General features: G+C 71.0%; 53 protein-coding genes, 1 tRNA gene and 1 pseudogene (1 of these 55 running past the window's edge). 39 read left to right on the top strand and 16 right to left on the bottom strand.

Going from position 1 to position 57,231, the window contains the following annotated elements:
* Window positions 1-18, top strand: partial view of a serine hydrolase domain-containing protein gene (locus BR70_RS0108070; protein ID WP_035808570.1) — the 3' end only. 1,317 nt of this gene lie to the left of the window's left edge; the window shows 18 of its 1,335 coding nt (coding positions 1,318-1,335); the start codon falls outside the window, past its left edge; its stop codon occupies window positions 16-18.
* 51 nt (window positions 19-69) lie between these two features.
* On the opposite strand, the gene BR70_RS20100 is transcribed toward BR70_RS0108070, so the two are convergent.
* Window positions 70-864 (bottom strand): SGNH/GDSL hydrolase family protein, encoded by a 795-nt coding sequence (locus BR70_RS20100; protein WP_035808312.1) that lies wholly within the window; start codon window positions 862-864, stop codon window positions 70-72.
* 23 nt (window positions 865-887) lie between these two features.
* Between BR70_RS20100 and BR70_RS0108060 the strand changes: the two genes are divergently transcribed.
* The 7 genes from BR70_RS0108060 to BR70_RS0108030 all read left to right on the top strand — a co-directional run bounded on the left by BR70_RS0108060 (window position 888) and on the right by BR70_RS0108030 (window position 8,940).
* Window positions 888-2,051 (top strand): acyl-CoA dehydrogenase family protein, encoded by a 1,164-nt coding sequence (locus tag BR70_RS0108060; protein WP_027465654.1) that lies wholly within the window; start codon window positions 888-890, stop codon window positions 2,049-2,051.
* A 177-nt stretch (window positions 2,052-2,228) separates the two neighbouring features.
* Window positions 2,229-3,473 carry a DNA polymerase IV gene (gene dinB, locus BR70_RS0108055; RefSeq protein ID WP_027465653.1) on the top strand — a complete coding sequence of 415 codons (1,245 nt, stop codon included), beginning with the start codon at window positions 2,229-2,231 and terminating at the stop codon, window positions 3,471-3,473.
* A gap of 206 nt (window positions 3,474-3,679) precedes the next feature.
* Window positions 3,680-5,470 (top strand): DEAD/DEAH box helicase, encoded by a 1,791-nt coding sequence (locus BR70_RS0108050; protein ID WP_027465652.1) that lies wholly within the window; start codon window positions 3,680-3,682, stop codon window positions 5,468-5,470.
* Between the two features lie 7 nt (window positions 5,471-5,477).
* Entirely contained in the window at window positions 5,478-5,687 is a 210-nt protein-coding gene (locus BR70_RS0108045; protein ID WP_017887301.1) for a hypothetical protein, read from the top strand.
* A gap of 32 nt (window positions 5,688-5,719) precedes the next feature.
* Window positions 5,720-7,048, top strand: a complete 1,329-nt coding sequence (locus BR70_RS0108040) for an NAD(P)/FAD-dependent oxidoreductase (RefSeq protein ID WP_027465651.1) — start codon at window positions 5,720-5,722, stop codon at window positions 7,046-7,048.
* A 156-nt stretch (window positions 7,049-7,204) separates the two neighbouring features.
* Window positions 7,205-8,344 (top strand): zinc-dependent alcohol dehydrogenase, encoded by a 1,140-nt coding sequence (locus BR70_RS0108035; RefSeq protein WP_027465650.1) that lies wholly within the window; start codon window positions 7,205-7,207, stop codon window positions 8,342-8,344.
* Between the two features lie 11 nt (window positions 8,345-8,355).
* A complete protein-coding gene (locus BR70_RS0108030) occupies window positions 8,356-8,940 on the top strand; it encodes a hypothetical protein (RefSeq protein ID WP_035808310.1) in 585 nt (194 codons plus the stop codon).
* Between the two features lie 354 nt (window positions 8,941-9,294).
* On the opposite strand, the gene BR70_RS0108025 is transcribed toward BR70_RS0108030, so the two are convergent.
* A tRNA-Leu gene (locus BR70_RS0108025) sits at window positions 9,295-9,380 on the bottom strand.
* A gap of 161 nt (window positions 9,381-9,541) precedes the next feature.
* Between BR70_RS0108025 and BR70_RS0108020 the strand changes: the two genes are divergently transcribed.
* The 3 genes from BR70_RS0108020 to mshC all read left to right on the top strand — a co-directional run bounded on the left by BR70_RS0108020 (window position 9,542) and on the right by mshC (window position 13,008).
* A complete protein-coding gene (locus BR70_RS0108020) occupies window positions 9,542-10,870 on the top strand; it encodes a M20/M25/M40 family metallo-hydrolase (protein WP_027465648.1) in 1,329 nt (442 codons plus the stop codon).
* Between the two features lie 66 nt (window positions 10,871-10,936).
* On the top strand, window positions 10,937-11,767 hold the full coding sequence (locus tag BR70_RS0108015) for an undecaprenyl-diphosphate phosphatase (protein WP_027465647.1): 831 nt from the start codon (window positions 10,937-10,939) through the stop codon (window positions 11,765-11,767).
* On the top strand, window positions 11,764-13,008 hold the full coding sequence (gene mshC / locus BR70_RS0108010) for a cysteine--1-D-myo-inosityl 2-amino-2-deoxy-alpha-D-glucopyranoside ligase (protein ID WP_027465646.1): 1,245 nt from the start codon (window positions 11,764-11,766) through the stop codon (window positions 13,006-13,008). Before BR70_RS0108015 ends, mshC begins: the two co-directional genes overlap by 4 nt.
* 782 nt (window positions 13,009-13,790) lie before the next feature.
* Here mshC and BR70_RS0108005 read toward each other — a convergent pair.
* Window positions 13,791-14,714, bottom strand: coding sequence for a proteasome assembly chaperone family protein (locus BR70_RS0108005; protein ID WP_027465645.1), 924 nt, complete (start codon window positions 14,712-14,714; stop codon window positions 13,791-13,793).
* Window positions 14,715-14,861: 147 nt separating this feature from the next.
* Between BR70_RS0108005 and BR70_RS0108000 the strand changes: the two genes are divergently transcribed.
* The 9 genes from BR70_RS0108000 to BR70_RS0107960 all read left to right on the top strand — a co-directional run bounded on the left by BR70_RS0108000 (window position 14,862) and on the right by BR70_RS0107960 (window position 25,383).
* The gene (locus BR70_RS0108000) at window positions 14,862-15,611 is read left to right on the top strand and encodes an HAD family hydrolase (protein WP_231495666.1); all 750 of its coding nucleotides are present in this window, start codon (window positions 14,862-14,864) and stop codon (window positions 15,609-15,611) included.
* On the top strand, window positions 15,608-16,765 hold the full coding sequence (locus BR70_RS0107995; protein WP_027465643.1) for a tRNA (adenine-N1)-methyltransferase: 1,158 nt from the start codon (window positions 15,608-15,610) through the stop codon (window positions 16,763-16,765). Before BR70_RS0108000 ends, BR70_RS0107995 begins: the two co-directional genes overlap by 4 nt.
* A gap of 42 nt (window positions 16,766-16,807) precedes the next feature.
* Window positions 16,808-17,728, top strand: a complete 921-nt coding sequence (locus BR70_RS0107990) for an FKBP-type peptidyl-prolyl cis-trans isomerase (RefSeq protein WP_051596730.1) — start codon at window positions 16,808-16,810, stop codon at window positions 17,726-17,728.
* Between the two features lie 71 nt (window positions 17,729-17,799).
* Window positions 17,800-18,852, top strand: a complete 1,053-nt coding sequence (locus tag BR70_RS0107985) for a helix-turn-helix transcriptional regulator (protein WP_035808308.1) — start codon at window positions 17,800-17,802, stop codon at window positions 18,850-18,852.
* On the top strand, window positions 18,845-19,816 hold the full coding sequence (locus tag BR70_RS0107980; RefSeq protein ID WP_027465640.1) for a helix-turn-helix transcriptional regulator: 972 nt from the start codon (window positions 18,845-18,847) through the stop codon (window positions 19,814-19,816). The genes BR70_RS0107985 and BR70_RS0107980 overlap by 8 nt, the downstream gene beginning before the upstream one ends.
* Before the next feature lie 314 nt (window positions 19,817-20,130).
* Window positions 20,131-20,883, top strand: a complete 753-nt coding sequence (gene tatC, locus BR70_RS0107975; protein WP_027465639.1) for a twin-arginine translocase subunit TatC — start codon at window positions 20,131-20,133, stop codon at window positions 20,881-20,883.
* Window positions 20,880-23,318: a DEAD/DEAH box helicase gene (locus tag BR70_RS0107970; RefSeq protein ID WP_027465638.1), complete on the top strand. Its 2,439-nt coding sequence runs from the start codon at window positions 20,880-20,882 to the stop codon at window positions 23,316-23,318. Before tatC ends, BR70_RS0107970 begins: the two co-directional genes overlap by 4 nt.
* Before the next feature lie 11 nt (window positions 23,319-23,329).
* Window positions 23,330-24,922: an apolipoprotein N-acyltransferase gene (lnt, locus tag BR70_RS0107965; RefSeq protein ID WP_231495665.1), complete on the top strand. Its 1,593-nt coding sequence runs from the start codon at window positions 23,330-23,332 to the stop codon at window positions 24,920-24,922.
* 110 nt (window positions 24,923-25,032) lie between these two features.
* A complete protein-coding gene (locus tag BR70_RS0107960; protein ID WP_027465636.1) occupies window positions 25,033-25,383 on the top strand; it encodes an RNA polymerase-binding protein RbpA in 351 nt (116 codons plus the stop codon).
* 372 nt (window positions 25,384-25,755) lie between these two features.
* On the opposite strand, the pseudogene BR70_RS0107955 reads toward BR70_RS0107960, so the two are convergent.
* A pseudogene (locus BR70_RS0107955) lies at window positions 25,756-26,637 on the bottom strand (SPFH domain-containing protein); the annotation flags it as partial.
* A 20-nt stretch (window positions 26,638-26,657) separates the two neighbouring features.
* Window positions 26,658-27,131 carry an NfeD family protein gene (locus BR70_RS0107950; RefSeq protein ID WP_035808305.1) on the bottom strand — a complete coding sequence of 158 codons (474 nt, stop codon included), beginning with the start codon at window positions 27,129-27,131 and terminating at the stop codon, window positions 26,658-26,660.
* 154 nt (window positions 27,132-27,285) lie between these two features.
* Between BR70_RS0107950 and BR70_RS0107945 the strand changes: the two genes are divergently transcribed.
* The 6 genes from BR70_RS0107945 (at window position 27,286) to BR70_RS0107920 (ending at window position 32,490) form a co-directional block, all read left to right on the top strand.
* Window positions 27,286-28,047 (top strand): SDR family oxidoreductase, encoded by a 762-nt coding sequence (locus BR70_RS0107945; RefSeq protein ID WP_027465633.1) that lies wholly within the window; start codon window positions 27,286-27,288, stop codon window positions 28,045-28,047.
* 10 nt (window positions 28,048-28,057) lie between these two features.
* A complete protein-coding gene (locus BR70_RS0107940; RefSeq protein WP_027465632.1) occupies window positions 28,058-28,510 on the top strand; it encodes an NUDIX hydrolase in 453 nt (150 codons plus the stop codon).
* 91 nt (window positions 28,511-28,601) lie between these two features.
* A complete protein-coding gene (locus BR70_RS0107935; protein ID WP_027465631.1) occupies window positions 28,602-30,995 on the top strand; it encodes an ATP-binding cassette domain-containing protein in 2,394 nt (797 codons plus the stop codon).
* Between the two features lie 123 nt (window positions 30,996-31,118).
* Entirely contained in the window at window positions 31,119-31,385 is a 267-nt protein-coding gene (locus BR70_RS0107930; RefSeq protein WP_051596728.1) for a hypothetical protein, read from the top strand.
* A gap of 127 nt (window positions 31,386-31,512) precedes the next feature.
* Window positions 31,513-31,668: a hypothetical protein gene (locus BR70_RS23205; RefSeq protein WP_155896821.1), complete on the top strand. Its 156-nt coding sequence runs from the start codon at window positions 31,513-31,515 to the stop codon at window positions 31,666-31,668.
* A gap of 186 nt (window positions 31,669-31,854) precedes the next feature.
* A complete protein-coding gene (locus BR70_RS0107920) occupies window positions 31,855-32,490 on the top strand; it encodes a copper resistance CopC family protein (protein ID WP_081827296.1) in 636 nt (211 codons plus the stop codon).
* Window positions 32,491-32,506: 16 nt separating this feature from the next.
* On the opposite strand, the gene BR70_RS0107915 is transcribed toward BR70_RS0107920, so the two are convergent.
* Window positions 32,507-33,538, bottom strand: coding sequence for an alcohol dehydrogenase catalytic domain-containing protein (locus BR70_RS0107915; RefSeq protein ID WP_027465628.1), 1,032 nt, complete (start codon window positions 33,536-33,538; stop codon window positions 32,507-32,509).
* 147 nt (window positions 33,539-33,685) lie between these two features.
* On the opposite strand from BR70_RS0107915, the gene BR70_RS0107910 reads away from it, so the two are divergent.
* Entirely contained in the window at window positions 33,686-34,126 is a 441-nt protein-coding gene (locus BR70_RS0107910) for a GNAT family N-acetyltransferase (protein ID WP_027465627.1), read from the top strand.
* A 14-nt stretch (window positions 34,127-34,140) separates the two neighbouring features.
* Here BR70_RS0107910 and BR70_RS0107905 read toward each other — a convergent pair whose 3' ends face one another.
* Window positions 34,141-34,821: an SDR family NAD(P)-dependent oxidoreductase gene (locus tag BR70_RS0107905; protein WP_027465626.1), complete on the bottom strand. Its 681-nt coding sequence runs from the start codon at window positions 34,819-34,821 to the stop codon at window positions 34,141-34,143.
* A gap of 102 nt (window positions 34,822-34,923) precedes the next feature.
* Between BR70_RS0107905 and BR70_RS0107900 the strand changes: the two genes are divergently transcribed.
* Window positions 34,924-35,757, top strand: coding sequence for a helix-turn-helix domain-containing protein (locus BR70_RS0107900; protein WP_035808565.1), 834 nt, complete (start codon window positions 34,924-34,926; stop codon window positions 35,755-35,757).
* Here the strand turns inward: BR70_RS0107900 and BR70_RS0107895 are convergent.
* Window positions 35,744-36,964, bottom strand: coding sequence for a beta-ketoacyl-[acyl-carrier-protein] synthase family protein (locus BR70_RS0107895; protein ID WP_035808302.1), 1,221 nt, complete (start codon window positions 36,962-36,964; stop codon window positions 35,744-35,746). The genes BR70_RS0107900 and BR70_RS0107895 overlap by 14 nt on opposite strands.
* Before the next feature lie 54 nt (window positions 36,965-37,018).
* Between BR70_RS0107895 and BR70_RS0107890 the strand changes: the two genes are divergently transcribed.
* Window positions 37,019-37,597, top strand: coding sequence for a TetR/AcrR family transcriptional regulator C-terminal domain-containing protein (locus BR70_RS0107890; RefSeq protein ID WP_027465623.1), 579 nt, complete (start codon window positions 37,019-37,021; stop codon window positions 37,595-37,597).
* A gap of 62 nt (window positions 37,598-37,659) precedes the next feature.
* On the opposite strand, the gene dhaM is transcribed toward BR70_RS0107890, so the two are convergent.
* From dhaM to dhaK, 3 genes are all read right to left on the bottom strand, one after another.
* Window positions 37,660-38,394, bottom strand: a complete 735-nt coding sequence (dhaM, locus tag BR70_RS0107885; RefSeq protein WP_027465622.1) for a dihydroxyacetone kinase phosphoryl donor subunit DhaM — start codon at window positions 38,392-38,394, stop codon at window positions 37,660-37,662.
* Complete coding sequence (gene dhaL, locus BR70_RS0107880) at window positions 38,391-39,017, bottom strand: dihydroxyacetone kinase subunit DhaL (RefSeq protein WP_027465621.1); 627 nt, start codon at window positions 39,015-39,017, stop codon at window positions 38,391-38,393. The genes dhaM and dhaL overlap by 4 nt, the downstream gene beginning before the upstream one ends.
* A gap of 129 nt (window positions 39,018-39,146) precedes the next feature.
* Window positions 39,147-40,148, bottom strand: a complete 1,002-nt coding sequence (gene dhaK, locus BR70_RS0107875) for a dihydroxyacetone kinase subunit DhaK (RefSeq protein ID WP_027465620.1) — start codon at window positions 40,146-40,148, stop codon at window positions 39,147-39,149.
* 315 nt (window positions 40,149-40,463) lie between these two features.
* On the opposite strand from dhaK, the gene BR70_RS0107870 reads away from it, so the two are divergent.
* Entirely contained in the window at window positions 40,464-41,189 is a 726-nt protein-coding gene (locus BR70_RS0107870; RefSeq protein ID WP_027465619.1) for an MIP/aquaporin family protein, read from the top strand.
* An 83-nt stretch (window positions 41,190-41,272) separates the two neighbouring features.
* Complete coding sequence (glpK, locus tag BR70_RS0107865; RefSeq protein ID WP_017887334.1) at window positions 41,273-42,784, top strand: glycerol kinase GlpK; 1,512 nt, start codon at window positions 41,273-41,275, stop codon at window positions 42,782-42,784.
* 185 nt (window positions 42,785-42,969) lie between these two features.
* Here the strand turns inward: glpK and trpD are convergent, their stop codons facing one another.
* Complete coding sequence (gene trpD, locus BR70_RS0107860; protein WP_027465618.1) at window positions 42,970-44,025, bottom strand: anthranilate phosphoribosyltransferase; 1,056 nt, start codon at window positions 44,023-44,025, stop codon at window positions 42,970-42,972.
* A 70-nt stretch (window positions 44,026-44,095) separates the two neighbouring features.
* Between trpD and ctaE the strand changes: the two genes are divergently transcribed.
* The 5 genes from ctaE (at window position 44,096) to BR70_RS0107835 (ending at window position 49,476) form a co-directional block, all read left to right on the top strand.
* Window positions 44,096-44,734 (top strand): aa3-type cytochrome oxidase subunit III, encoded by a 639-nt coding sequence (gene ctaE / locus BR70_RS0107855; protein WP_027465617.1) that lies wholly within the window; start codon window positions 44,096-44,098, stop codon window positions 44,732-44,734.
* A 21-nt stretch (window positions 44,735-44,755) separates the two neighbouring features.
* The gene (gene qcrC, locus BR70_RS0107850; protein WP_027465616.1) at window positions 44,756-45,565 is read left to right on the top strand and encodes a cytochrome bc1 complex diheme cytochrome c subunit; all 810 of its coding nucleotides are present in this window, start codon (window positions 44,756-44,758) and stop codon (window positions 45,563-45,565) included.
* Window positions 45,566-45,598: 33 nt separating this feature from the next.
* Window positions 45,599-46,663, top strand: coding sequence for a cytochrome bc1 complex Rieske iron-sulfur subunit (gene qcrA, locus BR70_RS0107845; RefSeq protein WP_027465615.1), 1,065 nt, complete (start codon window positions 45,599-45,601; stop codon window positions 46,661-46,663).
* Window positions 46,663-48,351, top strand: coding sequence for a cytochrome bc1 complex cytochrome b subunit (gene qcrB, locus BR70_RS0107840; RefSeq protein WP_027465614.1), 1,689 nt, complete (start codon window positions 46,663-46,665; stop codon window positions 48,349-48,351). Before qcrA ends, qcrB begins: the two co-directional genes overlap by 1 nt.
* A gap of 165 nt (window positions 48,352-48,516) precedes the next feature.
* The gene (locus BR70_RS0107835; RefSeq protein WP_027465613.1) at window positions 48,517-49,476 is read left to right on the top strand and encodes a phosphodiesterase; all 960 of its coding nucleotides are present in this window, start codon (window positions 48,517-48,519) and stop codon (window positions 49,474-49,476) included.
* Window positions 49,477-50,061: 585 nt separating this feature from the next.
* On the opposite strand, the gene BR70_RS0107830 is transcribed toward BR70_RS0107835, so the two are convergent.
* Genes BR70_RS0107830 through BR70_RS20095 form a run of 4 tightly spaced genes read right to left on the bottom strand, consistent with a single transcriptional unit; the run spans window position 50,062 to window position 54,218 of the window.
* Window positions 50,062-51,615, bottom strand: coding sequence for a stealth conserved region 3 domain-containing protein (locus BR70_RS0107830; RefSeq protein WP_027465612.1), 1,554 nt, complete (start codon window positions 51,613-51,615; stop codon window positions 50,062-50,064).
* Between the two features lie 49 nt (window positions 51,616-51,664).
* Window positions 51,665-52,105 carry a DUF6804 family protein gene (locus tag BR70_RS0107825; RefSeq protein ID WP_027465611.1) on the bottom strand — a complete coding sequence of 147 codons (441 nt, stop codon included), beginning with the start codon at window positions 52,103-52,105 and terminating at the stop codon, window positions 51,665-51,667.
* On the bottom strand, window positions 52,105-52,689 hold the full coding sequence (locus tag BR70_RS0107820; RefSeq protein WP_027465610.1) for a GDSL-type esterase/lipase family protein: 585 nt from the start codon (window positions 52,687-52,689) through the stop codon (window positions 52,105-52,107). Before BR70_RS0107820 ends, BR70_RS0107825 begins: the two co-directional genes overlap by 1 nt.
* Complete coding sequence (locus tag BR70_RS20095) at window positions 52,686-54,218, bottom strand: SDR family oxidoreductase (RefSeq protein WP_035808300.1); 1,533 nt, start codon at window positions 54,216-54,218, stop codon at window positions 52,686-52,688. The genes BR70_RS0107820 and BR70_RS20095 overlap by 4 nt, the downstream gene beginning before the upstream one ends.
* Window positions 54,219-54,261: 43 nt before the next feature.
* Here BR70_RS20095 and deoC point away from each other — a divergent pair, with 43 nt between their 5' ends.
* From deoC to BR70_RS20090, 3 genes are all read left to right on the top strand, one after another.
* Window positions 54,262-54,993 (top strand): deoxyribose-phosphate aldolase, encoded by a 732-nt coding sequence (gene deoC / locus BR70_RS0107810; protein ID WP_027465609.1) that lies wholly within the window; start codon window positions 54,262-54,264, stop codon window positions 54,991-54,993.
* Window positions 54,994-55,140: 147 nt separating this feature from the next.
* Entirely contained in the window at window positions 55,141-56,094 is a 954-nt protein-coding gene (locus tag BR70_RS0107805; RefSeq protein ID WP_027465608.1) for an ROK family protein, read from the top strand.
* 195 nt (window positions 56,095-56,289) lie between these two features.
* On the top strand, window positions 56,290-56,880 hold the full coding sequence (locus BR70_RS20090) for a type IV toxin-antitoxin system AbiEi family antitoxin (RefSeq protein ID WP_051596727.1): 591 nt from the start codon (window positions 56,290-56,292) through the stop codon (window positions 56,878-56,880).
* Window positions 56,881-57,231 lie beyond the last annotated feature (351 nt).

Raw genomic sequence — 57,231 nt, 5'->3', positions numbered from 1 at the left:
CGGCGCCCCGCGGACTGAGGGCCTGCGGCTCCGCGGCCTCTCGTCCCTCGGCCCCGCGCCGCGTCGCGTCTACGGCGTGTCGGAGGGGTGCTCGGTCACGATCTGCAGCTCGGGTCGCTTCGCCGACAACCCGTCCCCGGACGAGGTGTGCTTGATGCGCCGGACCACCCACGGCACCAGGTACTCCCGGGCCCAGCCGAGGTCCTCGGCGCGGGCCTCGCGCCACGGCCGCGCCTCGAGCGGGTCCGGGTTGAACGGTTCGAGCCCGTGCGGCACGCCGAGGGTGTCGAGCACCGCCGCGGCGATCGTCGAGTGGCCCATCGGGGAGTGGTGCAGGCGGTCCGGAGCCCACATCCGCGGGTCCCGGAGCACCCGGAGTGCCCACGTGTTCGCCACCAGGGCGCCGTGCTTCAGGGCGATGGCGTGCAGGTTCTCGTTGTAGATCGCCGTCTTGCCGCGGACCATGCCGAGCACCGGGGTCATCCCGACGTCCGGGCCGGTGAACAGCACGACGGTGGCTCCGTCGCGGCGCAGGTCGGCGACGAGGCGGTCCACGCGCTCGGCGAGCTCGTCCGGGTCCGAGCCGGGGCGGATGATGTCGTTGCCGCCGGCGGACACCGTGATGAGGTCCGGGTGCAGGGCGACGGCGGCCTCGGCCTGCTCGTCGATGATCTGCTGCAGCAGCCGCCCGCGGATCGCGAGGTTCGCGTAGGCGAAGTCGTCAGTCTGGTGTGCGAGCACCTCGGCGACGCGGTCCGCCCAGCCGCGGTTGCCGCCCGGGACGGTGGGGTCGGGATCCCCGATCCCCTCGGTGAACGAGTCACCGATCGCGACGTACCTGGTCCAAGGATGACGATCTGACACGTTCCGGACCCTAGTCTCGTGGCATGACGAAGGCCAACACGGATGCCGTCGGCTGGTCGGTGCCGGACGAGCTGCTCGACCGCATCGCCGAGCGCGCCCCCGGCTACGACGCCGCGAACGCGTTCTGCACCGAGGACCTCGACGAGCTCCGCGCCGCCGGCTACCTGCGGATCGGTGTCCCAGTCGAGCAGGGCGGGGCGGGCCTCGGCCTCCGTGGCACCGCGCGGGTGCAGCGCGCCCTCGCCCAGGCCGCACCGGCGACGGCACTCGGCCTCGGCATGCACCAGGTGTGGGTGCAGGCGGCCCGCGCCGTACGTGCACGAGGCGAGTCGTTCCTCCAGGCCGTCACCGACCACGCTGCGGACGACCACCTGCTCGCCTTCGGGGTGAGCGAACCCGGCAACGACGCCGTGCTGTTCGACTCGTCGACGACGGCGGAGCCGGACGGCGACGGCGGGTACCGGTTCACCGGCACGAAGGTGTTCACGTCCCTCGCACCGGCGTGGGACGTGATGAGCGTCTTCGGCAAGGACACCTCGGGTCCGGAGCCACGGCTCGTGCACGGGTTCGTCCTGCGGTCCGACGGCGACGTCGAGCACCTGGACGACTGGGACACGCTCGGGATGCGCGCGACGCAGAGCCGCACCACGAAGCTGCACGGCGTGCACGTCCCCGTCGACCGCATCGTCCGGTCGCTGCCGGTCGGGCCGAACCAGGACCCGCTCGTGTTCGGGATCTTCGCGTCGTTCGAGCTCCTCATCGCGTCGGTGTACGCCGGGGTCGCGGAGCGCGCGATCACGCTCGCGACGGCCGCCGTGGCGGGGCGCACCGCGGCCAACGGCACCAGGCGGTCGCAGGACCCCGACGTGCGTCGGGCGATCGCCGACCTGCGCAGTGCGGTCGACGCGATCACGCTGCAGGTCGACTCGCTGGCGCGGTCGGTCGACGAGCTCGACGACCTCGGAGCCCGCTGGTTCCCGCTGCTCGTCGGCACCAAGGCCCGGGCCGTGGACACCGCGCAGCACGTCGTGGACGAGGCCATGCGCGTCGTCGGCGGCTCGGCGTTCCGGTCGTCGAGCGAGCTGGCGCGGCTGGCGCGTGACGTCCGCGCGGGGCAGTACCACCCGTCGTCGCGGGACTCCGCGGCGCGGACGATCGCCGCGTCGGTGCTCGGCCCGCTCGGCTGAGCGCTGCGCGCGCACCGTGCGAGGCGCTGCGCTCCGGGGCACTCCGGCGCACTCCGGTGCGAGGTTCCGCACGTGGTGGCATCCGCGCCCCCTCGCACCACGTCCGGAACCTCGCACCGTCCGATCGCGATCGGCCCCGGGCACGGCGATGTCGGCGGCGCCTGGCATCATCTCGGTGTGAGCAAGCAGGACGGACGGAACCGCCTCGTCTCCGACGCACCGGTGGACGACGTCTCGGCGACCGTGCTGCACGTCGACATGGACGCCTTCTTCGCCTCCGTCGAACTGCTCGACCGCCCCGACCTCGTGGGTCTGCCGGTCATCGTCGGGCACGACTCCGACCGCTCCGTCGTCACCGCCGCCACCTACGAAGCCCGTCGCTACGGCGTCAACTCGGCGATGCCGATGGCCGTCGCCAAGCGCCGCTGCCCGAACGCCGTCATCGTCGAACCGCACTTCGAGAAGTACCGGGCGCAGTCCGCCGCGGTGATGGCGATCTTCGACCGGTTCACCCCGCGGGTCGAGCGCCTCGGCATCGACGAGGCGTTCCTCGACGTCGCCGGCGCCCTCCGGCTGTACGGCACCCCGTGGCAGATCGGCCAGGCCATCCGCCGCACGGTCCTCGCCGAGACCGGTCTGCACTGCTCCGTCGGTGCGGCGTCGACCAAGTTCGTCGCGAAGCTCGCCTCCAGCCGGTCGAAGCCCGACGGCCTGCTCGTGGTCCCCGCCGCCGACACCGTGGCGTTCCTGCACCCGCAGCCGGTGTCCGCGCTCTGGGGTGTGGGCGGCAAGACGCAGGAGACGCTCGAACGCCGGGGCATCCGCACGGTCGGCGACCTGGCGAACACCCCGCTCGGGTCACTGGTGTCGGCACTCGGCCCGGCCGGCGGGCAGCGGCTGCACGACCTGTCCTGGGGCCGCGACCCCCGCGTGGTCGACACCGGCGTCGGCGAGAAGTCGATCGGGCACGAGGTCACGTTCGGCCGCGACCTGACCGAGCGCGACGACGTCGCCCGCGAACTCCTTCGCCTGGCCGACAAGGTCGCCGTCCGCCTGCGCCAGGCCGACGTGCAGGCCCGGACCGTGGCACTCAAGGTCCGCTACACCGACTTCACCACCCTGACCCGGTCGCGCACCCTGGCGGAGCCCACCGACGTCGCGAAGCGCCTGCACCGCGAAGCCGTCGAGCTGTACGACGTGCTGCACCGACCGGGCAACCAGATCCGGCTGATCGGGGTGCGCGGCGAGAACCTCGTGCCCGCGGCCGCGAGCAACGCCCTGTGGGACGACGACGCGCCGTGGCGTGACACCGAGACCACGGTCGACGCGGTCGCCGCACGCTTCGGCGCCGGCGTGCTGCGACCGGCATCCCTGGTCCGCCGGACCCCTGACGGCGGCGTCCCGCACGCTCGGCAGGACTGACGGTGGCGGTAGAATCGGGTTCAGTGAGCGCAGCGGAGTACGAAGACCAGCAGCCCGCCACGCTGTGGGCGGAGTCGGGTGACGACCAGTCCGGCGCAGGCGGATCGTCGTCGACGCACGACGGCAGCCCGGCGCACCAAACCCCGGCACACGAGACGGCGCAGGCGCAGGGTGACGCCGCCCGTGACGAAGCCGATGCCGCGGCGCTGGCCGAAGCGGCCGGCAACTCGGCCGTCCAGCACCTGTCGCCGGCGTTCCCGGACCGGGCCGCCTGGGGCACGGCGTCGAAGCTCCGCGCCTGGCAGATCGAAGCGCTCACGAAGTACTTCGAGAAGGAACCCCGCGACTTCCTCACTGCCGCGACCCCCGGCGCCGGCAAGACCACCTTCGCGCTGCGGCTGGCGACCGAGCTCCTCGCCCGCGGCACCGTCGACCGCATCGTCGTCGTGGCCCCGACGGAGCACCTGAAGCGCCAGTGGGCCGACTCCGCCGACCGTGTCGGCATCCGGATCGACCCGATGTTCAAGAACGGCGACGGCATGTTCGGCCGGCATTACCAGGGCGTCGCGATCACGTACGCCCAGGTCGGCATGAACCCCGAGGTGCACAAGCGCATCACCGAGGGCGGCCGCACCCTGGTCGTCCTCGACGAGGTCCACCACGGTGGCGACGCCCTGACGTGGGGCGACGGCATCAGAGAAGCGTTCTCCGGCGCCACCCGGCGGCTCTCGCTGTCGGGGACGCCGTTCCGGTCCGACACCGCACCGATCCCGTTCGTGCAGTACGCCCCCGACGAGCAGGGCATCCGCACCTCGATCTCCGACTACAACTACGGCTACGGCCGAGCCCTGAAGGACGGCGTCGTCCGCCCGGTGCTGTTCATGGCCTACGCCGGACAGATGCGCTGGAAGACCCGGATGGGCGACGAGATGTCGGCCTCCCTGGGTGAGCAGGTCACGAAGGACATCACGGCCCAGGCCTGGCGCACCGCGCTGTCACCCGAGGGCGAGTGGATGCCGGCCGTGCTCTCCGCCGCCGACAAGCGCCTGACCGAGGTCCGTCGCGGTGTGCCCGACGCCGGCGGCCTCGTCATCGCCACCGACACCACCACGGCGCGCGCCTACGCCCGGATCCTGCAGCAGATCACGGGGGAGCGTCCCACCGTGGTGCTGTCCGACGAAGCCGCCGGGTCGAGCCGCATCAGCGCGTTCGCCGAGGACACTTCGCGCTGGATGGTCGCCGTCCGCATGGTCTCCGAGGGCGTCGACGTCCCGCGGCTCTGCGTCGGCGTGTACGCCACGAGCGCGAGCACGCCGCTGTTCTTCGCCCAGGTGATCGGCCGCTTCGTGCGTGCCCGTCGCCGCGGTGAGACCGCGAGTGTCTTCCTGCCGAGCGTCCCCGGCCTGATGGCCCTCGCCGCCACCCTCGAGCTCGAGCGCGATCACGCCCTCGACCGCCCGAAGGACGCCGACGACGGCATGTACAACCCCGAAGACGCGATGGTCGCCGAGGCCAACAAGGAAGACCGCGCGTCCGAGAGCCTGCTCGAGGTCCAGCCGTTCGAGGCGCTCGACTCGCAGGCGTCGTTCGACCGCGTCCTCTACGACGGCGGTGAGTTCGGCACCGGCGGCGAGGTCGGTTCCCTCGAGGAGCTCGACTTCATCGGCATCCCCGGGCTGCTCGAACCCGACCAGGTGCGCGACCTCCTGCGCGCCCGGCAGGCCACCCAGGCCAAGCGGTCCAAGGGCCGCACGGCCAAGGACGGCATGCCGAAGGCGCCCGAGCCCGACCGCCCGATGTACATGACGATCAAGGAGCAGCGCACCGAGCTCGCCCGGCTCGTGTCGATCTGGTCCCGGCACTCGAACGAACCGCACGGTGCGATCCACGCCGAACTCCGGCGGATCAGCGGTGGCCCGGCCGTGGCGCAGGCGAGCATCGAGCAGATCCAGAAGCGCATCGACATCCTGCGCTCCCGCATCGGCGGGCGACGGTGACCGCGGCGTGATCGAGCCGGTCGACGACCGCACCTGGTACGTCAAGCGCGACCCCGAGGCGTCACCCGAGGCGATCATCGACCGCTTCGGCGGCGGCTACCGACTGCGCCGCTTCTCGCTCACCGAGTCCCGCCGCACCCCGCACGGGGTGTTCACGGGGCCCGAACTGGCCGAGACCGCGTGGTGGCGGCTCCGCGACAGGCCGCGGAACTCATGACGCGCCAAGCCAAAGTCCGGTAGACCGGAGGAATGGCAGACTCGATCCCTCACGTCCTCGTCCTCGGCGGCGGCTCCGCTGGCTACACCACGGTCAAGCAGCTCCAGAAGCACGCGGCCACGGTGCCCATGCGCATCACCCTGGTGGACCAGAACACCTACTACACGTACCTGCCGTTCCTGCCCGAGGTCGCCGGTGGCCACATCGCGCCGAAGGACGTCACCGTCGAGCTGCGCCGTGCACTGCGCAAGACCCGGGTGATCCAGGGCAAGGTCACCGCGATCTCCTCGGCCGACAAGACCGTCTCGATCGCGACCGCCGGCGGCGACGACCGCACCCTCGGCTACGACCACCTCGTCGTCGCCCTCGGTTCCGTCACCCGCACCTTCCCGACCCCCGGGCTCGAGGAGTACGGCGTCGGCTTCAAGAGCGTCGAAGAGGCCGCCTACGTGCGCGCCAAGCTCCTCGACAACATCGCGAAGGCCGCTGCCACCCGCGACGAGGACGAGCGTCGCCGTCTGCTGACCAGCGTCTTCGTCGGCGGTGGCTACACCGGCGTCGAGGCGATCGGCGAGCTGTTCGACGTGTCGCAGGCCGCCATCAAGACCTACCCGTCGCTCGCCGGCGAGCAGCCCCGCTGGGTGCTCATCGACGCCCTCGACCGCGTCGCGCCCGAGGTCGGCCCCGAGCTGTCCAAGTGGACCCTCGAGTCGCTCCGTGCCCGTGGCATCGACGTCCGCCTGAAGACCACCATGCCGAGCGCCGAGGGCGGCGTCGTCAAGTTCTCCGACGGCGACGAGTTCGCCACCGGTCTGCTCGTCTGGACCGCGGGCGTCAAGCCGAACCCGCTCCTCGACGCCTCCGACCTGCCGCGCGGGCCGAAGGGCCACCTCGCCGCGAACGCGAAGCTCCAGGTCGAGGCCGAGGACACCCACCAGGTCGTCGAGGGCGTCTGGGGTCTCGGTGACGTCGCGCAGGTGCCCGACCTGACCGCCGACAAGCAGCCGGCGTTCTACCCGCCGAACGCGCAGAACGCCGTGCGTCAGGCCGTGGTCGCCGCCGACAACATCGTCGCGACCATCACCGGCAAGCCGCTCGAAGAGTACCGCCACCCCTCCATCGGCACCGTCGCGTCGTACGGTGTCGGCAAGGGTGCCGCGAACATCAAGGGCATCAAGATGACCAACCTGCTCGCGTGGCTCGCGCACCGCGCGTACCACGTGTACGCGATGCCGACCCTGAACCGGAAGGCCCGCATCATCATCGGCTGGATCACCGGTGCCGTGTCGGGTCGCGACGCGACCTCGCTCATCAAGGAAACCGACCCGCGACGCAACTTCGTCGAGGCGTCGAAGAGCTAGACGCACCCACAGATCGGACGGGAGGCGCGGTGCCAGCTGGCACCGCGCCTCCCGTCCGTCTGTGCGGACGTCCACCGCCTGTCCGCCATCTGCGGTCCTGTGTCCGTTCCAACGTGGCGCGCGCCAGCGTGGACGCGACGAACGAGAGGAGCGTCCATGCGCGCCATGACGTACCGCGGCCCCTACCGGGTCCGCGTCGAGGAAAAACCGGACCCCCGGATCGAACACCCGAACGACGCGATCGTCAGGGTGGAACGGGCGGCGATCTGCGGGTCGGACCTGCACCTGTACCACGGCATGTTGCCCGACACCCGGGTCGGGCACACGTTCGGCCACGAGTTCATCGGGGTCGTCGAGCAGATCGGCTCGTCCGTCGAGACCCTGTCGGTCGGGGACCGCGTGATGGTCCCGTTCAACATCTTCTGCGGGACGTGCTGGTTCTGCGCCCGCGGACTCTTCGCGAACTGCCACAACGTGAACCCGAACGCGACCGCGGTCGGCGGGATCTACGGGTACTCGCACACCACCGGCGGGTACGACGGCGGGCAGGCGGAGCGCGTGCGGGTGCCGTTCGCCGACGTCGGACCGCAGGTGATCCCGGACTGGCTCGACGACGACGACGCCCTCCTCATGACGGACGCACTGAGCACCGGGTACTTCGGGGCGCAGCTGGCGTCGATCCGCGAGGGCGACACCGTCGTGGTGCTCGGTGCCGGGCCGGTCGGACTGTTCTCCGCGGCGTCGGCGTGGTTCATGGGAGCCGGCCGGGTGATCGTCGTCGACCAGCTCGAGTACCGGCTCGAGAAAGCCCGGAGCTTCGCGCACGCCGAGACGATCAACTTCGCCGAGGTCGACGACGTCGTGCTCGAGATGAAGAAGCAGACCGACTTCCTGGGGGCGGACAGCGTGATCGACGCCGTCGGAGCCGAGGCGGACGGCAACTTCACCCAGCAGGTCACCGCCTCGAAGCTGAAGCTGCAGGGCGGTTCCCCGACGGCGCTCAACTGGGCGATCGACGGCGTCCGCAAGGGCGGCACGGTCTCGGCGATCGGCGCGTACGGGCCGATCCCGAGCGCGGTGAAGTTCGGTGACGCGATGAACAAGGGCGTCACGATCCACACGAACCAGGCGCACGTGAAGCGCCAGTGGCCGCGGTTGCTCGAGCACATCCAGGCCGGGCACTTCAAGCCCAGCGACATCATCACGCACCGCATCCCCCTCGAGCACATCGCCGAGGGCTACCACCTGTTCTCGTCCAAGCTCGACGGTTGCATCAAGACCGTCGTCGTGCCGTGAGGAGGCCCGACGTGTCCGACCACACCCCGTACATCGCCGATCCACCCCGACGGGTGCCGTCCGCCGAGGAGCTCCGTGCCCGCATCCCGGGGTGGGGGAGCGACCTCGACCCGGCAGACCGGCCGTCCGTGCCGAAGCTCTCGCGCGAGGCCGGCGCCGCGACCGGTGCCCACTGGGACGTCCCGTCGCAGCAGCCCGGCGCTGCCGGCCGTGAGCGGTCGATCGAGCACGCGCACGTCACGCCGGTGTTCGGCACCGCGCAGCCGCTCCGAGGGGTGCCGGGAGCGGTGCGGCGCCTGGCGTACGCGAGGTTCAGCGAGGGCCGGCTGGCGCACTGGATGCTGCTCGTCGTCGGGGACCGCCTGGACGTCGCGACGCACCGGGTGACCGATGCGCTCCGGGGTCGGCCGGACCGGGTGATCAGCGAGACCGGCGTCGCGGCGGAGCGTGGGAGCCACCCCGTTGCGTCGCGCCTGGGGTCGAGTCGGTCGGACTGGCGGCACCAGGTGCTCGACCCGGTGGTCGCGAACTGGGGCTGGCTCGCGGCGCTCGGTGCCGTGGTGCTGGTGGTGCGGCGGGTGCGCCGCTCGCGCTGACCGCGCGCGCCGCCGGGCTTGCACCTTGGTGCGACGTTGCCCACTCGGTGCGACCTTGTTCCGTCACACGGAGTGCGCAACGTCGCACCGGCCCGTGACGTGCGCACGTTCCGGCCTGGAGGCGCGCTGCGGCCCTGCCCCGCGCCTCCAGTCCGCACGTCCCGCGTCCACAGCCCCCACCTGCCCCGCCCCCGCTCGCCCCGAGCGCAGCGAAGTGGCACGTGGTCGCCCTGAGCGCAGCGAAGTGGCGCCCCGGAGGCGGTGACGCCCTGAGCGCAGCGATGGCGGCACTCGCCGGGAAGACACAACAGAAAATGCCCCCCGACCGAAAGGTCAGGGGGCATGCATTTCCTGTGTCCGAGAGGGGACTTGAACCCCTACGCCCTAATACGGGCACTAGCACCTCAAGCTAGCGCGTCTACCAATTCCGCCACCCGGACAGGGTGTCTGGTGTCTGTTTCCCGGGTTGAACCCGGCGTTCCTGCCGAGAGAAGACACTAGCACGGGTCTGAACGCGCGATGAACACGGTCGCGCATCCCGGGCGAGTCCTGTGTGTCGGGCTTCGGCGTCGGGGTCGGTGCCGACCGATACCGTGGAGCCATGACGAACCCGGAGCCCTCCGAGCCGCAGTCCGTGCCCGAGCTCGAGGCCACCGCGGCGATCGCCCGCGACCTCATCCGCATCGACACGACGAACTGGGGCGAGGGGAAGTCCCGTGGGGAGACCGAGGCGGCCCACTACGTCGAGGACAAGCTCCGCGCGCTGGGTATCGAGCCGCAGTTGTTCGAGTCCGAGCCGGACCGGGTGAGCGTCGTGGCGCGGGTGCCCGGCCGGAACCGTGACAAGCCGGCGCTCGTGGTGCACGGGCACCTCGACGTCGTGCCGGCCGACCCGGCGAACTGGTCGGTCGACCCGTTCGGTGGCGTGGTCAAGGACGGATCGCTGTGGGGTCGGGGGGCCGTCGACATGAAGAACATGGACGCGATGATGCTCACGTCGCTGGCCGACGTCATCGAGCAGCACGGTGCGCCGGAGCGTGACCTGGTGATCGCGTACTTCGCCGACGAAGAGGCCGGGGGAGTCCTGGGTTCCCACCACGTGGTCGACCAGCACCCGGAGGTCTTCGCGGGGGCGTCGGCGGCGATCAGCGAGGTCGGCGGGTACTCGATCACGCTCGGTGACCGTCGCGCCTACCTGTTGCAGACCGGCGAGAAGGCGCTCATGTGGGTGAAGCTGATCGCGCGCGGCACCGCCGCCCACGGCTCGCACGTGATCCGCGACAACGCCGTGACGAAGCTCGCGGCGGCGGTCGCCCGGATCGGCAGCGAGGAGTGGCCCGTCCGGCTCTCGGCCACGACGGACGCGATGGTCGCCGAGGTGGCGCGGTTCCTCGGGGTCGACCCGACGGTGACCGGCCCGGACGAGGTCGCCCTGGCCACCGGCTCGGCGTCGCGGTTCATCCACGCCGCGCTGCACACCACGTCGAACCCGACGGTGCTGACCGCCGGCTACAAGCACAACGTGATCCCGGACACCGCCGAGGCCCTGGTGGACATCCGCTGCCTGCCGGGTGACGAGGAGACCGTGCTCGAGCGTGTGCGGGAGCTCGCCGGACCCGACGTCGAGGTGGTCATGTCGTTCCGCGACATCGGCCTCGAGCAGGACTTCGGTGGCCCGCTGGTCGACGCCGTCCGCGACGTCCTCGGCCGGCACGACCCGGGCGCACCGGTCCTGCCGTACCTGCTGTCCGGCGGCACCGACAACAAGGCGCTCTCGACGCTCGGCATCGCGGGATACGGGTTCGTGCCGCTGCAGCTGCCGGCCGGTGTCGACTTCCCCGCGATGTTCCACGGCGTGGACGAGCGGGTGCCGCTCGACTCGCTGGCGTTCGGTCGGCGGGTGCTGGCCGACCTGCTCGCCACGTACTGATATTGTTCATGGTCGCCGTCGTGGCGGTGCCCTGACCGACCTCCCCCCCCCTGAAAGGCCCGTGCGATGCACATCCTCGAGGCGATCTTCCTCGGCTTCGTCCAGGGGCTCACCGAGTTCCTGCCAGTGTCCTCCAGCGCGCACCTGCGCATCGTCGGGCTCTTCCTGCCCGACGCGAAGGACCCCGGTGCGGCCTTCACCGCCGTGACGCAGCTCGGCACCGAGACCGCGGTGCTCATCTACTTCTGGAAGGACATCACCCGGATAATCGGGCGGTGGTTCCGGTCGGTGGTCAAGCGTGACGTGCCGAAGGGCGACCCCGACGTCCGCCTCGGCTGGCTGGTGATCCTCGGCACGATCCCGATCGGGGTCGCCGGGCTCCTGCTCAAGGACTCGATCGAGACCACGTTCCGGTCCCTCTGGATCGTCGCGATCGTCCTCATCGTCTTCGGTGTCGTGCTCGGGGTGCTCGACCGTGTCGGCCGCAAGGAGCGGCGCATCGAGCAGATGACGTTCCGCGGTGGTCTGCTCATCGGCCTGGCGCAGATGCTCGCCCTGGTGCCCGGTGTGTCCCGTTCCGGTGCGACCGTGTCGATGGGGCTCGCCCTCGGGTACACCCGGCCGGCCGCTGCGCGCTTCGCGTTCCTGCTGGCGATCCCGGCGGTGTTCCTGTCCGGGTTCTACGAGGCCGCGACGAGCCTCGGCGACCACGGTTCGCCGTTCGGACTCGCCGACACGCTCATCGCCACCGTCGTCGCGTTCGTGGTCGGGTTCGTCGTGATCGCGGCGTTCATGAACTACATCAGCAAGCGCAGCTTCATGCCCTTCGTCGTCTACCGGATCGCACTCGGTATCGTGCTCATCGTGTTGTTGTCGCTCGGAGTGATCCAGCCGTGAGGGCCTGGCAGGCCCCATCCGTCCCCGACGTCCCCGGCGCCGCGCCCCGACCGGTCGTCCACGACACCGCAACGGGCAAGCCGGTGGACCCCGCCCGCGACGAGGACCGCGCTGCGCTGTACGTCTGCGGCATCACGCCGTACGACGCCACGCACCTCGGCCATGCGGCGACCTACCTGGCGTTCGACACGCTCGGCCGCGCCTGGCGTGACGCGGGGCTCGACGTCGAGTACGCGCAGAACGTCACCGACGTGGACGACCCGCTGCTCGAGCGTGCCGCCCGCGACGGCGTCGACTGGCGTGCCCTGGCGGCTGAGCAGGTCGACCTGTTCCGCCGCGACATGGAGTCGCTGCGGATCCTGCCGCCGGACGACTTCGTGGCCGTCACCGACGAGGTCGAGCGCGTCGCCGAGGCGGTCTCGTTCCTGCAGGAGTCCGGCTACGCGTACGAGGTCCCGACCGACGGCGCCGAGGGCGACGACCTGTACTTCGACGTGAACCGCCCCACCGACGCGTGGACCCTCGGTGACGAGAGCGGCCTGGACCGCGAGACGATGCTCGCCCTCGCTGCCGAACGCGGCGGCGACCCGGAACGTCCGGGCAAGCGGGATCCGCTCGACCCGCTGCTGTGGCGCGCCGCGCGCGACGGCGAACCGGCCTGGGACACCGAGATCGGCCCCGGTCGCCCCGGCTGGCACATCGAGTGCAGCGTCATCGCCGGTGACCGCCTCGGGCTGCCGATCAGCGTGCAGGGCGGCGGGAGCGACCTCGTCTTCCCGCACCACGAGATGAGCGCCGGGCACGCCGCCGCCCTCGCGCACCAGCCCCTCGCGAACGCCTTCGTGCACACCGGGATGATCGCCTACCAGGGCACGAAGATCTCGAAGTCGCTCGGCAACCTGGTCACCGTGCGCGGGCTGCTCGACGACGGCGCCGACCCCCGGGCCATCCGGCTCGCACTGCTGTCGCACAAGTACTCCGACGACTGGGAGTGGTTCGACACCGAGCTGACGAGCGCCCAGACCCGGCTCGCCGGCTGGGACGCCTGGGCCTCGGGAGCCTCCGCCGGGCACGCCGACGACGCAGCGGACGTCGCGGCACGAATCCGCGCACGGGTCTCCGACGACCTCGACACCCCCGGTGCCGTCGCCGCGGTCGACACCGCGATCGCGGGCGGTACGGCGTGCACGGCGGAACTCCTCGACCTGATCGACGCGCTGCTCGGCATCCGCCTGGCCTGACCTCGGCGCACGGGCCGTCGCGCCGGTGCTGTGACCGTCCGCGGAGTGGCCGCGACACGTCGCGTGCGTGCCGCCGAGGGGTCAGGAACTGTCGCCCGGGCGGGCCGCAGCCGACAGTTCGCGACCACTCGCCGGAGGTGACCGGTGTGTCGTGACCGTTCGCGTCCGCCGGACGGGAGGCCCGAGGCAGGCCGGCCCCGCGCCTCCCGTCCGCGGAGTGGTCGCGACACGTCGCGTGCGTGCCGCCGAGGGGTCAAGAACTGTCGTCCGGCCGGGCCGCAGCCGACAGTTCGTGACCACTTGCCGGAGGTGAGCGGGGTGTCCTGGCCGCGCGGCGAGTGGCCGCGACACGCCGCGTGCACGCTGCCGAGGGGTCAGGAACTGTCGCTCGGGCTGGCCGCGGCCGACAGTTCGTGACCACTCGCCGGAGGTGAGCGGGGTGTCCTGGCCGCGCGGCGAGTGGCCGCGACACGTCGCGTGTGTGCGGCCGAGGGGTCAGGAACTGTCGCCTGGGCGGGCTGCAGCCGACAGTTCGTGACCACCCGCCGGACGTGAGCAGGGTGTCGTGACCGTTCGCGTTCGCCGGACGGGAGGCCCGTGGCGGGTCCGACCCGCGCCTCCCGTCCGGGGAGTGGTCGCGACACGTCGCGTGCGCACCGCCGAGGGGTCAGGAACTGTCGCTCGGGCGGGCTGCAGCCGACAGTTCGTGACCACTCGCCGGACGTGAGCGGGGTGTCGTGACCGCACGCCCCCACGGACGGGAGGCCGTCAGCGGGTGACGGCTACTGCTGAGGCCGCCACGGGCCCTCGCCACCGGCGGTGCCGCCGTCCTTGCCGTCCTTGCGCTCACGGCGACGGAGGTACTGCTCGAACTCCTGCGCGATGGCGTCGCCCGAGGCCTCGGGGGAATCGACCGTGTCGCGCGCCTGCTCGAGCTGCCCGATGTAGGACGCCATGTCCTCGTCGTCGGCGGCGAGGGCGTCGATGCCCTCTTCCCACTCGGTGGCGTCGTCGAGCAGCGACCCGCGCGGCACCGTGACGTCCGTGAGCTCCTCGATCTTGTCGAGCAGCGACAGCGTGGCCTTCGGCGAGGGCGAGTTGTGCACGTAGTGCGGCACCGAGGCCCACAGGGACAGCGTGGTCAGCCCGGCCTTGTCCATCGCGTCGGCGAGGACCCCGAGGATGCCGGTCGGGCCCTCGTACGAGGACTTGTCGACGTCGAACGCGGCACGGACCCCGGCGTTCTCGCTCGACACGAAGACCGAGATCGGTCGGGTGTGCGGGACGTCGGCGAGCATGGCGCCGACGAAGACGACGGCGTCGATCGAGTAGACGTCCGCCAGGTCGATGATCTCCGAGCAGAAGCCCCGCCAGGTGCGTGAGGGTTCCGGACCGACGAGTACGAAGACGTCACGGTCGGTGGGGGAGCCGGTGGCGCCGATGACCGGACGCCCCTCGGCTCCGGGGCCGTGCAGCACGATCCGGGGCCACTGCACGCCGCGGTCGCCGTTGTCGTCGGTGCCGACGGTGGGCCGGTTGAACTGGTAGTCGACGTACCGCTCACCGTCGAGTTCGCGCAGCTCGTCGAGCCCGAGGGACTCGACGATGCGACGCGCCAGACCGCTCGCGGCCTCGCCGGCGTCGTTCCAGCCCTCGAAGGCGACGACGAGCAAGCGACCGTCGCTGAAGGGGGAGTGCTGTGGCACGGAGCGGACCTCCTGGTGGTGGAGCGGAGCGGGGCGGGAGCGATGCCCCCGGCCGGACACGATTCAGGCATCCACTGTAGGCCCAGGGGGTGTCGGCGCACGCGCGCGTCCGCGCCCAGCGGAACGGCCCCGGTAGACTCGTCGCCCGTGACCGCGCATCCTCCTGCCCTCGTCCCGCCCGCAGCCGTGCTGTGGGACATGGACGGCACGATCATCGACACCGAGCCGATCTGGCAGCGGTCCCAGGTCGACCTGACGAACCGCTACGGCGCCGAGTGGACCCACGAGGACGGCCTGTCCCTGGTGGGCAGCGGTCTCGAGCGCTCCGGTGAGCTCCTGCGTGCCAAGGGCGTCGACATGGAGGTCGAGGAGATCATCCAGTGGATGACCGACTACGTGATGGAGCACCTGCGCGCCGGTGAACTGCCGTGGCGACCGGGTGCCCGTGAGCTCGTCGAGGAGCTCCACGCCCGCGGCATCCCGACCGCCCTGGTCACGATGTCCCGTCGCAAGATGGCACTCGTCGCCGCCGACGCCCTGGGCGAGCGCGGCTTCCGTGTCGTCGTGGCCGGCGACGACGTCGACCGCCCGAAGCCGTTCCCGGACGCGTACCTGTCCGCCGCCGCGCAGCTCGGCGTCGAGCCCACCGCGTGCGTCGCGATCGAGGACTCCGCCACCGGCGTCGCGTCGGCCGTCGCGTCCGGCGCCGTCACGGTCGCCGTCGAGCACATCGTCCCGCTGTCCGAGATCGCCGGCGGCGACGTGCACCTGACCACCCTGGCGGGGGTCGACGTCGACCGTCTGGTCGAGTTGACGACGCCGGCACTGGCCGCACGGACTGGAGGCGCGGTGCCGGACCCGGCGCACGCTGCGGACACCGAAGGGGTCACCCGATGAGCCACACCGACGACGCACGCGACGAGGCGGACGCGAGCAGCGCCTCCAGTCCGACCGCGGACCCGACCGCAGCGCTCCCGCACACCGCGGGCGGCGCACCGCACACGCCGCCGCGCGGCCCGTTCCGGGCCGGCGACCGCGTGCAGCTGACCGGTCCGAAGGGCAAGCTCACCACGCTGTCGCTCGAGACCGCGGGTGAGTACCACACGCACCGCGGGGTGCTCCGGCACGACGACGTCATCGGGCAGCCCGACGGCTCGGTCATCCGGGCGAGCACCGGTGACGAGTACCTCGCGCTCCGCCCGCTGCTCAACGACTACGTGATGTCGATGCCGCGTGGCGCCGCGATCGTCTACCCGAAGGACGCGGCGCAGATCGTGGCCTTCGCGGACGTCTTCCCCGGGGCCCGCGTGGTCGAGGCCGGCGTCGGCTCGGGGGCGCTGTCGCTGTTCCTGCTCCGCGCGATCGGCCCGACCGGGCAGCTGCAGTCGTTCGAGCGCCGCGAGGAGTTCGCCGCGATCGCCAAGGGCAACGTCGGCACCTTCCTCGGCGCCGTCCCGGACAACTGGTCCGTCACCGTCGGCGACCTGGTCGAGTCGCTGCCCGACGCGACCGAGCCACAGAGCGTCGACCGCGTCGTGCTCGACATGCTCGCGCCGTGGGAATGCGTGGACGCCGCCGCCGACGCCCTCGTGCCCGGCGGACTCATCGTCTGCTACGTCGCGACCGTCACGCAGCTGTCCCGCACGGCCGAGGCCCTGCGCGACACCGGACGCTTCACCGACCCGATGCCGAGCGAGACCCTGGTGCGCACCTGGCACGTCGAGGGCCTCGCCGTCCGCCCGGACCACCGCATGGTCGGGCACACCGGGTTCCTCATCACGGCACGACGCCTGGCCGACGGGACGGTGCTACCGAACCTGAAGCGCCGCGCGGGCAAGGCGGAGTTCTCGGACGAGGACATCGAGGCCTGGACCCCCGGCGCCGTGGGCGAGCGGGCGACGAGCGACAAGAAGCTCCGGAAGGTGGCTCGGCAGTCGGCGGCGCAGGCGCGCAAGGTCGCGGCGGCCGAGGCCTCGTCGGTGGCGGAGGGTGCTGCGGCGCTGTCCGACACCGCTGCGGCTCCGTCCGGGGCCGTCGAGGACGAACGGTAGGCTGACGGCGTGCCCGTCCTGCATCGAACGGAAAGAGGGTCCGTGCGCACCATCCCCGCACTCCTGGTCACCATCGGTCTCGCGGTGTCGCTCACCGCCTGCGCCTCGAACGGTGCCGGCACCACGCCCTCGAGCTGTGCCGCTCCCGGCGCCGCGTCCGAAGCGGTGACCGCCACCGGCAAGTTCGGCTCGGAGCCGAAGGTCAACGTGCCGAAGGGCCTGACCACCAAGGGCACCCAGGTGTCCGTGCTGAAGCAGGGCAGCGGTCGCACGATCGACGACGGCACCCCCGTCCTGGTCGAGTACACCCTGGTCGACGGCTCCACGGGCGAGGTCGCCCAGACGAGCGGCTACTCGGGCCAGACGGCACCGATCACCGCCGGTGCGAGCAACTACGGGGCCCTCGGTGCCTCGCTGCAGTGCGCCCACGTGGGCGACCGCCTGGCGGTGGCCCTGCCGAAGAGCGCCCTGAGCAGCACCGGCGGCACCGGTGCCAGCTCCTCGTCGAAGAAGACCGAGGACGCCGTGATCGCCGTCATCGACGTCAAGCGCGCGTTCGACGCCCGCGCCACCGGCACCCCGCAGCTCGCCGGCGACAAGATGCCGGCCGTGGTGCTCGCACCGTCCGGCGCCCCCGGCATCACGATCCCGTCGTGGAGCGCCCCCAAGTCGAACGAGACGCACCTGCTCCGCAAGGGCGACGGTCGCGAGCTCACCGCGAAGGACACCGCGGTCATCAAGTACACCGCCGTCACCTGGGGTGCCGACCCGTCCGTCGCCGGCTCGAGCTGGACCGACGGTTCCGGCGCGCAGGCCATCCCGCTCACCAAGGGCCAGGTCGACGAGGGCGTCCGGTCCGCGATCGTCGGGCATCACGTCGGCGACCAGGTCCTGGCCATCGTCAACCAGCAGGGGACCGCGTACGCGTACGTGATCGACGTCCTCGGGGCGATCTCGAACTGACCCCGTCCGACCGTCCACGGACCGCGGCGCGGGTGCACTCCGGTGCACCCGCGCTGCCGTAGGATCGGCTCGTGCCAGCGACCCGTGTGCCCCGTGTGCCCGCCGAGGAGCGGCTGTTCAGCCTCGTGCTCGCGCTGCTCTCGACGGAGTCCGGGCTGACCAAGGCCGAGATCCTGGCCAACGTGCAGGGGTACCGGCAGCGGTTCTCGACCGGTGGCGACAACGCCTCGCTCGAGCGCCAGTTCGAACGCGACAAGGACGACGTCCGCGAGCTCGGCATCCCCCTCGAGACCATCGAGACCCCGGGTGCCGCGGGCAACAACCAGACGCTCCGGTACCGGATCCCGAAGGGCGAGTACGACCTGCCCGTCGACGTCCGCTTCACCCCGGACGAATCCGCGTTGCTCTCCCTGGCCGCGATGGCCTGGCGCGAAGGCGCACTGTCCGCCGACTCCCGTCGTGGCCTGCTGAAGGTCCGCTCGGCCGGTGCCGAGGACGACGACGGTGCCCTGCAGCTCGGGGTCGACGCGTACGCCCCGCGGCTCCGCGCCCGTGATGCCTCGTTCGAGCCGCTCCGTTCCGCGCTCGACCGCGGTGCAGCCGTGCGCTTCGACTACATCACGCCGGGCCAGCACGACGCCCGTCGGCGCGAAGTGGCTCCACTCGCCCTGGTGCAGCACGGCGGCCGGTGGATGCTCGCCGCCCACGAGTTCGCGACGGACTCGGACAAGAACTACCTGCTGGCCCGCATCGTCGGACCCGTCACCCAGTACGAGGTCGGGCAGCACACCGCTCCCGTCGGCGCGGGGGAGCGCACCCTCGCCGAGCTCGAGCGGATCTGGGCCGAGCGCACCGCGCGCATCGCCGTGACGCCGGGTTCCGACGCCGAACGCCGACTGACCCGTCGCCGCGACACCGAGACCGACGCCGACGGCGCGCTCGTGCTGCACCACGTCGACCCGCAGATCCTCGCCGAGGAACTCGCCGCCTTCGGGCCCGAGGTCCGGGTGCTCGAGCCCGACGACCTGCGGGCACGGGTCGACGAGCGCCTCCGTGCACTCGTGCGCGACCACACCGACGACGATCGTGCCGCAGCCCCCGGAGAGGACCCCGTTCGTGGCTGACGCCCAACCCCTGCAGGCGCAGGACAAGCTCGCGTTCCTGCTCGCCCTGGTGCCGTACCTGATCGACCGCGAGCGGGTCTCGGTGGCCGAGGCCGCTCGGCACTTCGGTGTGCCCGAGGCCCGGATCCGGCGCGCCGTCGAACTCATCGCGGTGTCCGGGGTGCCCGGCGAGACGATGCAGTACCAGCACGGCGACCTGTTCGACATCGCCTGGGACGACTTCGACCAGAACGACATGATCGTGCTGACCAACCTGGTGGCGATCGACGACTCACCGCGCCTGTCGGCTCGTGAGGCATCGGCGCTCATCGCCGGCCTGCAGTACCTGTCCGCGCTGCCCGAGGCCGCCGACCGTGACGCCATCCGCGCGCTCATGGCCAAGCTGTCCCGCGGTGCCGGGGGAGCGGCGTCGACCGTCGCCGTCGGGCAGGACCTGCACGACGTCGCCCTCGCCACCATCCGCCGGGCGATGTCCGACGGCCGCGGCCTGGTCTTCGAGTACGCCGGACCGCGGACCCAGGGCGGCACCCGACGGGTCGATCCGCTCCGGGTCGAGTCCATCGACACCGACTGGTACCTGCGCGCGTGGGACCTCGACCGGCAGGCGCTCCGGACGTTCCGGCTCGACCGGATGTCGGAGGCGCGCGTCGACGACCGCCCGGCCGAGAAGACCATCGACCAGGTCGTGATCCCGGACACGCTGTTCCAGCAGGCCGCCGACGACGTCATCGTCACGGTGGAACTCGATTCGACGTCGCTGCCCCTGGTCGCCGACTTCCTGTCCGACACCGCCGACGCGCCTGACGGTGAGGGGCGTGTGCGCATCCGGCTCGCGGCGTCGCACGGGTTCGACGGCGTGGTCCGGCTCGTCGCGGGGTTGCCCGGTCGTGCCGTGGTGCTCGACCCGCCCGCCGCCCGTGACGCCGTGCGCGACTTCGCGGCCGCGGCCCTCGCCGCCGGCTGAGGTCTGCCGCTGCGGCCCGTCCGAGCTCTGCACGTTCCGACCGGGTACGCCCGATCCTGCGCGGTGGACTTCGGGTACCTGGTCGTTCCGGGCGTACCTGGCGTGTTGCTCTGACCAGGTACGCCCGATCTCGCCAGGTACGCCCGAACCCGCTAGCGCCCAATCCCGCCCACCCCCGCCCACCCGCCACGCGGCCGCGCCGACCCCCGGCGGACTGTCGGTCCCGACCCCGTAAGATCGAGCACATGGCTTCGACGACCGCGCGCGGGCGAGCGAAGCGGCAGGGGCGCCAGAAGACCGACGCCGAAGGCCGCATGTCGCTCGGGCAGCACCTCATCGAGCTGCGCAACCGGCTCTTCCGCGCAGTCGTGGCGATCGTCGTCGGCGCGATCGGCGGCTGGTTCCTCACCCCGTGGGTGCTCGACTCGCTGCGGGCACCGGTGACCGAGCTCGCCAAGGTCGGCGGACACACGGCCGAGCTGAACTTCCCGATGATCACCGGGGCGTTCGACCTCAAGCTGCAGATCGCGATCACCATCGGCATCGTCATCGCCAGCCCCGTCTGGCTCTACCAGATCTGGGCGTTCATCGTGCCCGCGCTCGTCCGGCGTGAGCGGCAGTACGTCTGGGGCTTCCTCGGCACCGCGATCCCGCTGTTCTTCGCCGGGTGCTACTTCGGGTGGTACATCCTGCCGCACGTGGTCGGCATCCTCGGCAGCTTCGTGTCGAGCCAGGACACCTCGATCGTCGATGCGAAGGCCTACTACGACTTCGTCATCAAGCTCATCGTCGCGGTGGGCATCGCCTTCGTCCTGCCGGTCTTCCTCGTCCTGCTGAACTTCGTCGGGGTGCTGTCGGCGTCCGCGATCATCAAGAGCTGGCGCGTCGCGATCCTCTGCATCCTGGTGTTCTGCGCCATCGTGACCCCGAGTGCCGACGTCATCTCGATGTTCCTGCTCGCGGTCCCGATGGTGGTGCTCTACATCGCGGCCTGCTTCATCGCGTGGCTCCACGACCGCCGTCTGGCCAAGCGCCAGGCGAAGCTCGACGAGGAGTACGGCCTGTGAGCGGCACGAGTGCGGCCGAGCGGTTCGCCGCGGCCAAGGTGCGCAACCGGTCGCGAAACCTCGAGCTCTTCCGGACGGACCTGCGGTTCGACCTCGACCCGTTCCAGTTCGCCGCATGCGACTCGCTCGACCAGGGCCGCAGCGTCCTGGTCGCCGCCCCGACCGGCGCCGGCAAGACCATCGTGGCCGAGTTCGCCATCTGGCTCGCCATGCGCCAGCCGACGGCGAAGGTCTTCTACACGACGCCGATGAAGGCGCTCAGCAACCAGAAGTACGCCGAGCTCGTCGACGTCTACGGTGAGTCCGAGGTCGGGCTGCTCACCGGCGACACGAACGTGAACCCCCGCGCCCGCGTCGTCGTGATGACGACCGAGGTGCTCCGGAACATGATCTACGCCGACTCGGACCTGCTCGACGACCTCGCCTGGGTGGTCCTCGACGAGGTGCACTACCTCGCCGACCGGTTCCGCGGTGCCGTGTGGGAAGAGGTCATCCTGCACCTCCCGACCGAGGTCCGCCTGGTCTCGCTCAGCGCGACGGTGTCCAACGCCGAGGAGTTCGGCGACTGGCTGCAGACCGTCCGCGGCGACACCGACGTCATCGTCTCCGAAGACCGCCCGGTGCCGCTCGAGCAGCACGTCCTGGTCGGTTCGAAGATGGTCGACCTGTTCGACTCGAGCGGTGCCGCGGCGACGAACCGCGTGAACCCGGAACTGCTCCGCATGGTCGGCGGCGGTTCCCGGAGCGAGCGGAACGGCGGCGGCCACCGCGGCCGGCGTGGTCGTGGTGGCTACCCCGAGCGTCGCGGGCCCCGCACCGAGAAGGTGCACCGCGAACAGATCGCGCACATGCTCGACGAGCGGATGCTGCTGCCCGCGATCTTCTTCGTGTTCAGCCGCAACGGCTGCGACCAGGGCGTCCGCAACGTCCTGCGCTCGGGCCTGTCCCTGACGACGGTGCAGGAGCGCAACGAGATCCGCGAGACGGCGGAGTACCACTGCCGCACCCTGCTCGACGAAGACCTGGCCGTGCTCGGCTACTGGGAGTGGCTCGAAGGGCTCGAGCGCGGGGTCGCGGCACACCACGCCGGCCTGCTCCCCGCCTTCAAGGAGGTTGTCGAGAACCTCTTCCAGCGCAAGCTCCTCAAGGTCGTGTTCGCGACCGAGACCCTGGCGCTCGGCGTGAACATGCCGGCGCGCACCGTCGTGCTCGAGAAGCTCGAGAAGTTCAACGGCGAAGCCCGTGTGCCGATCACCCCGGGGGAGTACACGCAGCTCACCGGTCGTGCCGGTCGTCGTGGCATCGACGTCGAGGGGCACTCGGTCATCCAGTGGACCGACGGGCTCGACCCGCAGGCCGTCGCGTCGCTGGCCAGCCGTCGCACGTACCCGCTCAACTCGTCGTTCAAGCCCACCTACAACATGGCCGTCAACCTGATCGACCAGTTCGGTCGGCAACGCACGCGCGAGGTCCTCGAGACGTCGTTCGCCCAGTTCCAGGCCGACCGGTCGGTGGTCGACCTCGCCCGCAAGGTCCGCTCGCAGCAGGAGTCCCTCGACGGCTACCGCGAGGCGATGCAGTGCCACCTCGGCGACTTCACCGAGTACTCGGCGCTCCGTCGTGAGCTCTCCGACCTCGAGCGCACGAACGTGCCCGGCGGTCGCGAGGCGTCGCACGGCGCCCGCCAGGAACGTCAGGCCGCGATCACGGCGGTCCGCCGCCAGCTGCAGCGCCACCCCTGCCACGCGTGCCCCGAACGCGAGGCGCACGCCCGCTGGTCCGAGCGCTGGTGGAAGCTCAAGCGCGCCAACGACAAGCTCGTCCAGCAGATCCGGTCCCGCACGGGCGCCGTCGCGACGACGTTCGACCGCGTCACCGAGGTCCTGCTCGAGCTCGGCTACCTGGTGGACGCCGGCAACGGCGAAGCCACGGTGGCCGCGGGTGGCCGTCGCCTGCAGCGCATCTACGGTGACCGCGACCTGCTCGTCGCCGAGTGCCTCGAGGCGGGGGTGTGGAAGGACCTCACCCCGGCACAGCTCGCCGCCATGGCCGCGACGATCATCTACCAGCCCCGCCGCGAGGACGCTCCCGGCACGGAGCACGCCCTGCCCCGCGGCGCGTTCCGCCCCGCGCTCGACGAGACACTGACCATCTGGTCGCGCCTCGACGACATCGAGCGTGCGGCGCGTCTGGCCGGTTCGCAGCCGCCGACCCCGGCGATGGCGGTCGGCATGTTCCGCTGGGCCTCGGGCTCGGCTCTCGACGACGTCCTCCGCACCCTCGACCTGCCGGCCGGCGACTTCGTGCGCTGGTCGAAGCAGGTCATCGACCTGCTCGACCAGATCCGGAACGCCGGCGACGACGAGCTCGCCCAGACCGCCCGACGGGCGACGGACGCGGTTCGCCGCGGCATCGTCGCCTACGCGACGGTCTGACTGGAGGCACGGTGCGGGTTCCGGAGACCAGTGTGCGCGGGCTGCCCGCGCGCGTCGGCCGCGGGGCGGTCGCGACCGGTCCGTTCGCCGCGTTGCCGCTCGGCACAGCGCTGCCGTTGGCCGTCATCGGCGGGATCCTCTTCGCCCTCGCGTTCCCGTCGCCCGGGTGGTGGTTCCTCGCCTACCCGGCACTCGCCTGCATGCTGCTCGCGGTGATGGGACAGCGGGCGCGGCGCGCGGCGTGGATCGGCTACCTCGCCGGCGCGGCGTTCTGGATCCCGGCCATCTCGTGGGCCGGTCGGTACCTGGGCCCGGTCCCGTGGTTCGCACTCGCCCTGCTCGAAGCCGCGTTCTTCGCACTCGGCAGCGTCGCCATCGCCCTGGCGTACCGCTGGGTCGCGCGCGTGGTGCCCTCGACCGCCGGACGCGTGTGGGGCCTCCCGGCCGTCGTCGCCGCACTCTGGACCGGACGCGAGTGGTTCTCGGGGAGCTGGCCGTACGGTGGTTTCGCCTGGGGGCGCGTCGGCCTGTCGCAGTCGCAGGGGCCGTTCGCGCACCTGGCCGCGTACGTCGGTGTCCTCGGCCTGACGTTCGTCGTCGTGTACTGCGTCGCGGTCGTGGTGTCGCTCGCGCTCGTGGCACCCCGTGTGCCGGGCGTCACGCTCCGGCTGCCCGTCCGGGTGGCCACGGCGGGTCTGCTGGTCGCGGCTGTCCTGGCCGTGCCGGCGTGGCCGACGGCGACGAGCGGCACGATCCGGGTCGAGGCGGTGCAGGGCAACGGTCCCGCGGGGTACTTCGACCGTGCGGAGCCCGGCGACGTCCTGGCCGCGCAGGTCGCGGCGACGGACGTGGACGCGAAGGGTGTCGACCTCGTCGTGTGGCCCGAGGCCGGTGCGGAGTACGACCCGCGTCAGCAGCCGGTCATCGCGTCCGCTCTCGACTCGGTGGTGGGGTCGCTCGACGCCCCGATCGTGGCGGGTGCCATCACGCAGACCCCGTCGGGGGTGCTGCACAACACGTCGTTCGTGTGGACCGCCGACGGCTGGCAGTCGTCCTACGACAAGAAGCGCCCGGTGCCGTTCGGTGAGTACGTGCCCGACCGCTGGTTCTTCTCCAAGCTCGCGCCGTCCCTGATCGGACTGCTGCAGCGCGACTACACGCCGGGGACGAAGCCGAACGTCCTGTCGGTGGCGGGGATCCGTGCCGGCATCTCGATCTGCTTCGACATCGTCGACGACGGGCTGACCGCCGACATGGTGCGCGGGGGAGCGCAGGTGATCCTCGCGCAGACGAACAACGCCGACTTCTCGGGCACCGACGAGAACCTGCAGCAGCTCGAGATCGCACGGATGCGGGCCATCGAGACCGGTCGGTCGCTCGTGAACATCTCGACCGTCGGAGCGTCGCAGGTCATCGACCCGAGCGGTCGCACGATCGACCGGGTACCGGAGTACACCGCGACCTCGATGGTGACCGATGTGCCGCTCGGCACGTCCACCACCCCCGCGTCGATCCTGTCCGGCTCGATCACGCTCCTGCTCTCCCTCGGCGGACTCCTCGTGCTCCTCGCCTGCGCGCCCTGGGGTCGTCGAACCCGCTCCTGATCGGACTCGCCGCGCCCAGCCACTGGGAACGGACTGTGAATGCGCCGGTACGGGATTGATGGGGCGTGGGACAGTGTTGTGGAGGGCAGACGAGCGAGAGGAGCACACACATGGCTGATCGGAGTCTCCGCGGCATGCGGCTCGGGAGTCAGAGTCTCCAGAGCGAAGAGGGCGTCGAGCTCTCGGATCGCAAGCGTGCGGTCTACCAGACGGATTCGGGTGAGACGTTCGACATCGTCTTCTCCGCTGACGCGGACGTCCCCCAGACGTGGTCCGAGCCCCGCTCCGGCCGTGAGGGCCGGCTGCTCGGTGACGACGGGATCCCCGTCGAGGTTGCCGAAGAGGACGTGAAGGCACCCCGCACCCACTGGGACATGCTGCTCGAGCGCCGCTCGCGCGAGGAACTCGAGGAGCTCCTCGAAGAGCGCCTGCAGGTCCTCCGCGCACGACGCGGCGCCTGACCCCACCGAACACACGACGACGCCCGCCCCGGTTCCCCGGGGCGGGCGTCGTCGTTCGTCCGTGCCGGAGCGTCAGCGCCGACCGGAGCCGTCGCTGGTCCGGTGGCCGGAGGCGTCGTCGCCCGGCGTGGGCGGAGTTTCCTCGACCTGCTCGGCGGTCGCGTCGTCGGCGGCCGCCAGGTGTGCGTCGACACTGCGGTTCGACTCGGCCAGGCGTGCGTCGAGGTCGGACTCGGGGACGATGTCCGCGGCAGTGGCATCCGCACGCGGCATCGTGGTGTCCGCGGCTGCGGTGTTCGCCAGGCTCTCGTTCGCGAGCTTCGAGATCCGGGACAGGAAGTCCGTCCCGCCGGCAGCGCCGCCGACCGGACCGGCACCACCGCCACCGCGGCTGGCACTGAAGCCCTTCGCGATGCCGGACAGGGCCTCGGTGAACTCGCTCGGGATCATCCAGAGCTTGTTCGACGTGCCCTCGGCGATCTTCGGCAGGGTCTGCAGGTACTGGTAGGAGAGCAGCTTCTCGTCCGGGTCACCGGTGTGGATGGCCTCGAACACCGTCGCGATGGCCTGCGCTTCACCCTCGGCACGGAGCACCTGTGCCTTGGCGTCACCCTCGGCGGCCAGGATCGCGGCCTGCCGCTGCCCCTCGGCCTCGAGGATCTGGGACTGCTTGGTGCCCTCGGCCTGCAGGATCGCGGCACGACGGCTGCGCTCGGCACGGAGCTGCTGTTCCATTGCGTCCTGGATGGACACGGGCGGCTCGATCGCCTTGAGCTCGACTCGGCCGACACGGATGCCCCACTTGCCGGTGGCTTCGTCGAGGACGACGCGGAGCTGGCCGTTGATGTTGTCGCGGCTGGTCAGCGCCTCTTCGAGGTTCAGGCCACCGACGACGTTGCGGAGCGTGGTGGTGGTGAGCTGCTCGACGGCGCCGAGGTAGTTCGCGATCTCGTACGTCGCGGCACGGGCGTCGGTCACCTGGAAGTAGACGACGGTGTCGATCGAGACCACCAGGTTGTCCTCGGTGATCACGGGCTGCGGCGGGAACGAGACGACCTGCTCACGCATGTCGAGCAGCGGCCGCAGGCGGTCGATGAACGGCACCAGGAGGTTCAGGCCCGGGTTGAGGGTCTTGTGGTACTTGCCGAGTCGCTCGACGATCCCCGCGGTGGCCTGGGGAACGATCCGGATCGCCTTCGCCAGGACGACGATCACGAAGATGACGACGACGAGGATGAGCACGAGCAGTGCGATCGTCCCCGGGGAGATGCTGGTCACGAGGTGGCCCTTTCTGCGAGGCGCACGACCGCGGTCGACCCCTCGATCGACTCGACGACCACGGGGGTCCCGAGTGGCGGTGTGCGGTCGACGGAGTCCGCGGCGAACCGCGCGCTCCAGGTCTCGCCGTTGGCCAGGCGCACCTGACCAGGACTGGAGGAGGTGAAGGCGACCGCGACCGTGCCGGGGAGCCCGATGAGCCCCTCGACGTTGGTGCGGTGCGGGTCGGCACCGCGGCCGAGCGCCACGAGCAGGCGCGGGCGGACGAGCGACAGCAGCACGAGGGCGGCGACCGCGGCGACGATGGCGGACAGCCACCACGGGGCGCCGAGCAACGCGGCGATCAACCCGCCAGCGGCACCCGCCGCGAGCATGATGAAGATGAAGTCGAGGGTGAAGATCTCGACCACGCCCAGGAGCAACACCAGGCCGATCCAGACGGTGCTCTGGATCCAATCGATTCCGTTCACGCGATCTCCCTCCCTCAGTGGCGCGCGGCGGCTCGCTGCGTCGCGACAGCCGGTACAACTCCGTTCAACATATCAGGGCCGTCCGACCCTCGTGCGGGCGATTGGTAGGCTCGATGCGCCCGACCGGCCGGAACCAGACCTGGAGAACACGACTGTGAGCAACCCCCTCGCCCCCGGATCCCTCACCGACAAGCGCGCCGTCGTCACCGGTTCGTCCCGTGGCATCGGCGCCGACACCGTCGGGTACCTCGCCGAGGCCGGTGCGAAGGTCGTCGTGAACTACCGCAACAAGGCCAAGCGCGCGGAGCAGATCGCCGAGAAGATCGTCGAGGCGGGCGGTTCCGCCCTGGCCGTCGGAGCCGACCTCACCGAGCACGCCTCCGTGCAGGCCCTCGTCGACACCGTCGTGCAGGAGTGGGGCGGCATCGACCTGCTCGTGCTCAACGCGTCGGGCGGCATGGAGTCGGGCGTCGGCGAGGACTACGCGCTCCGCCTGAACCGCGACGCGCAGGTCGACATGCTGCAGACCGCGGTGCCGCACATGCCGGCGGGGTCCCGCGTGGTGTTCGTCACGAGCCACCAGGCCCACTTCGTCGAGACCGCCGAGACGATGGACGAGTACGTCCCGGTCGCCAAGAGCAAGCGCGCCGGAGAACTCGCCCTCCGTGAGCTCATCCCGCAGCTCGAGGCCGCCGGCATCGAGTTCGTCGTCGTCTCCGGCGACATGATCGAGGGCACGATCACCGCGACGCTGCTGAACCGCCTGAACCCCGGCGCGATCGAGGGTCGTCGGCAGGAGGTCGGCAAGCTCTACAGCGTGTCCGAGTTCGCGGCCGAGATCGCCCTGGCCGCCGTCGAGCCGATCCCCGCCGACCACACCAAGCTGGTCGGCGACGTCAGCGGCTTCGTCGGCTAACGTCGGGCGGGTGACCGCCAAGTCCGGCCTGCGCCGCACCTCCCGCATCCTGCTGCTCGACCCCGAGGGCCGCGTGTTCCTGATGGACACGAAGTCGCCCTCGTCGGACGGCGCCCACCGCTGGATCACGCCGGGTGGTGGGGTCGACCCGGGGGAGTCCCACCGCGACGCCGCGATCCGCGAGCTGCGCGAGGAGACCGGGATCGTCATCGACGAACCCGGCGAGCCGGTGTGGTCCTGGGACTTCACCGTCGAGTGGGACCTCGCCGACCACGACCGCGGGCACGCCGAGTTCTACGTCGTCCGCACGCCCGGCTTCGAGCTGTCCGACGCCGAGTGGACCGACGACGAGCGCGTCGACATCCTCGCCTCGCGGTGGTGGACCGCCGACGAACTCGACGCGACCGACGAGGAGTTCGAACCCGCCGAGCTGCCGGACCTGGTGCGCCGTCACGGCGCCTGAGTACCGCACCACGGCCTGAGGGCCGACCTAGGACCGGACGGGAGGCCCGTGGCGGCCCCGCCACGGGCCTCCCGTCGGTACGCTGACCCGCATGCACACCGATCCGGTTGACGACGCCCCCACCGGCGCCGACGCGCACCCTGCCGACCGGCACGACCGGATCCGGGTGCGCGGTGCCCGCGCGAACAACCTGCGCGACGTCGACGTGGACCTGCCGAAGCGGCGGCTCACGGTGTTCACCGGGGTCTCCGGCTCGGGCAAGAGCTCGCTCGTGTTCGGCACCGTCGCCGCCGAGTCGCAGCGGATGATCAACGAGACCTACAGCGCGTTCGTGCAGGGGTTCATGCCCTCGCTCGCGCGTCCGGACGTCGACCTGCTCGACGGCCTGACCACCGCGATCGTCGTCGACCAGGAGCGCATCGGTGCCGACCCGCGCTCCACCGTCGGCACCGCGACGGACGCGAACGCGATGCTGCGTGTGCTGTTCAGCCGACTCGGTCGACCGCACATCGGGGGGCCGAACGCGTTCTCGTTCAACCTCGCCACCGTGACGGCCGGGGGAGCGATCACGGTGCAGAAGGGTGCGGACGCGAAGGCCCAGAAGGTCTCGTTCACCCGGCTCGGCGGCATGTGCGCCGACTGCGAGGGTCGGGGGCTGGTCAACGACATCGACCTGACGCAGCTGTTCGACGACACGAAGTCGCTCGGGGACGGCGCGCTCACGATCCCCGGGTACGGGACCGACGGGTGGAACGTGCGGCTGTACGCCGAGTCGGGCTACTTCGACCGGGACACCCCGATCCGTGACTTCACCGAGCAGGAGCGGCAGGACTTCCTGTACCGCGAGCCGACGAAGCAGAAGATCGCAGGCATCAACATGACCTACGAGGGGCTCGTACACCGGGTCCGGCGCTCGTTCCTGCAGAAGGACCGCGAGGCGATGCAGCCGCACATCCGGGCCTTCGTCGACCGTGCGGTGACCTTCACGACGTGTCCGGCCTGCGACGGCACCCGGTTGAACGACACCGCCCGCTCGTCCAAGATCGCGGGCCGCAGCATTGCCGACGTCTGCGCGATGCAGGTCACCGATGCCGTCACCTGGCTGCGGGGGCTCGACGACCCCGGGGCCGGGCCGTTGCTCGAGGGGCTCCGCGACCTGCTCGAGTCCTTCGTCGAGATCGGACTCGGGTACCTGTCGCTCGACCGCCCCACCGGCACGTTGTCCGGGGGAGAGGGCCAGCGCGTGAAGATGGTGAAGCACCTCGGCTCCTCGCTCAGCGACGTCACCTACGTCTTCGACGAGCCGAGCACGGGGCTGCACCCGCACGACATCGAGCGGATGAACGAACTGCTCGTCCGGTTGCGCGACAAGGGCAACACCGTCCTCGTCGTCGAGCACAAGCCCGAGGTCATCGCGATCGCCGACCACGTCGTCGACCTCGGGCCCGGTGCCGGATCCGGCGGTGGGACGCTCTGCTACCAGGGGCCCGTCGACGGGCTGCGTGCCAGCGGGACCGTGACCGGTCGGCACCTGGACGACCGCGTCACCGTGAAGTCCGCGGTGCGTCGTCCGGACGGGGCGATCGCGATCCGCGGCGCCTCGGCCCACAACCTGCACGACGTCGACGTGGACGTCCCCATGGGGGTGCTCACCGTCGTCACGGGGGTCGCCGGCTCGGGCAAGAGCACGCTCATCCACGGGTCGCTGGCCCGGCGCGACGACGTGGTCGCCATCGACCAGAGCGGGATCCGTGGCTCACGGCGGAGCAACCCGGCGACGTACACGGGCCTGCTCGAGCCGATCCGGAAGGCCTTCGCGAAGGCCAACGGCGTGAAGCCCGCACTGTTCAGCGCCAACTCCGAGGGCGCCTGCCCGGCGTGCAACGGTGCCGGTGTCGTGTACACCGACCTCGGCATGATGGCGGGCGTCGCGAGCCCCTGCGTCGAGTGCGACGGCAAGCGGTTCGACCAGTCCGTGCTCGGGTACCTCCTGGGCGGGAAGGACATCAGCGAGGTGCTCGGCATGTCCGTCGCCGACGCGCTGGCGTTCTTCGCGGCGGGGGAGTCCGCACTGCCGGCGGCCCACACGATCCTCGCCCGGCTCGCCGACGTAGGGCTCGGGTACCTGACGATCGGGCAGCCGCTCACCACGTTGTCCGGGGGAGAGCGGCAGCGGCTCAAGCTCGCGACGCACCTCGGCGACCGCGGCGGCGTCGTGGTGCTCGACGAGCCGACCACCGGCCTGCACCTGGCCGACGTCGACCAGCTGCTCGGCCTGCTCGACCGGCTCGTCGACGCCGGTGGGACGGTCGTCGTGATCGAGCACCACCAGGCCGTGATGGCGCATGCCGACTGGATCATCGACCTCGGGCCGGGTGCCGGTCACGACGGCGGGCGGATCGTGTTCGAGGGGACGCCCGCCGAGCTCGTGGCGGCACGGTCGACGCTGACCGGGCAGCACCTGGCGGCGTACGTGGGAGCCTGAGCCGGGGGACAGGATCCACGGGTGAACCTGTACGCCAGCCGTGTGTGAGGACTACCGTTCTGACTGACGCTCACGATCGGCTACCCGGCCTGGATCGGCGTCCTGACCAGAAGGAGCTCCACCATGTCCAACCCCGGCAACGCGCCCGCGCAGTCGAACACCTTCGCCATTGTCTCCCTGGTGCTCGGCATCGTCGGGACCGTCGTGGGTCTGTTCGTGCCGATCGTCGGTGTGATCGGCGGCATCATCGGTCTCGTGCTCGGCATCTCGGCGCGCAAGCGTGGCGGCAGCCGCGGGATGATCACTGCCGGCGTCATCCTGTCGATCGTCGCCATCGTCATCGGCGTGATCGGCTTCATCATCAACGCGGTGGTTCTCTCGAACATGTGAGTGGTGCGCTTCGCATCGTGAGCAGCAATGGTCGAGTCCTGCGGATGGACTCGACCAATGCTGCTCACCAGGTGTCTCCGGCGCCGAGCTTGCAGCTGTTCAGGAACCCGGGCGTACCGTCCGGCGCATGAGCTACAGCCAGCCTGACCCAGCCGAAGAGACCACCCAGAGCGAGACGCCGGAGCAGCCCGACACCGACCAGGACACCCTGAAGGAACAGGGCGGCGAGCCGGCAGCGCTCGAGATCGACGCCGACGACGTCCCGACGAAGCCCGCCGACTGACGCGGTCGTCATCCAGTGAGCAGAAGAGGTCGAGTCCGGAGTACGGACTCGACCTCTTCTGCTCACCAAGCGCTCCCCGTGGATTTTCGCGTGCGCGCCGATAATGCATATTATGTCAAATTGGAGGTTGCGACTGGCCCCGCTCGGCTGACGGGACGCTCGACATCGCTTCCCTAGCGTGGACGTGTGCACGATCACCGAGATGACCAACGCCGCTCCCGAACCGTGACGCCCCGGGTCCTGTTCGCCGTCGCCCTGTCCGCGTTCCTCGTGCTGATCGGCACGACACCCGCGTCGGCGCACGCGGCACTGACCTCGAGTGATCCGGCGGACGGCGCCACGGTCGCCACCGACCTTGAGCGAGTTACGCTCACCTTTAGCGAGGCGCCGCTGGCCGGGCTCGAAGCCGGTCTGCGCGTCGAGGTCCGCGACGACGGCGGTACCGACGAGTCCTCCGGAGCGGTGACCGTCGAGGGCACCACGATGTCGAAGGCGGTGTCGCTCTCCCCTGGCCCGCACACCGTCGTCTGGCGGTACGTCTCCCCCGACGGCCATCCGATCGAGGGGCAGCTCGCGTTCACGGTGGAGGCGGCCGCATCGCAGTCCGTTCCCGCGCCCACGACGAACCCGACGGCCGCGACCACGGCGTCCGCGGATCCCACGGCAGCGGCAGCCGCATCGAACACCGGTGGCGGCACGCACGCGCACGGGCACGGCGGCCAGACGCTCCTGTTCGGGGTCGTCGGGATACTGGCGGTGCTGGTCATCGGCGCGGTCGTGCTGCGCATCCGCCGAGGCGCGGAGGCGCGGACCGAGGGCTGACGGGAACGCCCGAGCCTCAGAACACCGCGACGGTCATGCCCGACGACGTCGCGGGTCGGTCCATCGCGACGAGCGCCTCGGGCAGGTCGTCGAAGCCGATCGTGCGGCCGATCGTCTGCTCCGGACGCAGTCGCCCCGCCACGACGGCGTCGAGCATCGCGCCGTACTCCCCGACCGCTGCGCCGTGGCTGCCGAGCAGTTCGAGTTCGTCGGCGATGACCCGGCCCATCGGGATCGCCGGAGTGGCTTCGTCGTCGAGGAGCAGCCCGACCTGCACGTGCCGACCGCGCGGACGCAGCGACGCCACGGCGGCGACGGAGGTGGCACGGCTGCCGTAGGCGTCGAGCGAGACGTGCGCTCCGCCACCCGTGCGGGATCGGACCGTCGTGACGGCATCGGCGTCCATCAGCACGGTGTCGGCGCCCAGGGCGGCGGCGCGCTCGAGTGCGGCCGTGGAGACGTCGACGGCGACGACGTGCGCGCCGGCGACCACGGCGACCATGACCGCGGAGAGCCCGACTCCGCCGCAGCCGTAGACCACGACCCACTCCCCTGCTGCGACGCGCCCTCGGGCGTGCAGGGCGTGGAACGCGGTGCCGAACCGGCAGCCGAGCGCCGCCGCCACCGCGAAGTCCACGGCGTCCGGCAGCGCGACGAGGTTGAGGTCGGCGTGCGGGACGACCAGGGAGTCCGCGTACGAGCCCTGCAGGTCGAACCCGGGCTGCTGCTGGGCGGTGCACACCTGGGTGGCGCCGTCGAGGCATTCGGCGCAGGTCCCGCAGGCGAACACGAACGGGGCCGTGACCCGGTCGCCGACGGCGAAGCGCTGGACGCCCGCCCCGATCGCCGCGACGACACCGGCGAACTCGTGGCCGGGCACGTGCGGCAGCCGGACGGAGTCGTCGTGCCCCTTCCACGCGTGCCAGTCGCTGCGGCAGACACCGGTGGCAGCCACCCGGACGACGACGCCGTGCTCGGGCGCGACCGGTTCCGGCAGGTCGACGATCGAGGGGACGGAACCGAACTGGGAGTACTGGACGGCGCGCATGCGGCCATCCTGACAGACGCGACCCGCGCGTCGGGGTCCCCACGGGCCTCCAGGCCGACGGGCACCCGGCCACCCGACCACGCGAGCGGTCCACCCCGACCCGATCGGCCGTTGCGCCGCAGGCGCGTCCGCCGGTTGACTCGTCACGTGACCGATCTGCGCTTCTCCGCCGACCCTGCCGACCTCGACGTCGACCGCGTGCACCGCTGGCTGAGCGAGGAGTCGTACTGGGCCCGCGGGCGTGACCGGGCGACGCAGGAGGCGATCATCGCCGGCTCCCGGAACTTCGGCGTGTACGACGCGACGACCGGCGCGCAGCTCGGCTACGCGCGGGTGATCACCGACGGCGTGACGTTCGGGTGGCTCGCCGACGTGTTCGTGGACCCCGACGCCCGGGGCCGCGGCGTCGGGGTCGCACTCGTGCGCGGCGTGACCGAGGCGGTCGAGCCGCTCGGCCTGAAGCGCTTCGCCCTGTTCACCGCGGATGCCCACGGGCTGTACGAGCGGTTCGGGTTCCGCCCGCTGCCCGACCCGGACGGCTGGATGATGCGCCCCGGGCCGGGGTTCGGTGCCGACGTGCACGACTGACCGAGCGCTGCCCCTCAGTACTCGATGCGTCCCTCGCGGTTGTGGAACTCCCCCGTCGGCCCGTCGGTGCCGATCGTCGCGAGCATGACCGTGGCGTCGGTGCCCTCGGTGATCGTCTGGTGTCCGCCGAACCCGTTGAACTCCGTCGCGGTGTAGCCCGGGTCGCTCGCGTTCACCCGGAACCCGGGCAGGTTCTTCGCGTACTGCACGGTCAACGCGATCACGGCCGCCTTCGACGCCGCGTACGGCACCGCCGGCACCCCGTACTCGTCGTGCCCCGGCGTCGTCAGCCAGCGCGGGAACCCCACCCCCGACGAGACGTTCACGATGACGGGTGCTGCCGAGCGTCGCAGCAGGGGCAGCGCGGCCTGGGTCACCCGGACGATGCCGGTGACGTTGGTGTCGAGCACGGTCGCCATCGCGCTCGCGTCGAGGTCGTCGACCCCGAACGAGGTGCCGAGGATCCCGGCGTTGTTCACGAGGACGTCGAGCTCGGGGATCATCGCGATCGCCGCGTCGATGCTGGCCTGGTCGGTGACGTCCAGCCGCACGACGTGGGCGCCGAGTGCGCGGGCGTCGTCGCCGCTGGCCGGGTCGCGCATGCCGGCGTGGACGGTGTGGCCGGCCTCGATCAGTCGGCGTGCGGTCTCGAGTCCGAGGCTGCGGTTGGCCCCGGTGATCAGTGTCGTTGTCATGTGCCCAGCCTGCCCCCGCCGGCCCGGCTTCCCCAGGCACGGTGCGACGGTGGGACCGGCAGTACCAGGACGGACAGGAGGCGCGGGGCGATGATGGTGGACATGAGCGAGTTCGCGAACGTGTTGCGTTCCTGGCGTGACCGGGTGCGTCCCGAGGCGGTCGGCCTGCCGGCCGGCCCCGGCAGACGGACCCCGGGCCTCCGCCGCGAGGAGCTCGCCGCGCTGGCGGGCGTGAGCGTCGACTACGTCGTCCGCCTCGAGCAGGGCCGGGCGACGAACCCGTCGCCGCAGCTGCTCGCGGCCCTCGCGACGGCGCTCCGGCTGTCGTCCGAGGAGCGGGACCACCTGTGCCGGGTGGCCGGCGTCGCCCCGCCGTCGCGTCAGGTGGTGCCGCGGCACATCACGCCCGGCGTGCAGCGGCTGGTCGACCGGCTCGGCGACGTGCCGCTCGCGGTGTTCACGGCGACCCACGACATCGTGCTCTGGAACGAGCTGTGGGCCGCGGTGAACGGCGACCCCTCGCGGTACGTCGGGCTCGAGCGCAACCTGGTCTGGCGGCACTTCACGCAGGAGCGCGACGGGGTGGACTGGGACGACGAGCACCAGGAGGAGTTCTCGAGCGACCTCGCCGCCGACCTGCGGCAGGCCTACGGGCGCTACCCGGCGGACCGCGACCTGGCGGACCTGGTCGAACGGCTGCTGCGGGAGTCCCCCGAATTCGCCCGCCGCTGGGAGACCGGCCGGATCGCCGAGCACCGTGCGAGCCGCAAGGTCGTGCACACGCCCGTCGGGCCGGTGGAGATCGACTGCGACGTGCTGAGCGTCCCCGGCGGTGACCTGCGGATCGTCGTCTACACGGTCGTGCCGGGCTCCGAGGACGCCGCGAAGCTCGACCTGCTCCGGGTCACCGGCCTGCAGGAGCTCACGCCGCGGTGAACACCAGCGACGCGTTCTGACCGCCGAACCCGAACGAGTTGTTCAACGCGGCACGGAGCGGAGCGGTCCGGGCGGTGCCGGAGACGACGTCGAGGTCCACCGCGGGGTCGAGCCGGTCGAGGTTCAGGGTCGGTGGCACGGTCCCGGTCTCCAGCGCCCGCAGGGTCAGGATCGCCTCGACCGCGCCGGCAGCGCCGAACATGTGCCCGATGGCGCTCTTCGGAGCGGTGACCAGCGCTCCGGTCCCCACCGCACGGCTGATGGCGGCTGCCTCGCCGACGTCGCCGACCGGCGTACCCGTTGCGTGCGCGTTCACGTGGTCGACGTCCGCACCGGTGAGGCCCGCCATCCGGATCGCGGCGCGCATCGCCCGCTCCTGCTCGCTGCCGTCCGCCAGCGGTGCGGTGATGTGGTGCGCGTCCGAGGTGATCCCCCACCCGGCGAGTGTGCCGTGCGACCGCTGCCCTCGGGCGGCGGCGTGGTCGGCACGCTCGAGCACGACGATGCCGGCGCCCTCACCGAGGACGAACCCGCGGCGGTCGGCGTCGAACGGACGGGACAGGGTCGTCGGGTCGTCGCCGTCGGGCTTCGCGAGGGCCTGCGACTGGGCGAACGACGCCATCGTCACCGGGGTGACCGCGGCCTCGGTCCCGCCGGTGATGACGACGTCGGCCTCACCGGTGGCGATGAGCCGCGCGGCGGTGGCGACGGCCTCGGCGCCCGAGGCGCAGGCCGACACCGTCGTGTACGCACCGCCCCGCGCCCCGTACGCGATGCTGATCTGCGCGGCGGCACCGTTCGCCATGAGCATCGGCACCGTGCGCGGTGAGACCCGTCGAGCACCGGACGCACCGAGCACGTCGTGGGCGTCGAGGAGCGTCTCCACTCCCCCGATCCCGGTGCCGATCACCACGGCGAGGCGGTCGCCCTCCACCGCGGGGGCACCGGCGTCGGCCCAGGCCTCGTCCGCGGCGACGAGTGCGAGCTGCTGACTGCGGTCGAGACGGTTCGCACGGACCCGCCCGAGCGCTCCCTCGGCGTCGAGTGCGGCATCGGCCCCGACCCGGATCGGCACCTGTTCCCAGAGCGCTCCGTCGCGGTGCAGGGCTCGGACGCCGGAGCGACCGGCGACCAGGGCGTCCCAGAGCGGCGTGACGCCGTGGCCGAAGGGTGAGACCGCGCCGTAGCCGGTGATGACGATGTCCACGGGAACTCCTCTTGTACGTTGAACAAGTTGAGTTGTACCACGTACAATTCCGACATGGCAACCACGGTGGACGGCTCCGGCACGGCTCGCGGCGCGGCGACACGGGCGAAGATCCTCGCCGCGACGGCCGGACTGCTCAGCGCGGGTGCTCGGAGCGTCACCGTCAGCGAGGTCGCCCGGGCCGCGGGTGTCTACCCGAACCAGATCACGCACCACTACGGCTCGAAGGACCGTCTGGTGCTCGACGCCGCGTTCGCGCTGTTCCTCCGCGACACCACGCGACTGCAGGCGGCCGGCCGTCGTGCGCGCTCGCCGGAGTCGTTCCGACAGGTCCTCGCCCGCACCGCCCTCGCGATGCCGTCGACCCCGCTCGTGGTCCGCGCGCTCGGGGCAGCCGGGGACGACCCGGCGCAGCGTGAGCGCGTGCGGCTGCTGCTCGCCGTGCTGTTCCGGCAGTCCGAGCGCTACCTGGAGCGCGTCGTCGGCGACCAGGGCTGGACGAGCCCCAGCGGTGTCGCCCGGGACGCCCGCACGTTCTGGAGCGCCGTGTTCGGTGCCACCCTGCTCGCGGACGCCGGGGTCACCGGCGGCCCCTCGGACCTCGACCTGGCTGGGACGATCTCGATCCGTTGACCGGAACGGGCACCGCCGCCGGGGGCTCCCCCGGCGGCGCTGTCACTCGCCCGGCGGTGGTGTCACTCGCCGAAGCCCGACCGGACCAGTTCCACCAGGGCGTCGACTGCGGCCTGCGCGTCCTGGCCGGTCGCGTCGATCGACACCGTCGCACCCTTCGGCAGCGCCAGGGCCATGATCGCCAGCAGGCTCTTCGCGTCCACGCCGTTGACGTGCACGCTCGCGTCGTACTTCGCCGCCGTCTTCACGAACTCCGCGGCGGGCCGGGCGTGCAGCCCGGTCTCGTTGACCAGCTCGACCGACGCGCTGACGCGGTCGGACCCGGCCGCGTCGTCGACGGGGGCAGCCCCGTCGGCCGGCCCCGTGCCTCCAGGCTGGTCACCGGACGGACGGGAGGCGCTGCTCGCGTCCGCATCGGAACCCGCGGCCGATGCCGCGGCAGCCAGGACCGCGTCGGCGTCACCGCCCGTCTGGGCGGCGACCGCTGCCGCCACCGTGCCCTCGACCAACGGGGCCTGCGACACGTGGACGCGGGCTCGGACGTCGTCGTCCAGGAAGTCGAGCGCGGTGTCGGTCGTCAGGTAGGCGGAGCCGAGGTCGCACAGGACCACGACGGCGTCCGCCTGGGCGAGTTCCTCGATGCCGGCGGTGATCGCCTCGAACGACGTGCCGATGCCGCCGTCGTCCGTGCCGCCCGCGGCGACGAGCGGAACGTCCGCAGCCATCTGCCGTGCCAGCTCGACGGTGCCCGTCGCGATCGCCGCGCTGTGCGAGACGACCAGGATGCCGACGGTCACGCTGCGTCCACCGCTGCGCGCAGGATGTACGCGGTCGACTGCGCACCCGGGTCGCGGTACCCGATCGCGCGGTCGCCGAGGTAGCTCGCGCGGCCCTTGCGGGCGACGAGCGGCTCGGTGTCCGCCGCACCCTGCGCGGCGGCGTCGGCTGCTGCGGTGAGCACGGCCTTCGGGTCGTCGCCGGCACCGGCAGCAGCTGCTGCGGCGTCGACTGCGGGGCTCCACGCGTCGACCATCGTCTTGTCGCCGACCGCGGCCTTGCCGCGGGAGACGACCCCGTCGCGGGCGGCGGTGAGGACGGCGACGAGGGTGTCCGCGTCGAGTTCGGCCGCGTCACCGGCAGCCTGCGCCGCCTTCAGGTAGGCGGTGCCGAAGAGCGGGCCGGCAGCTCCGCCCACGGTCGAGATGAGCTTCGTCGCAACGGTCTTGAGGACGGCACCCGGGGTGTCGAAGGACCCGGAGTCGACGGCCTCGAGCACGGCCCGGAACCCGCGGTCGAGGTTCTCGCCGTGGTCACCGTCCCCGATCTCACGGTCGAGCGTGACGAGCTCGGCACGGTGTTCGTCGATCGTCGCGGCGGTGCGACGGACCCAGTCGATGGCCCATGCGGTGTCGAGCGCCAATGCGGTTCCCTTCGTGTGTCCGGCCCGGTGGGCCCGGTGTCGTGGTCCGGTGGTCGAGCGGTCGTGGTCGGTTGCGGTTGCGGTCGCGGTTGCGGTTGCGGTCGCGGTTGCAGCCGCGGTTGCGGTCGCTCAGCGTCCCCAGCGCAGGGCCGGGGTCTCCACCGGGGCGTCCCAGAGGGCAGTGAGTTCGTCGTCGAGCACCGTGACGGTGAGCGAGAACCCCTGCATCTCGAGGGACGTGACGTAGTCGCCGACCAAACTACGCGTGACCTGGTAGCCGCGGTCGGAGAGGACCTCGGCGGCGCGTCGGTACGCGATGTAGAGCTCGGACAGCGGGGTGCCGCCCATGCCGTTCACCAGGAGCAGCAGCGACGACCCGGCCGGGGCGTCGAGGTCGGTCAGGATCGGCTCGAGCACGCGGTCGACCAGCTCGTCCGCCGGTGCCATCGCGATCCGCTCACGGCCCGGCTCGCCGTGGATGCCGATGCCGAGCTCGACCTCGTCGTCGGCCAGCACGAACGACGGCTCCCCCGCGTGCGGGACGGTGCCCGACGCCAGCGCGAGCCCCATCGACCGCGTGACGTCGTTGACGTGCCGGGCCACGGCGGCGACGGCGTCCAGGTCGTCCCCGCGCTCGGCGGCGGCGCCGGCGCACTTCTCCACCACGACGGTCCCGGCGACACCGCGACGGCCGGCGGTGAACAGGGAGTCCTGCACCGCGACGTCGTCGTCCACAACGACGGACTCGACGCGGACGTCGTCCATCGCCGCGAGTTCTGCCGCCGTCTCGAAGTTGAGCACGTCGCCGGTGTAGTTCTTCACGATGTGCAGCACGCCCGCACCGCCGTCGACGGCCTTCGTCGCGGCGACGATCGGGTCGGGCGTCGGGCTCGTGAACACCGGGCCGGGCACCGCGGCGTCGAGCATGCCGTACCCGACGAAACCGGCGTGCAGCGGTTCGTGGCCGCTGCCACCGCCGCTGACGATCCCGACCTTGCCGGCGACGGGTGCGTCAGCGCGGTGCAGGTGGATCGGGTCCTCGACCAGGACGACGTGTCCGGCGTGTGCCCGGGCGAAGCCCCGGACGGTCTCCTCGACCACGGCCTGCGGGTCGTTGATGAGCTTCTTCATGCGGTGCCTCCACGGGTACGGGGTCGAACCGTGGCGGTCACACCGCGCGTCGTCGACCGGAGTGCGCCCAATCTACATCGACGGCACGGGCAGCCGTCCGCTCCCGATGCACGTTCGTGCAGTGCGCCGAGGACGCGTCACTGGCTCAGGATCGTGCAGGGGACACTCGTCCTGCACGTTCGTGCACGATGCCGCACTTCGCTCACGAATTCATCGCCGGGCCTCGAATCGCATCACTATGGTTGGCCTCAATCACTCAACGGGGAGTGCGGCGCAGCACGGCCGGACCCCCACCTCACGCACTGGAGGTCACCGATGGACGACATCGGCGTCAAGTTCCTGTCCGAGCTCGTCGGTACGGCGATGCTCATCATCCTGGGTGGCGGCGTCGTCGCCGCCGTCTCGCTCGCGAAGTCCAAGGGCTTCGGAGCAGGGTTCCTGATGGTCACGATCGGCTGGGGCTTCGCGGTCTTCGCCGGTGTCACCGTGTCCTACAAGTCCGGCGGACAGCTCAACCCCGCGGTCAGCCTCGCGCAGGCGATCCTCGGCAACATCACCGTCGGCGAGATGTTCCTCTACTGGCTCGCCCAGCTGATCGGCGCGATCATCGGTGCGGTCATCGTCTGGCTCGCCTACAAGCAGCACTTCGACGAGGAGCCCGACGCGGCCGCCAAGCTCGGCGTCTTCTCGACCGGCCCCGCGATCCGCTCGTACGGCTGGAACCTCGTCACGGAGATCATCGGTACCTTCGTGCTGGTCTTCGTCGTCATCGCCTTCACCAACGGGCAGACCCCGTCGCAGCTCGGTGCGATCCCCGTCGCCTTCCTCGTGATCGCGATCGGTGTGAGCCTCGGTGGCCCCACCGGCTACGCCATCAACCCCGCCCGTGACCTCGGCCCCCGCATCGCGCATGCCTTCCTGCCCATCAAGGGCAAGGGCTCGAGCGACTGGGCCTACGCCTGGGTGCCGGTCGTCGGACCGCTGATCGGTGGCGCCCTCGCTGCCGGGCTGTCCTACGCCCTGCTGCCCATCGTCAGCTGACCCACCCCCACCCCGAAGGCGTGGACGGCCGTTCCGCAGGACCGAACACGCACCCGCACCGAACACACCCGTAAGGAGCACCAATGGCCGACTACATCGTCGCCATCGACCAGGGCACGACCTCGACCCGAGCAATCGTGTTCGACCACTCCGGTTCGATCATCTCGACCGGGCAGAAGGAACACGAGCAGATCTTCCCGCGCGCCGGGTGGGTCGAGCACGACCCCGCCGAGATCTGGGACAACACCCGCGAGGTGATCGGTCAGGCACTGTCGCGTGCCGACATCACGCGCCACGACGTCGCAGCCGTCGGCATCACCAACCAGCGCGAGACCGCCGTCGTCTGGGACAAGACCACCGGCAAGCCGATCTACAACGCGATCGTCTGGCAGGACACCCGCACGCAGGCGCTCGTCGACAAGCTCGCCGACGGCGACACCGACAAGTACAAGGCCATCGTCGGCCTGCCGCTCGCGACGTACTTCGCCGGGACCAAGATCATGTGGATCCTCGAGAACGTCGAGGGTGCTCGTGAGAAGGCCGAGGCGGGCGACCTGCTCTTCGGCACCACCGACACCTGGGTCCTCTGGAACCTGACCGGTGGCGTCGACGGCGGCGTCCACAAGACCGACGTCACGAACGCGTCCCGCACGCTGTTCATGGACCTCGAGACGCTGCAGTGGCGCGACGACATCCTCGCCGACTTCGGCGTCCCGAAGTCGATGCTCCCCGAGATCGTCAGCTCCTCGGAGGTCTACGGCCACGTCGAGTCCTCGAGCCTGCTGCGCGAGGTCCCGATCGCCGGCATCCTCGGTGACCAGCAGGCTGCGACCTTCGGTCAGGCCGCGTTCGACCAGGGCGAGTCGAAGAACACCTACGGCACCGGCAACTTCCTGATCTTCAACACCGGTACCGAGATCGTCCGCTCCGAGAACGGCCTGCTCACCACCGTCGGCTACAAGCTCGGCGACCAGGAGACGCACTACGCCCTCGAGGGTTCGATCGCCGTCACGGGCTCGCTCATCCAGTGGCTCCGCGACAACCTCGGTCTGATCGGCAGCGCCCCGGAGGTCGAGGCCCTGGCCAAGACCGTCGAGGACAACGGTGGCGTGTACTTCGTGCCGGCGTTCTCCGGGCTCTTCGCGCCGTACTGGCGTCCCGACGCCCGCGGTGCGATCGTCGGCCTCACCCGCTTCGTCAACAAGGGGCACATCGCGCGTGCCGCCCTCGAGGCGACGGCGCTGCAGACCCGCGAGGTCCTCGACGCGGTCAACGCCGACTCCGGCGTAGACCTGACCGAGCTCAAGGTCGACGGTGGCATGACCGCGAACAGCGAGCTCATGCAGTTCCAGGCCGACATGCTCAACGTGCCGGTCGTCCGGCCGGTCGTCGCGGAGACGACGGCGCTCGGTGCGGCCTACGCCGCAGGTCTCGCGGTCGGATTCTGGGCCAACCTCGACGAGCTCCGTGCCAACTGGCAGGAGGACAAGCGCTGGGAGCCCCAGCTGGACGCCGCCGAGCGCGAGCGCACGCTCCGCCTGTGGAAGAAGGCCGTGACGAAGACCTTCGACTGGGTCGACGAGGACGTGCAGTAACGAAGCACGCGCACGCTGACCGCGTGCACTGAACGCACCGACGGGAGGCCCGGTGCCGGTTCCAGGAACCGGCACCGGGCCTCCCGTGCGCTGCGTCTCCTGCGCGTCGGGCGCGGCCAGTCGTCGGGTCGTCGGGTGGTCGGCTGGTTGCCGGCACGGTGCGGCTCAGGCGGAAGCGGCGTGGACTACGCGGCGGGAGCTGCGCCGACCCAGTCAGCCAGTTTGCGCGCACCGGCGCCGGAGTCGATCGCCTCGGCAGCGACGACGAGCTGCTCGCGGAAGCGCTGCAGGATCGGCCGGTCGGACTCGTTCGGGTCCTGCGCCAGGCGGAACGAGACGAGGCCGGCCGCGGCGTTCAGCAGGACGATGTCGCGGACGGGTCCGGTCTCCCCCGCGAGCACCTGGTGGACGACGCCGGCGTTGTGCTCGGGGTCGCCGCCGAGCAGGTCGTCCGTGCGTGCCCGGGCGATGCCGAGGTCCCGCGGGTCGAGGTCGTGCTCGGTCACGCGGCCGCCGGTGACCTCCCAGATGTGACTGTGCCCGGTGGTGGTGAGCTCGTCGAGTCCGTCGTCGCCGCGGAACACGAGGGCTGTCGCGCCGCGCGTCTGGAACACGCCCGTGATGATCGGGACGAGCTCGAGCTGGGCGACACCCACGGCGTTCGCCTCGCACCGCGCGGGGTTGACGAGCGGGCCGAGGAAGTTGAACACCGTCGGCACGCCGATCTCGCGCCGCACCGGGCCTGCGTGGGCGAAACCGGGGTGGAACGCGTTGGCGAAGGCGAAGGTCAGCCCGACACGCCGGAAGGTGTCCGCGACACGCGCGGCGTCCATCGTGAGATCGAGTCCGAGGGCGGCGAGCACGTCGCTCGACCCGGACTTCGACGAGCTGGCCTTGTTGCCGTGCTTCACGACGGGGACACCGGCGGCCGCGATCACGATGGCCGCCATGGTCGAGATGTTCACGGTGCCGACCACGTCGCCGCCGGTCCCGACGATGTCGAGCGCCATCGGGTCGACGTCGAGCGGAACCGCGGCGTCCAGGATCGCGTCGCGGAACCCGACGACCTCGTCGACCGTCTCGCCCTTCGCGCGGAGCGTCACAGCGAAGGCTGCGATCTGTGCCTGGGTGGCGCGCCCGTGCACGATCTCCTCCATGGCCCATGTGGATTGCCTGATCGTCAGGTCCTCGCGCGCCATGAGCGCGCTGATCACCGCTGGCCAAGAAAGTGCGTCAGGCATGGCTCGATCGTAGTGAATTCGAGAGACCCGCCAGTCTCCTGCGAAAACACTGTCGGGGGTTTCGGCCATAATGGAGGACGTGACTAGCACCTCTCTCTCCAGATCAGCCAGCGGTCCGGCCCTCAACAGGCCGAACGCCGTGGCCGTGGGGACGATCGTGTGGCTGGGCAGCGAGGTCATGTTCTTCGCCGGCCTGTTCGCGATCTACTTCACGCTCCGCAGCACGTCCCCTGAGCTCTGGGCGACCGAGACCGCGAAGCTCGAGGTGCCCTTCGCCTCCGTGAACACGATCATCCTGGTGCTGTCCAGTTTCGCCTGCCAGTTCGCCGTGTTCGCTGCGGAGCGCTTCCAGGTGCACCGGACGAGCTGGAACCCGCGCCACTGGGGCATGACGGAGTGGTTCTTCGTCACCTACGCGATGGGTGCGATCTTCGTCTGCGGCCAGATCTTCGAGTACGCCAACCTCTGGCACGAGGGCGTGACGCTCTCCTCCAGCGCCTACGGCTCGGCGTTCTACATGACCACCGGGTTCCACGGGCTCCACGTGACCGGTGGCCTCATCGCCTTCCTGCTGACGCTCGGCCGCGGTTTCGCCGCCAAGAACTTCGGCCACAAGGAAGCGACCACCGCCATCGTCGTGTCGTACTACTGGCACTTCGTCGACGTCGTGTGGATCTTCCTCTTCGCCGTCATCTACCTTCTCAAGTAGGAACTGGACACCCCCCAGCACATGTTCAACAGAACCAAGTCCAAGAAGGGCCGCCGTTCACCGATGGCGACCGTGTCGCTCATCGTCGTGGGTCTCATGACCACGGGTGGCGCGTACGCACTGTTCAGCTCCACGGCGAACGCCGACGACAGCACGAACACCGTCGCCGCCTCGAGCCAGTCGCAGGTGAACGAGGGCGAGAAGCTCTTCGCCTCCAACTGCGCCACCTGCCACGGTCTCTCCGCGCAGGGCACGAGCGAGGGCCCGTCCCTCATCGGTGTCGGTGCCGCGTCGGTCGACTTCCAGGTCGGCACCGGCCGCATGCCGATGGCTGCCCAGGGACCCCAGGCCGAAGAGAAGCCCGCGCAGTTCACGGACGAGCAGGTCGATGCACTCGCGCAGTACGTCGCCTCCCTCGGCCCCGGCCCATCGGTCCCGTCCACCGAGCTCACCAACGGTGAGGACGGGGACGCCGCCGAAGGCGCCGAGCTGTTCCGCATCAACTGCGCCATGTGCCACAACGTGGCCGGCGCCGGTGGTGCACTGACCGAGGGCAAGTACGCCCCGAGCCTCGAGACGGTCTCCGGCAAGCACATCTACGAGGCCATGCTCACCGGCCCGCAGAACATGCCGGTCTTCAACGACCTGAACCTGACGCCGGAGCAGAAGGCCGACATCATCACGTACCTCAAGTACGTGCAGGACAACAAGTCCCCCGGTGGCTTCGCACTCGGCTCCCTGGGGCCGGTCGCCGAGGGTCTGTTCATCTGGATCTTCGGACTCGGCGCGGTCGTCGCGATGACCGTCTGGCTGACCGCGAAGTCCAACTGATCGTCCGTGTCGAACGACACTGAAGGGAACACCATGGCAGAGCACGACGACGAGACGCTGAACTCGTCCTCGGCTGTCGAGAAGCACGGCACGACCACCTCCCCCGGGATCGCGGTCCTCCCCGTCGACCCGTTCGAGAACCCGGGCGAGCCGCCGCACCGCCCGCGTCGCACCGACGTCGACCCGAAGAAGCAGCGTCTGGCCGAGCGCCAGGTCGCCGCCTACTTCTACCTGTCGATCGTCGGCAGCGTCCTGTCGATCGCGGCGTACGTCGCCTTCCCGATCGACCCGAGCGACTTCGGGACGGTCCGCACTGCGAACCTCTTCCTGGGCCTATCGATCGCCCTCGCGCTCCTCGCCCTCGGCCTCGGCGCCGTCTACTGGTCGAAGTCGCTCGTCGTCGACCGCGAGATCACCGAGCTCCGCCACGGCACCCGCGGCACCGACGCGACCCGCGCCAAGGCGGTCGAGGCGTTCCAGCTCGCCGACAAGGAGTCCGGTTTCAGCCGTCGCAAGCTGATCCGCAACTCGATGATCGGTGCCCTGGCCGCGTTCCCGCTCCCCGGCATCGTCCTGGTCCGTGACCTCGCTCCGGCCGAGGACCCCAACGAGCTGCTCCGCCACACCTTCTGGAAGCAGGGCCTGCGTCTGACGAAGGACCCGACGGGTCTGCCGATCAAGGCCTCCGACGTCACCATCGGTTCGGTGTTCCACGTCATCCCCGAGGGCATGCTCGAGTCCGAGCACATGCTGGAGGAGAAGGCGAAGGCCTCCGTCCTCCTGATGCGTCTGGACCCGAAGGACCTCAACCCGTCCAAGGGCCACGAGAACTGGGGCTACGACGGCATCGTCGCGTACTCCAAGATCTGCACCCACGTCGGTTGCCCCGTCGCGCTCTACGAACAGCAGACGCACCACCTGCTGTGCCCGTGCCACCAGTCCACCTTCGATGTCTCGAACAACTGCGAGGTCATCTTCGGTCCGGCAGCACGCCCCCTCCCCCAACTTCCGATCGCGATCGACGACGACGGCTACCTGGTTGCCCAGAGCGACTTCCACGAGCCGGTCGGACCGTCCTTCTGGGAGCGTGAACGCTGATGACCAGCACCACCACCACCGCACCGAACACGTCGACGAACAAGCCGGCGCCGGAGCGCGGATCCCGCATCATCGGCGGGGTCGCGAACTACATCGACGAGCGCACCAGCATCTCGGGCCTCGTCAAGGAAGTCGGCCGGAAGATCTTCCCGGACCACTGGAGCTTCATGCTCGGCGAGGTGGCGCTGTACAGCTTCGTCGTCGTGCTGCTCTCCGGGACCTTCCTGACGTTCTTCTTCCAGGCGTCCATGACCGAGGTCGTCTACAACGGCTCGTACGTCCCGCTCAAGGGCGTGGCGATGTCGACGGCCCTGCAGTCCACGCTCGACATCTCGTTCGACATCCGCGGCGGGCTCTTCGTCCGTCAGGTCCACCACTGGGCGGCCCTGCTGTTCGTGGCGTCGATCATGCTGCACATGGCCCGCGTGTTCTTCACGGGTGCCTTCCGCAAGCCGCGTGAGCTCAACTGGGTCTTCGGCTTCCTGCTCTGGGTCCTCGCCATGGCCGAGGGCTTCACCGGTTACTCGCTCCCCGACGACCTGCTCTCCGGGAACGGTCTGCGGATCATCGTCGGCATGATCGAGGGTGTCCCGGTCATCGGTGTCTGGATCGCCTACCTGCTGTTCGGTGGGGAGTTCCCGGGGACCGACATCGTTGGCCGCCTGTACACGCTGCACATCCTGCTGCTGCCGGCGATCCTCGTCGCGGTGCTCGGTGTCCACCTCGTGCTCGTCGTGATCAACAAGCACACGCAGTTCGCCGGTCCGGGCAAGACCAACGAGAACGTCGTCGGTGTCCCGATCCTCCCCGCGTTCGCCGCGAAGGCCGGTGGGTTCTTCTTCATCGTCGCGGGCATCCTGGCCCTCATCGCGTCGCTGTTCACGATCAACCCGATCTGGAACTACGGCCCGTACGACCCCTCTCCGGTGTCCGCCGGTACCCAGCCCGACTGGTACATCGGCTTCGCCGACGGCGCGCTCCGACTGGTCCCGCCGCACTGGGAGGTCGTGTGGTTCGGCTACACGGTGTCGTTCAACATCCTGGCGCCGATCGCGGTCCTGGTGCTCCTCATCCTGGCGATCCTGCTCTACCCCTTCATCGAGGCGTGGGTCACGGGCGACAAGCGTGAGCACCACATCCTTGACCGCCCGCGCAACGCCCCGACGCGCACGGCGTTCGGTGCCGCTGGCATCACGCTCTACGCCAGCCTCTGGGCGGCGGCTTCGTCCGACATCATCGCGACGCACTTCCTGGTGTCGATCGAACACGTGATCCACGTGATCCAGGCGACGACGGTCCTCGGTCCGTTCATCGCCTTCTGGATCACGAAGCGTGTCTGCCTCGCCCTCCAGAAGAAGGACCGCGAGATCGTCCTGCACGGATACGAGTCGGGTCGCATCGTCCGACTCCCCCACGGCGAGTACATCGAGGTGCACGAGCAGCTCGACGAGTACGAGCGATGGAAGCTCCTGCAGTTCAACGAGTACAAGCCGCTGATGATCCGCCCGAACGCCAAGGGCAAGATCACGGGTCTGCAGAAGGTCCGCGCCGGCGTCTCCCGCTTCTTCTTCGAGGACCGCATCGAGCCGGTTTCGAAGGCAGAGCTCGAGGCAGCGCACGCCGCGCACCACGGCCCGAACCTCGAGGGTGGCCACCTGGCTCCCCAGGTCGGCCCCGGCGATCACTGATCAGTAGCACGAAGCAACCCCCGTCACGATGTGGCGGGGGTTTCTTCGTGTGAGGGGCAACACGCCGCCCCCAGTTCACGGCTGGTTCACTCCCGCGTGCTGGACTCGTCCAGGACGGTGTGGCAACGTGTTGCACCACGCATCCGCCAACGGAATGAGACCCCGATGGACAGCCGGACGGCCGAACACCCCAGGCCGAACCACTTCCTCCTCCACCTCAGCGACACGCACCTCGTCTCCGGGGACGGCGACTTGTACGGCGATGTCGACTCCGCCGCTCGGCTCTCGCAGATCGTCGCTGACATCGAAGCCTCGGGCACGCGTCCCGAAGCGATCGTCGTCACCGGCGACGTGGCCGACAAGGGCGAGCCGGGCGCGTACGCCCGTGTCCGCGAGATCCTCGAGCCGGCCGCGCAGCGCATCGGCGCGCAGGTCATCTGGGCCATGGGCAACCACGACGAGCGCGGCGCCTTCCGCCAGGAGCTCTTCGGCCTGCAGCCCACCGATCGCCCGGTCGACTTCGTCTACGACGTCAACGGTCTCCGCGTGATCACCCTCGACACCAGCGTGCCAGGGCACCACCACGGCGAGGTCTCCCCCGAGCAGCTCGACTGGCTCGCCGAGGTCCTGTCCGAGGCTGCGCCGCACGGCACCATCCTGGCGATGCACCACCCGCCCGTGCCGAGCGTCCAGGACCTCACCGTCCTCGTCGAGCTGCGCGACCAGCAGGCCCTGGCCGAGGTCGTCGAGGGCAGCGACGTCCTCGCCATCATCGCCGGTCACCTGCACTACTCGACCAGTGCCGTGTTCGCCGGCATCCCGGTGTCCGTCGCCAGCGCCACCTGCTACACCCAGGACCTCACCGAGTACCAGGGCGGCACCCGCGGCCGTGACGGTGCGCAGTCGTTCAACCTCGTGCACGTGTACGGCCACAACGTCGTCCACTCGGTGGTGCCGATCGGGCACTACGCCACCGTCGGGCAGCCCGTCTCCGCGCTCGAGACCGAGGCGAAGCTCGCCGCGCACGGCGTGACGATCCCCGCGGCCGTCGAGCCGGCACCGGTCACCTCGAGCATCCCGGTGTTCACGCTCGACTCGGTGCCCGTCTCCCCCGTCCACCGGTAGCGCCGCGCACTTCGCGTGCAGAAGAGGTCGGGTCCGTCATGCGGACCCGACCTCTTCTGCTCACCAAGGGCGGCCGCGTGCGGTCACGACTCCCCGTCAAGGCGCGGCGAGTGGTCACGTTCCGTCGGCTGGCGGCTCGGCAATCAACAGTTCGTGACCGCTCGGCGGGCAGCCAACGGGGTGTCGTGACCGCTCGGCGGGCGCGTCCCGACGGTCGGCCCGACGGCCGGGAGGCCCGTGGCGGGCCCGACTCGCGCCTCCCGGCCCGCGGAGTGGTCGCGACACACCGCCGGTGCTGCGTCGCGTGGTCGTGTTCCGTCGTTTGCGGGCGGCGCAGCCGACGGGCTGTGACCGCTCGGTGTGTGGCTGGCGGGGAGTCGTGACCGGTGGAGGTCGGTGCCGCGTCCGAACCCGGCGGCTGGGCTCCGGCGCCGGGCTCGCAGGCTCGCCCGGAGCGCCCCAGCAGGCCGCTGGCGCGTCCCAAGCGCTGGGACGCTCCCAGCAGGCCGCTGGCGCGTCCTAAGCGTCCCGTGGGACCGGGCTCGCAGGCTCGCCCGGAGCGCCCCAGCAGGCCGCTGGCGCGTCCTACGCGCTGGGGCGCTCCCACGGCGCGGGGAACGGGAAGTAGCGCTCGAGGAAGTCCGTCACGCGCTGCGTGCGCTCCTCGTCGCTGACCTCGGGGAAGCTGCCGTCGTTGAGGCAGAAGAAGTCCACGTTCCGCTTCTTCAGCAGCTCGTCGAGGGCCTTGAGTCCGGACACCATGGTCGTGTCGATGTACCCGACGGCCGCGTTCTCCTGGATGATCGCCCGACCGGTGAGCAGCGAGTAGTAGTGGTACAGCGAGTTCGTCACCGAGATGTTGTCGGCGGCGCGGAAGCGTGACGCCGCAGTGGCTGCGAACTCGTCGGCGAACTCGTGCTCCATCTCGGTCATGATCGAGGCGCGCAGGGGCGTCGGCGCGTGCTCGAGGTGCCGGGTCGTCACCGCACCGAAGCGCTGCTGCAGCAGCTTGCGGTTCACGCGGGCGGAGTTCTCGAAACCGCTGCGTGCCGGGTTGTTGGAGCCGAGGCCGATCCGGGTCGACGCGAGGATGAACTTCGTGACCGATCCGGGGCTGTAGAACGCCGAGGGGTCGACGAGGCGCCCGAAGAACATGTCGTCGTTCGAGTAGATGAAGTGCTCGCTGATGCCCGGGATGTGGTGCAGCTGCGACTCGACGGCCTGCGAGTTGTGGGTCGGCAGGACGGACGGGTCGGCGAAGAACTCCTCGCTGCGGACGATCCTGACCTTCGGGTGCTCGGCGAGCCAGTGTGGCGCCGGGGAGTCCGTCGCGATGTAGATCTTGCGGATCCACGGCGCGAAGGTGTGCACCGAGCGGAGCGCGTACTTCAGCTCGTCGATCTGGCGGAACCGGGCCGGGGCGTCGTCGCCCTCGCCCAGGACGGCGTTCGACTGTGCGGCCTGGCGGGCGCGCTGGTACTCGATGGCGTTGCCGTCGACCCACGAGAAGACGATGTCGATCGGGAACCGGATGTCCGAGACGTGGTCGTCGAACATGTGCTCGACGGTGCGCCAGGTGCGGCCGTAGCGCTCGATGTCGACGAGGACGAACTCGTCGATCGGCAGGCTGCGACGCATCAGGGCGTTCTCGACGGGAGCGAGGACCTCGATGTCGGTGACGCGCCAGAACTCGAGCTGGACGCTCGTCTCGGCGCCGTAGCGCAGGCGTCCGAGGGGTTCGAGCCGCGGGCGGAACACGCGGAGCACCGGTTCTTCGACGGAGCCGAGTCCGTCGTCCTGCACGAGCACCGCCGGCTTGCCCGGGGGCTTCGCGTAGAAGGGCTCGTTGACGGCCGCGGACATCACGGCGCTCTCCGCGCGCTGGCGGTCCCGCTCGTCGAGGGCGATCACCGGGCGCTGGTCGTTGCCGCGGATGAGCAGGTGGTCGACGTCAGCCGCGGTGAGCGCGTCGTCGAGGAACAGCAGGTCCTCGATCATCGACTGCTGCGGCGTGAGGTGTCCGTTGATCAGGGTCAGTCGCCCCTTGCGGACGACGACGTCGGATCGGTCGAGACCGCCGGAGGACGGTCGAGGGTTCAGCAGAGGACTCTCGGTCACCGGCTCGGTCTCGTCGTTCATCCATGCCCTTCGGGTCGTGCGGTCGGGTCCTGTACCCGACCTGCCGATCCTACCGTCCGTCCGACTCGCGGGGCACCTTGACGACGATGCCCACCACGATGAAGAGCGCGGCGGCGACCAGTTGCAGGGCCGCCCACACCTGTCCGGGGATCGGCACCGTGACGAGCGGGTTCCAGCAGACGGCGACGGCGGCCATGAGGAGGGCTGCCCACCAGACCTTCCCGCGCACGCTGAAGACGAGCACGATCAACGCGAGCACCGTGACGCCCCAGCGAGCGAAGACGAAGCCCGACGAGTCGACGATGGCGACGCAGGCCAGCAGCACGATCGCCGCGATCATCGACGGTGCCAGTGCGGGGCGGGTGAAGGGCGGCGTGGCACGGGCACCGCTGGCCGGTGCGGCCGGTGCGGCCGGTGCGGGTCGAGGGGACCCTGCGGGCACGCCGTGCTGGGACGACCCCACCGGGGGCCGCCCCTTGCGTGCGGCCATCAGTCCGAGGAACCGTCGAGGTCGATCGCCTGGATCGACCGCGACATCGGCGGCAGGTCGCGGACACGCTCGAGCGCCGGCACCAGCTCACCGACCAGCGCGCGGTAGCCGTCTTCGGTCAGGTGCAGGCCGTCCTCGGTGAAGCGCGCGTCCAGGTGGTCGCCGTCGGCCAGGGCGGGCCAGGCGTCGAGGTACTGCGCGTGGCAGGTGGCGACGAACTGCCGGAGGTGCCGGTTGGCCTGCTCGATCTTCGTGGCGTACTCGGCCTGCCGGGGCAGGATCGACACGAGCAGCAGACGTACGCCCGGCAGCTCGCGGCGGAGCGTGACGAGGATGGTCTCGACGTTGCGGACCACGTGCTCGGCGCTGGCGCGGTGGTTGCCGAAGTCGTTCGTGCCGATGAGCAGCACGATCACCTCGGGCTGCTCGGCGACGACGGCGTCGAGGCGCGTCAGCACGCCGTCGGTCGTGTCGCCGCCGATGCCCTGGTTCAGGGTGTGCTCGTCGGGGAGCCACGTGTCCCAGTCACCCTGTTCGGTGATGCTGTCCCCCAGGAAGAGGACGGGGCTGCGGTCGTCGGTCATGCTGCCTCCTCGTGCGCCGGCTCGGGGGTCTCGGTCTGCTGCGTCCGGTTGCGCTGCGTGGACCCGGTGTGGTCGGACTCCCGCTCGGCGGCGGCGGTGATGCGCTCGACCATACCGGGGAAGATGATGCCGTGGAACGGCAGGATGCCGTACCAGTACAGCCGGCCGGCGAGTCCCTGCGGGAAGTAGATCGCCCGCTGGTGGTAGTCGCTGCCGCCGTCGGGGTTCGGTGTGACGGTCATCTCGAGCCACGCACGGCCGGGCGACTTGAACTCGGCGCGGAGCCGCAGGTACCGGCCGCGCTCCAGTCGTTCGACGCGCCACCAGTCGAGCGCGTCGCCCTGCTCCAGGCGCTGCTGGTCACGACGCCCGCGGTTCAGGCCGACGCCGCCGGCGATCTTGTCCATCCAGCCGCGGGCGACCCAGGCGAGCGGGAACGAGTACCAGCCGTTGTCGCCGCCGATCGACTCGACGACGCGCCAGACGTCCTCGGCGGAGGCACTGGAGTGCCGCTTCCGGTCGTCGACGTAGACCGTGTGCCCGGCCCAGTCGGGGTCGTTCGGCATCGGGTCGGCCGAGGCGCTCGAGAGCGTCGCACTGCGCCAGCTCGTCTGGACCTGACCGCTGCGCATCTTGTTCAGCGCGAGGCGGACGGCCCGACGGTACGAGGTGAGCCCGCCCTCGGGCTGCGGCACGACGTCGTCGATGTCGTGCTCGCGCTGCACGCACTCGAACTGCAGCGACTCGATGATCGGCGTCGCGAGCTTGCGCGGGATCGGGGTGACGGCGTTGAACCAGTGTGCGGCGAGGCGCGGGGTGAGCACCGGCAGGACCGTGATCGGGCGCTGCGGCAGCTTCGCCTCGACCGCGTAGCCGTTCAGCATCTGGCCGTACCGCAGGACGTCGGGGCCGCCGATGTCGAAGGTCCGGTTGACGTCGGCGGGGACGTCGAGCGCGGCCACCAGGTAGTACAGGACGTCGCGGACCGCGATCGGCTGGATGTGGTTGCGGACCCAGCGCGGCGCGGGCATCCACGGCAGGACGTCGGTCAGGTGCCGGATCATCTCGAACGAGGTGCTGCCCGAGCCGATCACGACCCCGGCCTGGTACGCCACCGTCGGCACGCCCGATCCGAGGAGGATTTCCCCAACCTCCTTGCGGCTGCGGAGGTGCTTGGACAGCTCGCCGTCGGGGTGCAGCCCGCCCAGGTAGACGAACCGGCTGACGCCGGCCGCCTTCGCCTCGCGTGCCATGGTCTCGGCGGCCTCGCGCTCGGCCGACTCGAAGTCGCCGTCGGCCCCCATCGCGTGGGCCAGGTAGTAGACCGCCTCGATCCCGTCGACGGCGGCGCGCACCGCCTCGGCGTCCTGGAGGTCGCCCTCCGCGACGTCGACCTCACTGCTCCACGGGACGTCCTGGAGCTTCCGGGGGTTGCGCACGAACACCCGGACGGAGTGGCCGGCTTCGAGGAGACGAGGGACGAGACGACCACCGATGTACCCGGTGGCGCCGGTGACGAGGACCTGCATGCCCTGCACGCTACGCGGCACGCCTGACGGGTAGGCTTGCCGGGTGGACAACGCAGCCTTCCCCGTCACCGTCGATGCCGTCCGCGGCCTCATCGACCACGCGATCCTGAAGCCCGAACTCACCCGCGCGGACGTCGACGCCCAGCTCGACGAAGCCGCCGCCCACCGCGTCTTCAGCGTCTGCGTCCGTCCGAGCGACGTCGCCCACGCCGTGGAGCGCCTCACGGGCACCGGCGTCGGCGTCGGCACCGTGATCGGCTTCCCGCACGGCACCACGTCCACCGCGGCGAAGGTCGCCGAGTCGCTGCAGGCCCTGGCCGACGGCGCGTTCGAGCTCGACATGGTGCAGAACATCGGCGCCGCGAAGTCGGGCGACTGGCAGCGCGTCGAGCAGGACGTCCGCGCGGTCGTCGACGCCGCCGGCGACACCGTCGTCAAGGTGATCCTCGAGACCGCGTTCCTGACCGACGACGAGATCGTCGCGGCCTCGCGTGCGGCACAGACCGCCGGCGCGGCCTTCGTGAAGACCTCGACCGGGTTCGCCGGCGGCGGCGCGACGGCCGAGCACATCGCGCTCATGCGCCGCACGGTCGGTGCCGACACCGGCGTGAAGGCCTCCGGCGGTGTCCGCGGGCTCGACACCCTGCTCGAGATGGTCCAGGCGGGCGCGAACCGCATCGGCACGAGCGCCTCGGCCCGCATCCTCGACGAGGTCGCGCACCGCGCCGAGACGGGTGCCGCCTCGGCGCTCGGCGACGACACGACGTCCTACTGAACCCACGGGCTGAGCCGACCTGGCTGAGCCCACCGGGCTGAGCCCACGCGCCCAGCACGACCCACCACGACCAGGCCGGTGCCCACCGGACGCGACGACGCGTCGGCGACCCGCACCGTGCCTCCAGACCGCCGCATCGGAGCGCGCATGTCCAGCACCGCACCCCAGTCCCCCGCCCTCGCCCTGGCCGTCGACCTCGGCGGCACGAAGGTCGAGGCCGCGCTCGTCACCGACCAGGGTGTCGTGCTGCCGGCGACCCGGTTCCGCAGCCCCACCGGGCCGCAGCGAACCTCGGACGAGCTGCAGGCCGCCGTCGACGAGGTCGTCACGGCCGCGCTCGGCGCGCTGCCGGTCGACGCGACGCTCGTGGGTGTCGGCGTCGGTTCCGCCGGGCCCGTCGACGAGGAGCACGGCCTCGTCTCCCCGCTCAACATGCCGGTCTGGCGTGGCCACCCGCTGCGCGACCGGATCGCGGCGCTCGTGCCGGATGACGTCCCGGTGACGCTCCGCATGGACGGCCTGGCGATCACCCTCGCCGAGCACTGGGTCGGCGCGGCCCAGGGGTACGAGCACGTCATGGGCATGATCGTCTCCACCGGCGTCGGCGGCGGGCTCATCCTGCACGGTCGCACCGTCAGCGGACCGACGGGCAACGCCGGCCACATCGGGCACGTCGAGTGCGGCGGCTACGACGACCCCTGCGCCTGCGGGGGCACCGGCTGCCTCGAGGCGATCGCCAGCGGCCCGAAGACCGTGGCCTGGGCACGTCGTCAGGGCTTCGCGGGCACGACCGGCGAGGAGCTCTCGGCCGCCTACGCCGCCGGCGACGAGATCGCCGTCGCCGCGGTGCAGCGGAGCGGCCGTGCCCTCGGGCAGGCCATCGCCGCCGCCACGAGCCTGGTCGACCTCGAGATCGTCGCCATCGGCGGCGGATTCTCGCACGTCACGCCGGACCTGTTCGAGTACGCCCGGCAGGCCGTGGCGGAGCGTGTCGAGTTCGGGTTCGTCACGAAGGTGCAGATCGTGCCGACCGGGTTGTCCCAGGACGGTCCGCTCATCGGTGCCGCTGCGCTCGTGCACCGCGCCGACGTCCTGCGCTGAGCGCGCGCGTCCCCTCCGTCCGGGCCCGATCCGGCGCGCGGCCGTGGCTGGTCGCGTCGTCGACGCGGCCCACGCCGTGGACGTGACCGGCGACGGCCTGGAGGCGCGGTGCGGGCCCGCCACGAGCCTCCCGGCCGGTCGGTGGCTTGTCCACAGGCCTGTCGGTCGCCCGCGCAGGTCGGGCAGGATGTGCGGGTGCCCCGCCCGCGACTGCTGACCAGTGACGACTGGCCGGAACCCGAGCTGCGTGCGGCGGTCCTGGCCGGCGAGCTGGTCGCCGTCGGTCCCTGCTGGGCCTCCCCCGCCGAACCGCAGACGCCGTGGTTGCGCGCCGCCGCTGCAGCCTGGGTCCTGCGGGACGCGCGCCTGATCGCCTGTACGCTGACCGCCGCGTGGATCTGGGGTGCGGTGTCCCGGCCGCCGGCGCCGCTCGAGGCCTGCATCCCGCCGCAGGTGCGGGTGCACGTCGGGCCGGACGTCCGCCTGCGAGAGGTCCGGATCGACGTCGCCGACACCGTCGAGCTCTCGCGGCTGCGGGTCACGCTGCCGGCGCGGACCGCGGTCGACCTGCTCCGGACGCCGGGGCCGACGGCCGGTGCGTTCGGGGTGGCCGAGGCGACGGCCGTGCACGGGCTGCTCGCGATCGGGGCGGTCACGGCTGCCGAGCTGCAGGCGCGGCTGAGGTCGCTCGGGACGATTCCCATGGTGCGGCAGGCTGAGCGGCGGTTGTGGGGGCTGCCGGGGTTGCCGGGGCTGCCGGATGCGGCCGGGGGCGCTGCGTTCTAGGGCGTCTCCGGCGCGTTCGCCGAGCGGTCAGGACACCCCGCTCACGTCCGCCGAGTGGTCGCGGACTGTCGGTTGGCCGGGCCCCGGCCGACGGTTCGTGACCGGTCGGCGGTGCCGGTACGACGAGTCGTGACCGGCGGATGGGGCTGAGGCACGGGAGGCGCGGAGCGGGGCTGCCGTGGGCCTCCGGTCCGGCGCGTGCGGGCGTAGCGGCGGTCAAGACACCCCGCTCATGTCCGCTGAGTGGTCACGGACTGTCGGTTGGCCGGGCCGCGGCCGACGGTTCGTGACCGGTCGACGGTGCCCGTGCGACGAGTCGTGACCGGTCGACGGGCGGGAGGCACGGGAGGC

The organism is Curtobacterium sp. UNCCL17 (assembly GCF_000686685.1).
In the GTDB taxonomy this organism is placed as follows: Bacteria; Actinomycetota; Actinomycetes; order Actinomycetales; family Microbacteriaceae; genus Curtobacterium; species Curtobacterium flaccumfaciens.
The sequence above is the reverse complement of the archived record's forward strand: the minus strand, read 5'-3'. Positions and strand labels throughout refer to the sequence as shown.

What these genes read in the sequence shown, in the direction of transcription:
- BR70_RS0108060 (WP_027465654.1), top strand. Translation starts at nt 888, where the DNA reads ATGACGAAGGCCAACACGGATGCCGTCGGCTGGTCGGTGCCGGACGAG.
- BR70_RS0108040 (WP_027465651.1), top strand. Translation starts at nt 5,720, where the DNA reads ATGGCAGACTCGATCCCTCACGTCCTCGTCCTCGGCGGCGGCTCCGCT.
- BR70_RS0108035 (WP_027465650.1), top strand. Translation starts at nt 7,205, where the DNA reads ATGCGCGCCATGACGTACCGCGGCCCCTACCGGGTCCGCGTCGAGGAA.
- BR70_RS0108020 (WP_027465648.1), top strand. Translation starts at nt 9,542, where the DNA reads ATGACGAACCCGGAGCCCTCCGAGCCGCAGTCCGTGCCCGAGCTCGAG.
- BR70_RS0108015 (WP_027465647.1), top strand. Translation starts at nt 10,937, where the DNA reads ATGCACATCCTCGAGGCGATCTTCCTCGGCTTCGTCCAGGGGCTCACC.
- BR70_RS0107995 (WP_027465643.1), top strand. Translation starts at nt 15,608, where the DNA reads ATGAGCCACACCGACGACGCACGCGACGAGGCGGACGCGAGCAGCGCC.
- tatC (WP_027465639.1), top strand. Translation starts at nt 20,131, where the DNA reads ATGTCGCTCGGGCAGCACCTCATCGAGCTGCGCAACCGGCTCTTCCGC.
- BR70_RS0107960 (WP_027465636.1), top strand. Translation starts at nt 25,033, where the DNA reads ATGGCTGATCGGAGTCTCCGCGGCATGCGGCTCGGGAGTCAGAGTCTC.
- BR70_RS0107935 (WP_027465631.1), top strand. Translation starts at nt 28,602, where the DNA reads ATGCACACCGATCCGGTTGACGACGCCCCCACCGGCGCCGACGCGCAC.
- BR70_RS0107930 (WP_051596728.1), top strand. Translation starts at nt 31,119, where the DNA reads ATGTCCAACCCCGGCAACGCGCCCGCGCAGTCGAACACCTTCGCCATT.
- BR70_RS23205 (WP_155896821.1), top strand. Translation starts at nt 31,513, where the DNA reads ATGAGCTACAGCCAGCCTGACCCAGCCGAAGAGACCACCCAGAGCGAG.
- BR70_RS0107915 (WP_027465628.1), bottom strand. Translation starts at nt 33,538, where the DNA reads ATGCGCGCCGTCCAGTACTCCCAGTTCGGTTCCGTCCCCTCGATCGTC.
- BR70_RS0107905 (WP_027465626.1), bottom strand. Translation starts at nt 34,821, where the DNA reads ATGACAACGACACTGATCACCGGGGCCAACCGCAGCCTCGGACTCGAG.
- BR70_RS0107900 (WP_035808565.1), top strand. Translation starts at nt 34,924, where the DNA reads ATGAGCGAGTTCGCGAACGTGTTGCGTTCCTGGCGTGACCGGGTGCGT.
- BR70_RS0107890 (WP_027465623.1), top strand. Translation starts at nt 37,019, where the DNA reads ATGGCAACCACGGTGGACGGCTCCGGCACGGCTCGCGGCGCGGCGACA.
- dhaK (WP_027465620.1), bottom strand. Translation starts at nt 40,148, where the DNA reads ATGAAGAAGCTCATCAACGACCCGCAGGCCGTGGTCGAGGAGACCGTC.
- BR70_RS0107870 (WP_027465619.1), top strand. Translation starts at nt 40,464, where the DNA reads ATGGACGACATCGGCGTCAAGTTCCTGTCCGAGCTCGTCGGTACGGCG.
- glpK (WP_017887334.1), top strand. Translation starts at nt 41,273, where the DNA reads ATGGCCGACTACATCGTCGCCATCGACCAGGGCACGACCTCGACCCGA.
- trpD (WP_027465618.1), bottom strand. Translation starts at nt 44,025, where the DNA reads ATGCCTGACGCACTTTCTTGGCCAGCGGTGATCAGCGCGCTCATGGCG.
- ctaE (WP_027465617.1), top strand. Translation starts at nt 44,096, where the DNA reads ATGGAGGACGTGACTAGCACCTCTCTCTCCAGATCAGCCAGCGGTCCG.
- qcrC (WP_027465616.1), top strand. Translation starts at nt 44,756, where the DNA reads ATGTTCAACAGAACCAAGTCCAAGAAGGGCCGCCGTTCACCGATGGCG.
- qcrA (WP_027465615.1), top strand. Translation starts at nt 45,599, where the DNA reads ATGGCAGAGCACGACGACGAGACGCTGAACTCGTCCTCGGCTGTCGAG.
- qcrB (WP_027465614.1), top strand. Translation starts at nt 46,663, where the DNA reads ATGACCAGCACCACCACCACCGCACCGAACACGTCGACGAACAAGCCG.
- BR70_RS0107835 (WP_027465613.1), top strand. Translation starts at nt 48,517, where the DNA reads ATGGACAGCCGGACGGCCGAACACCCCAGGCCGAACCACTTCCTCCTC.
- BR70_RS0107830 (WP_027465612.1), bottom strand. Translation starts at nt 51,615, where the DNA reads ATGAACGACGAGACCGAGCCGGTGACCGAGAGTCCTCTGCTGAACCCT.
- BR70_RS0107825 (WP_027465611.1), bottom strand. Translation starts at nt 52,105, where the DNA reads ATGGCCGCACGCAAGGGGCGGCCCCCGGTGGGGTCGTCCCAGCACGGC.
- BR70_RS0107820 (WP_027465610.1), bottom strand. Translation starts at nt 52,689, where the DNA reads ATGACCGACGACCGCAGCCCCGTCCTCTTCCTGGGGGACAGCATCACC.
- BR70_RS20095 (WP_035808300.1), bottom strand. Translation starts at nt 54,218, where the DNA reads ATGCAGGTCCTCGTCACCGGCGCCACCGGGTACATCGGTGGTCGTCTC.
- BR70_RS0107805 (WP_027465608.1), top strand. Translation starts at nt 55,141, where the DNA reads ATGTCCAGCACCGCACCCCAGTCCCCCGCCCTCGCCCTGGCCGTCGAC.